The sequence below is a fragment of the Streptomyces sp. NBC_00400 genome (assembly GCF_036048035.1).
In the GTDB taxonomy this organism is placed as follows: domain Bacteria; phylum Actinomycetota; class Actinomycetes; order Streptomycetales; family Streptomycetaceae; genus Streptomyces.
In genome coordinates, this window is the sequence record NZ_CP107940.1 from 912,692 (window position 1) to 970,362 (window position 57,671).

The following is a 57,671-nucleotide window of genomic DNA, read 5'->3' on the forward strand; positions in this document are numbered from 1 at the left end:
CGGCGCGGGGGCACGCGGCGGTGGACGCCGGCCGGATCGTGGTCGCCGGCGGCAGCCAGGGAGGTGCCGCCGCGCTGGCGACGGCGGGGCTGGTCCCCGGGCTGGCGGGCGCGTTGATCGATGTGCCGTTCCTGACCCATATCCGCCGGGCCGTCGCCATCACCGATTCCGGACCGTACGGCGAGCTCACCCGCTACTTCGCGGGTGCCCGGGGCCGTATCGACACCGCACTGCACACCCTGGACCACTTCGACGGCCTGAACTTCGCCGCCCGCGCCACCGCCCCGGCGCTCTTCGGCACGGCGCTGCGGGATGACGTGGTGCCGCCGTCCACCGGCTTCGCCGCGTACCACCACTACGCGGGCGTGAAGGAGCTGAAGGTATGGCGGTTCAATGCCCATGAAGGGGGCGGCGGCGAGCAGCGGGCAGCCGAAATAGCCTTTGTGCGCGAGCTGTTCGGCGGCTGAGCGGCCCGGCACGGCAGGCCGGGCCGGGCCGGGCCGGGCGGAGGTTCTCAGACACTCCCCAGCAGGTGCTCCAGCGCCAGCTGGTCCAGATGCTCGAAGGCCATCCCGCGGGCGGCCGCCGCCTCGGCGTCGAAGGTCTCGTAGGCGGCGTTGTCGGCGAGCAGTCCCGCGAGGCCGTCCTCGGCGGTGGGCCGGCTCAGCTGGTCCAGCCGCGCGGCGTGCAGCGCGTCCTGGACGGCAGGATCGGCCCGGAAGGCGGCGGCGCGCTCCCTGAGGATCAGATAGTTGCGCATACAGCCGGCCGCCGAGGTCCAGACACCGTCCAGGTCCTCGGTGCGCGGCGGCTTGAAGTCGAAGTGCCGCGGCCCGTCGTATCCGGCCGTCTCCAGCAGGTCGACCAGCCAGAAGGCGGACCGCAGATCACCCGCGCCGAAGCGCAGGTCCTGGTCGTACTTGACCCCGCTCTGGCCGTTGAGGTCGATATGGAAGAGCTTGCCCGCCCACAGCGCCTGGGCGATGCCGTGCGGGAAGTTCAGCCCGGCCATCTGCTCGTGCCCCACCTCGGGGTTGACGCCGTAGAGCTCGGGGCGCTCCAGCCGCTCGATGAAGGCGAGGGCGTGGCCGACGGTGGGCAGCAGGATGTCGCCGCGCGGCTCGTTGGGCTTGGGCTCGATGGCGAACCGCAGGTCGTAGCCCTGCTCGACGACGTACTGGCCGAGGAGGTCGAACGCCTCCTTCATCCGGTCCAGGGCGGCCCGTACGTCCTTGGCCGCGCCGGACTCCGCGCCCTCCCGTCCGCCCCAGGCGACATAGGTGCGGGCGCCCAGCTCGGCGGCGAGGTCGATATTGCGGAGGGTCTTGCGCAGGGCGTAGCGGCGGACGTCGCGGTCGTTGGCGGTGAAGGCGCCGTCCTTGAAGACGCGGTGGGTGAAGAGGTTGGTGGTGGCCATCGGCACGACCAGGCCGGTGGCGTCCAGCGCCGTGCGGAAGCGGGTGACGGCCGCCTGGCGCTCGGTGTCCCCGGCGCCGGACGGGATCAGATCGTCGTCGTGGAAGGTGACGCCCCACGCGCCGAGGCCGGCGAGGCGGTGGACCGATTCGACGGGGTCCAGGGCGCGGCGGGTGGCGTCACCGAAGGGGTCACGGCCCTGCCAGCCGACGGTCCACAGGCCGAAGCTGAACTTGTCCTCGGGCACGGGCTGGTGACTCATCGCGACTCCCGGTGATTTCGTCAACGCGCTTTACAAATTACGCCGCGGCCAAACTAATATGCGGCAGCACACCGGGGAACCCCCTGGACCGGAACCCTGGAGACGGGCCGCCGAGGGAGAGTGCACGATGGGCGCACAGGCAGCAGGACCGCTGGTCGTCGGGGTGGACAGCTCGACGCAGTCCACCAAGGCGCTGGTCGTGGACGCGGCGACCGGTGCGGTCGTGGCCCGGGGCCAGGCACCGCACACGGTCTCCGGCGGCAACGGCAAGGAGAGCGACCCCGCCCAGTGGTGGCGGGCGCTGGGCGAGGCGCTGGACCGGTGCGGCGACGCGGCGCGGCAGGCCTCGGCGGTCTCCGTCGGCGGACAGCAGCACGGGCTGGTCACCCTGGACGCGGCCGGTGAGCCGGTGCGCCCCGCCCTGCTGTGGAACGACGTACGGCCGGCCCCCCAGAGCGAGCGGCTGATCGCGGAGCTGGGCGGCGCGCGGGCCTGGGCCGAGCGGGTGGGAAGTGTGCCGGGGCCGGCGTTCACGGTGGCCAAGTGGGCCTGGCTGCGGGAGCACGAGCCGGCCGCGGCCGCCGCCACCGCCGCGGTGCGGCTGCCGCACGACTACCTCACCCAGCGCCTGACCGGCGAGTCCGTCACCGACCGCGGCGATGCGTCCGGGACGGGCTGGTGGGCGTCGTCCACCGGGTCCTACGACCCGGAGATCCTGGAGCACGTCGGACTGTCCCCCGAGGCGCTGCCGCGGGTGGCGCTCCCGGGCGAGGCCGCCGGGACGGTGCACGCCGGTGATCTGCCGCTGCCGCACGGCGCGTTGGTGGCCGCCGGGACGGGAGACAACATGGCCGCCGCGCTCGGGCTGGGCCTGCGTCCCGGGCAGCCGGTGCTGAGCCTGGGCACCTCGGGGACGGTGTATGCGGTCTCCACCCACCGGCCCGCCGATCCGACCGGCACCGTGGCGGGCTTCGCCGATGCCCGCGGCGACTGGCTGCCACTGGCCTGCACCCTGAACTGCACCCTCGCCGTGGACCGGGTGGCGGCGCTGCTGGGGCGCGACCGGGAGGCCGTGGAGGGCGGCGGGGAGGTGGTGATGCTGCCGTTCCTCGACGGGGAGCGCACCCCGAGCCTGCCCGGTGCCTCGGGCCTGGTGCACGGGCTGCGGCACGACACGACGGCCGGTCAGCTGCTCCAGGCGGCGTACGACGGCGCCGTGTTCGCGCTGCTGCAGGCCCTGGACCGGGTACTGGACGCGGATGCCGCGCCCGATACGCCGCTGCTGCTGATCGGCGGCGGGGCGAAGGGCCGGGCCTGGCGGGAGACCGTCCGCCGGATGTCGGGGCGCCCGGTGGTGGTGCCGAAGGCGCAGGAGCTGGTGGCGCTCGGCGCGGCGGCGCAGGCGGCCGGGCTGCTGCTGGAGGAGGACCCGGCGGCGGTGGCCCGTCGTTGGGGGACGGCGCGCGGCGCGGAGTACGAGGCGCAGCCGCGGGACGGTGCCGCCTGGGACCGGCTGGCGGCGACGCTCGCCGACGGCGGGGCACTACTGCGACGGTGACCGTGGCACCGCAGTCGTCCACCGGGAGGGACCGCGCTCCCGCCCGCACCCCTAGGGTCTGTCGTCACGCTCCCGTCGTACGCCCGAAGGGCGGGCCCCGCGGCGCCTGGTGCACTGCACTCGCTGCGCTCGCTCCGTCTCGGCTCCTTGATGAAGCCGGTGGATGCCGAGCGCGATCGCAAGGCGGAGGGTCGCCCCGGTACTGGGTGTACCGGGGTGATCCCGACAACGCGGATGGGGGTCCCCCCGCGCCGTTCAGGCGTGGGGGAGTGCGTGCCAGGCGTCGCGGGGCAGACGGGAGTGTGACGACAGACCCTAGGAGACCCCTGTGACCGCTGCCGGCGGCGACACCCAGCACGGCATCCGGCGGCGCAATCTTGCCCGGGTGCTGCGGACCGTGGCCGCGCAGGGGCCGCTCTCCCGTCCGGCGGTCGCGGCGCGGATCGGGCTGACCCGGGCGGGAGTGGCCCCCCTGGTCGACGAGTTGCTGCGGGCGGGCCTGCTGGTGGAGGCGGGGCGGGCGGCCACCGGCGGCCGGGGCCGGCCGGGGGGCGAGCTGGCGGTCAGCGACCGTGGCCCGGCCGGGCTCGGTGCCGAGATAGGCGTCGATCATCTGGCGGTGTGTGCGGTCGATCTGCGCGGGCGGGTCCGGGCCCGGCTGGCGGCCGATGCCGCGAACCGGCACAGCGCTCCCGGGCCGGTGCTGCGGCGGCTGTCCGCGCTGCTCGCGGAGGTGACCGACGCGATCGCCGCCGAGGGGCTGCGGCCGGCCGGGCTGGCGGTGGCCGTACCCGGTCTGGTGGCCCGCGGTGCGACGACCGTGGTGCACGCCCCCAACCTCGGCTGGCGGGCCGCCGATCTCGCGCCGGGGCTCGCCGGGGCGACGGCCCCGCGGGACGGCTCCCCGGCCCTCCCGCTCACCGTCGAGAACGAGGCCAACCTCGGTGCGCTGGCCGAACTGCGGCTGGGCGGGGGCGGCGGACGGCCGGGCCCGCCCCCGGACTTCGTGCATGTGTCGGCGGAGATCGGCATCGGTGCCGCGGTCGTCGTGGACGGTCAACTGCTGCGGGGGGCACGGGGGTTCGCGGGGGAGCTGGGGCATGTGCCGGTGTATCCGGACGGCCCGGTGTGCGGCTGCGGCGGCCGGGGCTGCCTGGAGCAGTACGCCGGCGAGGAGGCCGTGCTGCGTGCGGGCGGGCTCGCCCCCGGGCAGGCGGCGGCCGCTCATCCGGGGCCGGGTGCCCGTATCGGCCTGCTGGCGCGCCGTGCCGCCGACGGGGACACGGCCGTCGTGCGGGCGCTGCACGAGGCGGGGACGGCGCTCGGTATCGCGCTCGCCGGGGCGGTGAATCTGCTCGACCCCCGGGCGGTGGTCCTCGGGGGCGCGCTGGCCGGACTGGCGCCCTGGATCCTGCCGTCCCTGGAGCGGGAGTTGGCGCTGCGGACGGCCGTCGCGGCGGATTCCGGGCGGTCCGCCGGGCCGTTGGTGGCGGTGTCCCGCCTGGGCGCGGACGGGCCGCTGCTGGGGGCGGCGCACGCGGCGCTGCAGACCGTGCTGGACGATCCCCTCCACTCCTGCGCCCCGGCACACTCTCCCCGGAATGGAACCCGCTAAACCTATCCATGGAACGAGAATTCCATGCCACCCCATCGAGCGATTGTGTCGATAAAAACAGCACCACTATCTTCGGTTCGGCGGGCTGCCGCGGAGCTCCCGTGAAAGGGGGCTTCGGAGGCGGTCCGCATCGCGCCCTCCGAAGAGACAGGTGGCATTGTGACGATTGCCGACGAATCACTGCCCGGCAGTGCGGAAGAAGCCCAGAATTCCAGTCTGAGCACCACCGCCGCGCGGAATTTGGCGACCACCACCAAGACCGCGCCGCAGATGCAGGGCATCACCTCCCGCTGGCTGCTGCGGCTACTGCCCTGGGTGCAGGTTTCCGGTGGCACCTACCGGGTGAACCGCCGGCTGACGTACACCCTCGGCGACGGGCGCATCGATTTCGATATCAGCGGCAGTGACGTTTCGATCATCCCTGATGAGCTGCGCGAGCTGCCGGCCCTGCGGGAATTCACCGATACCGGGGTACTGGCCGCGCTCGGCGAGCGGTTCACGCAGCAGGACTACGCACCCGGTGAACTGATCGCCGAGGCCGGCACGCCGGGCGACCGGCTGGTGCTGATCGCACACGGCCGGGTGGACCGTATCGGCACCGGCAAATACGGCGAAGAGGCGGTGCTCGAAGCGCTGGCCGGCGGTGACCACCTCGGCGACGCGCCGCTCACCGACCCCGAGGGGACCTGGGAGTTCAGCTATCGCGCGGTGACCCGGGTGACCGTGATGGCGCTGCCCCGGCAGGCCGTGGCGGAGATCGCCGACCGCTCCCCCGGGCTGCGCGACCATCTGGCCCAGGCCGGGCAGGACGCCGCACAGCCGACGAACGCCACGGGGGAATCGGCGGTCTCCATCACCTCGGGGCACCACGGCGAACCGTCCCTCCCCGGCACCTTCGTCGACTACGACCTGACGCCGCGGGAGTACGAACTCAGCGTCGCGCAGACGGTGTTGCGCGCCCACAGCCGGGTCGGCGACCTCTACAGCGACCCGATGAACCAGGTCGAGGAGCAGCTGAAGCTGACCGTCCAGGCGCTGCGCGAGCGCCAGGAGCACGAGATGATCAACAACCCCGGCTTCGGGCTGCTGCACAACGCCGACCTCAAGCAGCGCATCCACACCCGCACCGGCCCGCCCACCCCCGACGACCTCGACGACCTGCTGGCGACGGTGTGGAAGGACCCGGGCTTCCTGCTCGCCCATCCCCTCACGATCGCCGCGATCGGGCGGGAGTGCAGTGCCCGCGGACTGTACCCGACCGCGGTCGATGTCATGGGGCATTCGCTGCCGTCCTGGCGCGGGGTACCCATCTTCCCGTGCAACAAAATTCCGGTGACGAAGGAACGGACGAGTTCGATTCTGCTGCTGCGCACCGGAGAGGAAAAGCAGGGAGTCGTCGGTCTGCACCAGACCGGAATTCCTGATGAATACGAGCCGAGCCTCTCGGTGCGTTATATGGGACTCGACGACCGGGCCGTACTCAAATATCTGGTCAGTGCCTACTATTCGGCGGCCATTCTCGTGCCGGATGCGCTGGGCGTTCTCGACGACGTACAGATCGGCCACTGACCGGCCCGCGGAAGGGCACGGCGCGCCCGGGAGCGGCCCGATCCCCGCCCGGCCGCGCCGGCCGTACGCATATGCAGGCCCCGCACGCACCGCACAGCACGCACCGACAAGAACAGGTGAGCCTTCTCCATGACCACATCGGTGGATCCGACGTCCGGCCCGCAGCAGTCCCCGGTCGAGCAGGGCCGGTCCAGCCTGGACACCGCGGCCGCCCGCAAGCTGGCGACCACGACCAAGACCGTGCCGCAGATGCAGGGGATCTCCTCCCGCTGGCTGCTGCGCATCCTGCCCTGGACGCAGGTCTCGGGCGGTACGTACCGCGTCAACCGCCGCCTGACCCACACCCTCGGCGACGGCCGGGTGGAGTTCACCTCGACCGGCTCCGAGGTCCGGGTGATCCCGGCGGAGTTGCGGGAGCTGGCGCCGCTGCGCGGGTACACCGACGCCGCGACGCTTCAGGCGCTGGCGGACCGCTTCGTCCAGCGGGAGTTCGCCCCCGGTGAGGTGCTGGCCCGGAGCGGCGCGCCCACGGACCGGGTCATCCTGGTCGCCCACGGCAAGCTCGACCGTATCGGCGCCGGCAAGTACGGCGACGAGACGGTCCTGGGGGTGCTGGCCGACGGTGACGCCCTCGGCGCCGCGGCGCTGCTGACACCGGACGCGGAGTGGGAGCACTCCGTGCGGGCGGTGACCCGGGTGACCGCGCTGACCCTCTACCGCAGCGACCTCGAAGAGGTGCTGGGCCGGTCGGAGTCGCTGCGCGGCCACCTGGAGGAGTTCCGCGAGGCGCTGGTCCCCGCGCAGAACAAGCACGGCGAGGCGGCCATCGAGCTGACCGCGGGCCATGTCGGCGAGCCGGCCCTGCCGGGCACCTTCGTCGACTACGACCTGGCACCGCGGGAGTACGAACTCAGCGTGGCCCAGACCGTGCTGAAGGTGCACTCGCGGGTGGCCGATCTCTACAACGACCCGATGAACCAGCTGGACCAGCAGCTGCGGCTGACCGTGGAGGCGCTGCGCGAGCGCCAGGAACACGAGATGATCAACAATCCCGGGTTCGGGCTGCTGCACAACGCCGACCTCAAGCAGCGCCTCCACACCCGCAGCGGACCGCCCACCCCCGACGACCTGGACGAGCTGATCTCCCGGCGCCGTAAGACGCAGTTCCTGCTGGCGCATCCGCGCACCATCGCGGCGATCGGCCGGGAGTGGAACGCCCGGGGGATCTACCCCACCACCGCGGAGTGCGAGGGCACGGCGGTCCGCGCCTGGCGGGGCATCCCGCTGCTGCCCTGCAACAAGATCCCCATCACCCCGGACCAGACCAGCTCGATTCTGGCGCTGCGGGTCGGCGAGGAGAACCAGGGCGTGGTGGGACTGCACCAGACCGGCATCCCGGACGAGTACCGGCCCGGGCTGTCGGTGCGCTTCATGGGGATCAATGACCAGGCCGTCATCAATTACCTGGTCAGCGCCTACTACTCGGCGGCGGTGCTGGTGCCGGACGCACTGGGCATCCTGGAGGACGTAGAGATCGGTCACTGACCGGCGGGCACCGGGTCCGGGTGCTGCGCTCAGCGTTCGGCCGTCAGGGTCGGGGCGTGGCACCCGGGTGACGTCCGATCAGGTATCTCCCTACTCCTGACCTGCGCCGTTCCTGCCTTTGGCCGAGCCATTGGCAAAGCGGCCATTCCCTTGGCAGGGCATGCCCTGTTGCGCATCATGAACGCACCGCAGGTGTGTGACATGTACGCAACCATGCCCCCACGGTCCCTGTCAGGAGTTCACATGGAGCCCGACCACCGCTGCCCGGACCGCCGTCGTCTGCTCACCGGTGCGGCCGCGCTCGCCGCATCCGCCGCACTCGTTCCCTTCACCGCGGCCGGGGCCGGGGCCGCGGTGCACCGGCCGGCGCCGGCCGGCGGCGCCTACCCCCCGCACCAGTGGGTTCCGGCCAGCCCGTCCAACTTCACCGCGGCCCACCGCCCGGCGAAGTACCCGGTCGAGATGGTCGTGGTGCATGTGACCCAGGAGACCTACAAGGACACCCTCAAGCTGTTCAAGGACCCCCGGCACAAGGCGGCCGCGCACTATCTCGTACGGTCCGCCGACGGCAAGCTCGCCCAGTGCGTCAGGGAGCGGGATGTCGCCTGGCACGCCGGGAACTGGGACTACAACACCCGCAGCATCGGCATCGAGCACGAGGGCTGGACCGACGACCCGACGTGGTTCACCGACCCGCTCTACGAGCAGTCCGCCCGGCTCACCGCCGCCATCTGTGACCGCTATCGGATCCCCAAGGACCGCGAGCACATCATCGGCCATGTCGAGGTGCCGGGCACCGACCACACCGACCCGGGTGAGTTCTGGGACTGGGAGCGCTATCTGATGCTGGTCAACGAGGCCTCCTGGCGGGGCGTCGGATGACACGGGCCCGCCGTGGCACACCCTTCGGGGGCGGCCGGGCCGACGCGGTGCGGCCCCCGGCGGCGACGGCGCCGGCGACACGACGGCCGTGGTGCAGGTCTACGGATTGATGACATCTCCGGGTCATAGTGAACGTCTCCGGCACCTGGGACAGTTGACACGACGTCAGGGGGGATCGTGAAGCGGCGATTCGGTCGAGTGCACGCGGTGCTGACGGTGCTGGTGGCATGGGGGGTGCTGGCCGGCGGAGGGATGGCGGGCGGGGCACGGGCCACCGCCGCGGACAGCGCGCTGCACCGCTCTTCCGCCCGGCTGGTGGCACCCGGTGTGGCCTACGGCGAATTCCGGATGACGGTGCCGCGCGGCATCGTGCACGGGCATCTGCTGACGGTCGATCTGGCCGATCCGCGGGTGTCGGTCGATCTGCTGTACCCGGGGGCGGTCGGCGCGCGGTCGCCGGTGTCCCTGCTGGCGGCCGAGCGCGGCGCGGTGGGGGCAGTCAACGGCGACTTCTTCAACATCACCGAAACCCAGCACCCGGGAGTGCAGGCGACCGGCGCCTCGGTCGGCCCGGCGGTGGCCGCGGGGCGGCAGCTGAAGGGCGCGGTGCCCGACGGCCAGCGGTTCGGGCCGGTCATGCCGCCGGGCGCGACCACCGAGGACGTCATCGGCGTCGGCTACGACCACCGGGCCCGGCTGGACCGGCTCACGCTGCGCGGCGCCGTACTGACCGCCGGGGGGACGCTGCCGCTGCGCGGCCTGAACCAGTACGCCCTCCCCGTCGGCGGCATCGGCGCCTACACCCCGCAGTGGGGCACGGTGTCCCGGATGCGCGCCACCTGCGGCACGGACACCGACCGGGCGGCGCCGTGCAGCAGGAACACCGCGGAGGTGACCGTCCGGCACGGCCGGGTGACGGCGCTGGAGGACGTCCCGGGCAGCGGCGGGGTGCCCGGGGGCAGTGTGGTGCTGGTGGGCCGGGAGGAAGGGGCGCGGCGGCTGCGCACGCTGGAGGTCGGTGAGCCGGTGCATCTCGTCTCCCGCCTCGTCGGCCGGGGGCCGGTCCCCCTGCGGTTCGCGGTGGGCGGCTTCCCGATCGTGCGGGACGACGAGCCGGTGGCCGGACTGGACGGCGTCGCGGTGGCGGTGCGTACGTCCGCGGGGACCGGGGACGGCGGGCGGCTGCTGTATCTCATGGCGCTGGACGGGGCCCCCGGTCAGACCGGTCTGACGGTGCGCGAACTGGCTGACCTGATGGTGGAGTTGGGCGCTCGGGACGCGATGGACCTGGACGGGGGCGGGTCGTCGACGCTGGTCACCGGCGACAGGTACGGGGCCACGGTCCGCAACCATCCGTCGGGCGGGGCGGAGCGGCCGGTGCCCAATGCGATCGGGGTGTTCTCCGCCGGGTGAGCGCCCGGGCGGCGGCCGGTGACGGCGGTCGCGGGGCCGCCACCGTCACGGTCGCACGCTGCTCACCACATCCGCGGCGCCGGAGAGCCCCTGGTGGATGTCCGGCGCGAGGCTGCTGTTCGCGAGGTAGAAGCCGAGCAGCGCGCACACCAGGGCGTGCGAGATCTTGAGCTTGCCGCTGCGCAGGAAGATCACGGTCAGGACGACCAGCAGCAGTACGACCGAGATGGAAATGGCCATCGACGCACACCTCCTCAACCGCCGCCCGAACGGGCAGCAAGGGGTGGCCAGTTTGGCGTATTTCGGGGTATGTCAGGTTCTCCTCCGGGTGCTCCGATCAGGTGATCACTGCGGGTCACTACGGGGCACCGGGCGGGCGCGTACAGGGCGCGGAGGGCAGGCGGCAGACGCGGGACGGGGTCGGCGACGATCGGACGTACGGAATTAATCGCCCATATCACCGCAAGCTCCAGGCTGCGGTCCGCCACCCCCGCACCTCCACGACCCGTCCGCCGCTGTGTCATGGATCACATCACTCCCTGCAACGAAGGATGGCGATCCCTCGTCTTAGCGGCCGACAGCGCCGCCCACCCCGCACCACCGCCCCTCCCGCACCGCCACCCTCTCCGCACCGCAGACGGAAGCACCCGACATGAGCCAGCCCCCCTGCCGACACCGGCCCTCCCGGCCGCGGCGTGTCGCACTCGCGCTGCTCCCGGCGATCGCCATGGGCACGCTCACCGGGTGCGGGGGCAGCGGAGAGGCAGCCCCGCAGGGCGATCCGGTGCAGGTGGCGCTGGGCGCGGCGGGCGGGGCCAGGACCGTGCAGGCCGGCGACCGCCTCCAGGTGACGGCTCAGGGCGGCGTCCTGACCGAGGTGTCCGTCACCGACCCCAGCGGACGGCAGCTGCCCGGCGGTCTCGGCCGCGGCGGGACCAGCTGGACGTCCAGGGCGAAGACCGCGCCGGGCACCAAGTACTCCGTCGTCGCCCGGACCAGGAACGCCCGGGGCGGCGTCGGCGCGGCCAAGGAGTCGCTGACCACCGGGACCGCGGCCGGTCTCAACACGCTGATGCTCGATCCCCGCTCGCCGGACGCGGCGGCCGGCGCCGACCGGCCCCTGACGATCCTCTTCAACTTCCCGGTGGCCGACCGGGCCGCGGTCGAGCGGCGGCTCAGCGTCACCACCGACAGCCGGATGACCGGGTCGTGGGACTGGAGACCGGACCGCGACGGCGGCGACCGGGTGGACTGGCGGCCCGCGCGGCCCTGGAAACCGGGCACCGAGGTCACGCTGCGGGCGGCTCTCGACGGCGTGGACTCCGGCGGCGGCCGCTACTTCGTCCACGACTATGACCTGAAGTTCACCATCGGCCGGAGTTGCACCGACTCGGACATGGAGCCGGTTTGTGGCAAGGTCCACAGGAGTGACCCCATAGAGGTCACCGCACCCTCCGTACGAGGGGAAGACAACAGGGCCATCGGGATCGGAGACTGGAATGACGGCTGATCCCCGTGGCAGAGAACCAGCGCCGCGCGGCGCACAGCTGAACCCTTTCCAAGCCTAATGTGACGGAATGAGCACCGTGCAGGACCAGGATCAACTCACGGGGTGGCAGCGCTTCCGGCGCCGCGTCCCCAATGGCTTCGCCATCATCTTCAGCGTGTTGGGGCTCTTCTGTGCCCTGATGGCGCTGATCGGGCCCCTCCGGCGCGGATTCCACCCGGTGATCTACTGGCTGAACACGCTCACCATCCCGGTGGTGCCGAACTTCGCCTATGCGGTGTTCCTCTTCCTCCTGGCCGCGGCGATGACCGCCCGCAAACAGGTGGCACTGTGGTTCGTGGTGGCCTACATGGTGCTGGTCAGCCTCGCGGACGCGCTGTTCCTGGGCGAGAGGTACTGGGAGTACACCTTCTCCCTGGTGCTGTGCGCCGGTGCGCTGGTGCTCCTGCTCGTCTCGCACCGCGAGTTCTATGCGATCACCCGGCGCGGCGCGTTCCTGCGCGCGATCCTGGTGCTGATCGGCGGGCTCGCCGCGGCGGTGCTGATCGGCTGGGGACTGGTCTCGCTGGCCCCCGGCACCCTGGAGTCCGGCGCCGCCAACCGGCTGCTGTGGGCCGCCAACCGCGTCTGCGGCGGGCTCGTCGGCGGCCGGCTGATCGAGGGCCATCCGCCGCACTGGACCAGCGCCGTTCTCGGCCTGCTCGGGGCGCTGGCGCTGCTGAACGCCGCCGCCACCCTGTTCCGTTCGCAGCGCATGGAAGCCGCGCTGCACGGCGACGAGGAGGCCCGCATCCGGGCGCTGCTGGACCGCTACGGCAACCAGGACTCGCTCGGCTACTTCGCCTCCCGCCGCGACAAGGCCGTGGTTTTCTCCCGCAGCGGCAAGGCCGCCGTCACCTACCGCGTCGAGGCCGGTGTCTGTCTGGCCAGCGGTGACCCGGTCGGTGACCGCGAGGCCTGGACGCAGGCCATCGAGGCCTGGCTGGAGGTCGCCGGACGGTACGGCTGGCAGCCCGCCGTCATGGGGGCCAGCGAGAGCGGCGCCAAGGCGTTCGCCCGCAGCGGCCTCGGGGCGCTGCAGCTCGGCGACGAGGCGATCTTGCATGTGAAGGACTTCGACCTCGACGGCCGGGAGATGCGGGTGACCCGCCAGGCCGTCAACCGCGTCGAGCGCACCGGCGCGACCTTCCGCGTACGGCGCCACTCCGCGCTGACCGACGAGGAGATGCAGGAGGTCATCCACCGGGCGGATGCCTGGCGGGACACCGAGACCGAGCGCGGCTTCTCGATGGCGCTGGACCGGCTGGGCGACCCGGAGGACGGGGACTGCCTGCTGGCCGAGGCGTTCGACGGCGACGGCAACATGATCGCGCTGCTGTCGTTCGTGCCGTGGGGCAAGGACGGCATCTCGCTGGACGTCATGCGCCGGGACCGCACCGCGCCCAACGGCGTCATGGAGTTCATGGTGGCCCGGCTGTGCGCCCAGGCCGGAGCCATGGGCGTGCGCCGGATCTCGCTGAACTTCGCGGTGTTCCGGTCCGCCTTCGAGGAGGGCGGCCGGATCGGTGCCGGGCCGGTGCTGAAGTTCTGGCGCCGGCTGCTGCTGTTCTTCTCCAAGTGGTGGCAGCTGGAAGCCCTCTACCGTTCCAACGCGAAGTACAACCCGGAGTGGTACCCGCGGTTCCTGTGCTATGCGGACGCCGGTGCGCTGGCCCGGATCGGCCTGGCCTCCGGTATCGCCGAGGGCTTCGTGGCCGTGCCGAGCCTGGGCAAGCTGTGGGGCAAGGGCCACAAGAAGCGGGTGCTGGCCCCGGCGAGCACCGCGGGCCTGCCGTCGCTGGACGAGCTCGGCCTGGTGCAGACCGGACCGGCCACCGAGGAGGAGCTGCACGAGCGGGAACTGGCCGCGCTGCCCGAGCAGGTGCGGGTGCGCCACCGGAAGCTGGAGCGGCTGCGGGAGGCCGGCACCGACCCGTACCCGGTGGGCGTGGAGCGTACGCACACCCTGGGCGAGGTCCGCGACGAGTACCCGGACCTGACGCCCGCCGCACGGACCGGCAAGACCATCAGCATCGCCGGGCGGGTGCTGCTCACCCGTGACCACGGAGGCGTGCTCTTCGCGGTGCTGCGGGACTGGTCGGGCGATCTGCAGATCGCGCTGACGCGCGAAGGCAGCGGCAAGGAGCTGCTGGAACGCTTCGGTGCGGACATCGACCTCGGTGACCATGTCGAGGCCGAGGGCGAGGTCGGCACCAGCGACCGCGGTGAGCTGACGGTCTTCGTGACCCGGTGGCGGCTGACGGCCAAGTGCCTGCGGCCGCTGCCGGACAAGCGGCGCGGGCTGACCGATCCGGAGGCCAAGGTCCGCCAGCGGTATGTGGACCTGGTCGTCTCGCCGGACTCGCGGGACAACGTACGGGCGCGCAGCACGGCCGTACAGGCACTGCGCCAGGGTCTGATCGAGCGCGGCTACCTCGAGGTCGAGACGCCGATGCTGCAGCAGATTCACGGCGGCGCCAACGCCCGCCCCTTCCAGACCCATATCAACGCCTACGACCTCGATCTGTATCTGCGGATCGCACCGGAGCTGTACCTCAAGCGGCTGTGCGTGGGCGGTATGGAGAAGGTCTTCGAGATGGGGCGGACCTTCCGCAACGAGGGCATCTCCTACAAGCACAACCCCGAGTTCACGATGCTGGAGGCGTACCAGGCGTTCGCCGACTACGACGTGATGCTCGACCTGACCCGGGAGCTGATCCAGGGCGCGGCGATCGCCGCGTTCGGCAGCGCCACCGCCCGCAAGGCGGACGAGAAGGGCCGGCTGGTCGAGCACGACATCTCGGGGATCTGGCCGGTGAAGACCGTCTACGGCGCGATCTCCGAAGCGCTCGGCGAGGAGGTCGACGCGGACACCGGACCCGAGGCGCTGCGCCGGCTGTGCGCTGCCTCGTCGGTGCCGGTGAAGCCGGAGATGGGCCGGGGCGACATCGTGCTGGAGATGTACGAGCGGCTGGTGGAGGAGCGGACCGAGCTCCCCACGTTCTACAAGGACTTCCCCACCGATGTCTCGCCGCTGACCCGCCAGCACCGGCGGGACCCGCGGCTCGCCGAGCGCTGGGACCTGGTCGCGTTCGGCACCGAACTGGGCACCGCCTACTCGGAGCTCACCGACCCGGTGGAGCAGCGGCGCCGGCTCACCGCCCAGTCGCTGCTGGCGGCCGGCGGTGACCCGGAGGCGATGGAGCTGGACGAGGACTTCCTGCAGGCCCTGGAGTACGCGATGCCGCCGACCGGTGGTCTGGGCATCGGCGTGGACCGGCTGGTCATGTTCCTCACGGGGCTGTCGATCCGCGAGACGCTGCCGTTCCCGCTGGTGCGGCGCCGCTGAGGGCAGCGCGGTCCCGCTTGCTGCGGGTCTGACGGCGAAGGCCGCCCCCACCGTGCGGTGGGGGCGGCCTTCGCCGTCGGCGGGCGCCTGCCGCGGTGCGGCGCCGGGATTCCGGCGGGCCGAGGGGGCTTGCCCGCCCGCGGGGTCAGCCCGCCTCGCGCGCCGGGCACCCGGCCGGGGTCGACGCCGCCTGCTGGGAGTACTTCCACTCCGGGTCGAGCAGCTCGGTCTTGAGCTGCTCGGCCGCGGCCGGGCTCTCGACGATGTAGCCGAAGTCCTGCAGCCAGGCCGGGTAGAGGTTCTTGGAACCGATGTAGAACGCCGAGTCGTCCACCGACACCAGCTTGTGGTGCAGCGCGTACGGCTTGCCGTCGGCCCACTTCGCGGCGTCGGAGCTGCGGAACGAGGCGAGCTGCAGGTTGCCGCACAGCGCCCGCGACGCCTTCTCGTTGTCGCCGGTGAGGGCCACCAGACGCTTGCGGAGGGTGTCGCTGATCTCGTCCAGGGACTTGATCTGGGAGTAGCCCCCGCTGCCGACGGCGCCGCGGTTGGCGGGATCGCTGACGACGATGCGGACCTTCACCCCGGCGGCCAGCTTGCCCGCGAGGGTGTCGTAGGTCCGGATGTCGTAGCGCGGCAGCGGCGGACAGGTGCCGTTGAGGTCCTGTTGCGAGATCTCGACGTGGCTGCGGGCACTCGCGATGAGCGAACGCAGCGCGTTCTCCTCGGGGTTGACCGTGTCGTAGTCGCGGTCGCCGTTGGTGTGGTCGTGCAGCCCCACGGTGCACTTGGTGTCCGGGGCCGTGGGCAGGTCCGGGTGGTACCCCGAGGAGGGGTCGGATTCCTTGATGCCCACGCCGAGACCGCCGACCGCGATGACGGGTACGTCTCCGGAGGGCTCGGCGGGGGTGGAGCCCGCCTCCTCCTTCTCCATCGACGGCATGCAGGAGGAACCGTTCGACGTGGCGAGCCAGACCTTCGCCGGGTCGGACGCATTCCGGCAGGTCCAGTCCCAGAGGGTGTCGAGGTACTTCCCCGCCGAGCGGGCGGCCGGCCCGCTGAGCGCCATGTCCACGTCCGACACCGGGTGGGCGGTGTCGAGGTAGTCGTCCTTCCAGCCGTTGATCCCGCCCGTGATGGCCGTCTTCCCGTCGACCACAAGGAGCTTGGAGTGATTCCAGGAGAGCGACGTCTTGGACGTGGTCATCGAGGCGACGTTGAGCGTGACCTTGCCGGCCGCCGCGCCGAGCTTGTCGATCAGGTCGTCCCGGTAGCGGGACGGCACCACATTGAGGTGGTAGACGGGGGCGGCGCCGACCAGGATACGCACCCGCGGGGAGTGTCCCGCCTTGACGGACGCCTTGAGACCGGCGACGACGGCGTCCTCGAACCCGCCGTTGGGGAAGGGAGCCAGCGAGGAGATGTCCACGGTGTGCCGGGCGTCGGCGATGTTGCGGGTCATCTTGTCGAGCAGCCGCCGGGTGCCCGCGCGGTCCTTGCAGCCGGCGTCGCCCCAGCAGCCGGGGGTCTGCAGCAGCCAGCCGGAGGGGTCGTCCGCCGGGGCGTCCAGGCGGTTGCCGTTGGTGCGCTCCCACACCGAGCCTTCGAGGCCGGGGGAGGTTTCGCGGAGTGACCGCTCGATGGAGTCCAGATGGGGGGTGGGCGGGGTGTCCGCGGCGTATGCCGAAGACGTCGGCAATGCCGCACAGACGGTCGTCAGGGCGACGGACGCCGGTATCAGCCGGTGGAGCCGGTGGGGAGCCAAGAGCTTGCCTTCTTACGGTAACGAGGCGAGCCGGGCGCTGATCACATGCCGCCGATCGCATGCCCGGCTCCGGTTGTTACCAGACAGTACCGGGCCCCTCCAGTGTTCCTCCCGGCAGAAGACGATCTCCGCTACAACTCCGGTTCCCGGCCCCGGCGTCCGCGGGTCCTCTGGAGCGGACGCCGGGGCGGATGCTGCGCAGGCAGCGGAAGAAGCGGAAATTCAGAACCAGTTGACGGTGAACGGGAAGGCAGCGGTGGCCGTGGCGCCGCGGGAGTCGGTGACGGTGACGGTGACCTGAAGCGTGCCGGTCTGCCAGGGCCGGCCACTGATCCGGCCGCCGTTGGCGTCGGCACCCAGGCCCAGCGGCAGGCCGTTGGCGCGGTAGGTGAGCGGGGGTGTGCCGCCGGTGGCGGCCAGCTGGACGGTGCAGTCCTGGAGGAAGCGGCAGGTCTGCGGTCCGGGGGCGGCAAGCTTCAGGTCACCGCCGGGCGGCTCGGTGCCGCCGGTGTCGAACACGCCGGTGACGGGGGTGGCACTGGCGGCATTGCCCGCGTGACCGGTGCCGTACATGTCCTCGACCGTCCGCAGCAGGCTGTAGTGGTTGTAGGCGCCGCTGACGCTGCCCGGTGCGACATGGGCTCCGTGGAACACGGTCGCGATCCGGTTGGAGCCGAGGTAGTTGTCCTCGTCCCAGGTCACCATCAGCAGGCTGTTGTGCTCCTTGGCCCACCGGGCGTAGGAGGCGAGGTGGTCCTTGAGCCAGCTGTCGCCGGTGCCGACGCCGCAGTCGTGCATGTCGTTGCACATGTCCGGGATGACGAAGGAGACGGCCGGCAGCCGGGTGAAGTCGTCCTGGGGGAACTGGGCGAAGGTCTTTCCGGTGCTCACGGGCACGTTCTTGAAGGCGAACCAGGGGTTGTGCTTCTGGGCGTAGCGGCCGTCGGAGCAGGTGGTGGAGCCCTCGTTCGGCAGGCCCTCGTTGTAGCTCGCGAAGGTCTTGCCGGCGTCGCGCAGTTCCTGGCCGAGGTTGGGCGCGGTCATCGACTGCGCGGTGTAGCAGCCGTCGCCGGTGATCCCCTGGGTGGCGCCGGAGAAGAGGTTGAAGTAGTTCGGCTGGCTCGGGTGGGTGAGTGCCTGCATACCCGTCAGATCGGCGCCCTCGCGGGCGAGTTGGTTGAGGTAGGGCGCGGCCGCGTTGCCGATGATCTCGCCGTACTGCTTGTTCTCGAAGACGGCGATCACGACATGGTCGTAGGACGGCAGGGCGGCCCGGATGCCGGTGCCGCTCACATGGGCCACAGTGCCTTCCGTGGTGGTGCGGGCGTCGGCGGTGGTGGCGGCAAACGTCAGGCCGAGCGCGCCGAGCACCGCCACGAGCGCCCTGCGCAGACGGACGGCTGTTCGCTTCATCAGGTCTCCCTCCGATCCGGAGATGCCGGGGCGGTGGTCGTGGGCGGGGTCGGGGGGCGGTGTGTGTGGGGGGCGTGATCGTGATCGTGGTCGTAGTCGTGGTCGTGGTCGTGATCGTGGTCGTGGTCGTGGTCGTGGTCGTGATCGTGGTCGTCAGGCTTCGCGGCGGGCCGCGTCCACGACGTTGATCCGCAGGAGGCGGGGTACGGGCAGGTCACAGCGGCGGAAGGCCTCGGCGGTGGCGGTCCGGACCGCCGCGCGCCGGTCCGGGGGCACCAGGAGGAGCACACTGCGCCCCGGGCGGGTGCCGGGCCACCAGGCGGACCAGGCGCCGGCGCGCAGGGCCTCGCGTACCGCGGTGGCGAGTCCGGTGGCCGGGGTGGCGTCGCCGGTATCCGCGTCGCGGGCCGCGGTGGGGCGGGCCGTCAGGAGGAGCAGGCAGGCATCCGTGGCGCCGTCAGGGGCGCGCAGCGGCAGATGGGTGTGGCCGTCGGCCGCGAGGAGGTGGCCGGCCCGGGCGAAGAGCACGGCCCGGCGCAGCCCGTCATCGCCGGGCACGGCGGAGGCGAGGAGACGCGCCAGCTGCGGGCGGGTCGGCGGGTCCCCGCCCCGGCCGGCGTGCACACCCGAGACGGCCAGTGCGACCGCGCACTCCAGCGGTTCGGCGACGGGCAGCCCCACGGCCTCGGGCAAGGGGGCATTCAGCTGCAGATCGGCGCCGCCCCGGCCGCAGCCGGCGGCGGCGAGGCTGCGCAGCACGGCGTACGGGCGGGCGACCCAGGCGGGGGCGCGGGCGGCCGGTCCGGTGAGGGGGAGTTCGGCGGTCTCCGCGGGGTGGTTGAGCGAGGCGCAGCGCAGCATCCCGTCGGCGCGCGGGGCGACGGCCACATCGACGTAGTGGCCGGCCGCCGCGAACCAGTCGGCCGCTGCTGCCGGCCCGGTACCCGCCGGGCCGGGCGGGACGGCGGACGCGGAGAACCGGAAGGCGGATGTGGAGCCCCGGAGGGCGGACGCGGAGTCGCGGAGGGCGGACGCGGAGACCCGGAAGGCGTACGGGGCCCGCCACACCGCGTCGGGCGGACGGTGACAGCCCGTCGAGAAGCCATGGGAGAGCAGGCGCAGCAGCGGGTCCGCCGTGGTGCGGCGGGCCAGGTCCACCGCGCTCACCCGAGCTCCTTGCGGGCGAGCAGCCGGTAGGCGTTGCCGCCGTCGGTGACCCGGGCCACCGCGGTGCGCAGGCTGTCGAGGGCGAGCGCGGCGGCGTAGCAGGGCACCGCCACGGCCTGTACGGCGCTTCGGGCGGCACGGCGGACCGGGGTCGCGGGCACGGTGGACCAGGGAGCGTGCGGGTCGGGGGCGAGCCTGTTCGCGGCGAGGGCAGCGGCGGCGAGGAAGTCGCCGTTGGGCTGGTGGGCCGCGCCGTGCTGCTCGGCGAGCACGGTGAACCCCCGTGCGGCCAGGGCCTGTTTGAGGTTTCCGACGGGCATCAGGTGCTGGTGCTGGGGCTGGAACCAGGGCAGCCAGTAGCGGCCGAGCAGCCGGCCGGCCCGGGACTCCGGATCGGGGAGTTCGATCAGCAGATGGCCGCCGGGGGCCAGGACCTTGACGGCGGCGTCGAGTTCGGTGAACGGGTCCCGGGTGTGTTCGAGGTAGTGGTGCATGCTCACGGTGTCGTAGCGGCCGGCGAGCCGGTCGGCGAGGTCGGGGAACTGGCCCTGGTAGGCGGTGTCGATCCAGCCCCGGCGTGCGGCCTCGTGGACGCCCTCACCCATGTCCAGCCCGTCGAAGCGGGTGTCGGGCCATACGCTGCGGGCGGCGTTGCAGAAGTGTGCGGCGGCGGTTCCGACATCGAGCCAGGCCCGGGGGGTGGTGAAGGGCCGGAGCAGTTCGGCACGGGCGCGGTAGGTGCCGCTCATCCGGCCCAGGACCAGGGCGGTGCCGTCACCGCCGAGACCTTCGTAGAAGTCGCGGTAGTAGAAATCGAGTCCGTCCGGGGTGAGCCGGGGATTCTGGAAGATGTGGCCGCACTGGCGGCACTCGTCCAGGGTGAACCGGCCGGGCTTGCCCTGGAGCAGGTCGGGCGTGCGCAGCCGCACCTCGGGGCCGGGTGCCGAGCACCAGGGGCAGTCCGTGCGGCGCGGCTCGAAGAACCGGTCCGTGCCGCCGGCAAGTGCGCCGGCGTACGCGGCGCGGCGCGCCGCCTCACCGGCGGTGCCGGACTCGCCGACGGCGCCGGGCGCGTCGGCGGCCGGTGTGGCGAGGGTCCGCAGTGCGGTCGACAGGGCACGCAGCGGACGCAGGGCGGTGGCGCGGGCCAGGCCCGCGGGGCGCGGTCCCCGGGCCGGGCCCAGGACGGCGGCGGGCTGCAGCCAGTACAGGGCGGTCGCCGCGGCACCCCAACGCGGCGCGGAAACCAGGCACTTCACCAGCAGGGCGAGACCGGCGAGCTGGGCTGTGGACAGCAGGGCGGGCGGCAGACCACGGGCGCGCAGCTCCTCGGCGTGCCGCGCGGGGTCGGGGGGCGGGCCGGTCAGTCCGGGGGCGAGGGCCCAGCCGGTGGCGTCGGGAGCGTACTCCTTGAGGGTACGGACGAGGCGGAGCAGGTCGGCGACCGAACGCGGCGGGGGCGCGGCGTCGAGTCCGGCCTGCTGGTGGACGTCGTCGGCCACCAGCAGGGCGTGGCCCGCGCCGTGTCCCGGGGCGCACCGGTCGGTGCGGTGGGCCGTGGGGTCGAGCAGCCGGAGCAGACCGAGGACGCTCTCGGCCTCCAGGCGTGCCGGAATCAGGTCCACGACGCGCAGGCCTTCGCGTACGGCGTGGTCCGCCGCGGCGCGCAGGGTCGCCGCATCGGCTGTGACACCGGGCGCGGTGATCAGGTGCCAGCCGGGCAGCGGCGGCCGCGGGGCGTCCTGGGCCGGGGCGGGTTCGAGCACGGGCAGCGCGGCGAGCCTGCGGCGGGCACGCACGGTGCCCGCCCCCAGGGCCGTCACGGCGGCGGCCGCCACCCATCGCGTGCGGGGTCCCGAACGGTGCGCTCGCGTCATCGGGCTCACAGTCCCTTCTCGGTTTCGGCCTCGGGCTCGGGCTCGGTCCCGGCCTCGGTCTTGGTGGGGGCGGTGCCAGGTCCGGGCGGACGGGCGTGCCGGGCGCCGGGGTGCCGGGCGTCGGATGCGCCGGGATGCCGGCCGGTGGATGTGCCGGGGTGCGTGGCGCCGGATGTACCAGCGGCCACGGCGCCGGCCTGCAGCTTCTCCAGACGGTCGGCCGCGCTACGGGCGCCGCCCGCTGCGGCGAAGGACGCCTGGATGCGGCGGGCCCCACGGCGGTGGGCCGGGTCGTCCAGGACGGCGGCCAACGCCTGGTGCAGCTCGTCCGCACGGGCGCGGCCGAACCGCACCCGCACCCCCGCCCCGGCGCCGGTCACCTGACCGGCGACGATCGGCTGATCGTCGCGGACGGGCGCCACGACCAGCGGCAGCCCGTACGCAAGCGCCTCGCACACGGTGTTGTGGCCGCCGTGGCACAGCACGGCGTCGAGGTGCGGCAGCAGGGCGAGCTGGGGGACGTACTCCTGGTGCACCACATGGTGCGGGACGGTCCCGGCGAGGTCCGCGGGGGCCGCCAGGATCAGCTGTGCCCGGTCCGCGAGGGCGTCCGCGGCGCGCAGGACCGCGGGGTAGAAGCGGGCGCCCGCCTCGCGGTTGAGGGTGCCGAGGGAGACGAGCACCCGCGCACGTCCGGGGTCCAGGCGGTGCCACGGGAAGTCTCCGGTGGACGGCCGGGCGCCGAAGGCGGGTCCGACGAAGGCGTAGTGAGGCGGATACCGCCGTCCTGCGGGACGGGACACCGCATCCGCTCGGCCGGCGGCCGGTGCGTACGGGCGGGCGTCCACACCGGGCGGCCCGCCGGCCTCGTCACCGGCCGGTCCGCCGTCTCCGAGGAGCGCGGGGGTGGAGAAGACCAGGACGAGGTGCGGGGAGAAGCGTGGGTCCCAGCCGCTGGGCGCGCCGCATTCGGCGAGCAGGGCGGCGATGCGCTGTGCCACCCACTCCCCCACCTTGGGGACCCCGTCGAAGGGCCGGGTGAACTCGGCCGTCGTGGTCGCCGAGGTCGCCCAGGGCAGACCGTGACGCCGCGCCACCAGCGGCCCGGCCAGGGCCTGTTGGTCGGCCACCAGCACGTCGGGCACGAAGGCTTCGACGGCGGCGTGGACGCCGGGCACCATCGCGCGGGCGAGGGGCAGCAGGACGTCCGCCCACAGGAAGCGCAGGGCCGCGATGCCCCGCAGATCGCGCCACCGCCCGTGCAGGACGTCGATGCCGTCACCTCCGCTCCGGTCGCCCGCCGGGTACAGGTGGGAGCCCGCGGGGAGCAGGGCCGAAAGAGCCGCGGCGGGTCCGGTCCAGGCGACCCGGTGGCCGCGCGCGGTGAGTTCGGCGGCGACGGCGATCGTGGGGTTGACGTGTCCGGCGAGCGGCGGGACGGCGAACAGCACTCTCATCGGGCCACCGCCCCGGCCCGGTCGCCGAGTCGTTCCAGCACGGCGGCGCAGAGCCCTTCGGTGGCTTCGTTGAGCACGGTGTGTCCCACGCCCGGGAGCACACACAGATCGCAGTCCGGTGCGCCGGCCGCGAGTTCCCGGGCTCCGGCGAGGAGTTCGGAGTGCTCTCCGTAGACGGCGAGGACCGGGCACCTGAGCCGGGCGAAGTCGTGGGAGGTGAAGGCGGCGCCCGTCGCGATGTCCTCGATCAGGGAGGTGCGGTTGAGCAGGGCGTCGGCACCGGCGGTCAGCCGGGCCTCCTTGCGCCGCCCGAGCGCGGCAAGCTGCTCGGGCAGGCGCCGGTGTTCGAGCCCGAGGGCCGCGACGGAGAGGGTGTCGGTCATGTCCTCCACCCAGTCGCCGGTCAGCTGGGCGTCGATCAGCACCAGTGAGGCGACCAGTTCGGGCCGGACGAGCGCGGTGTGCAGGGCGAGCACTCCGCCGTAGCTGTTGCCGACCAGGTGGACCGGGCGGCGGTCGAGGCCGAGGGAGCCGAGCAGGGCGGCGAGGTCGGCGGCCGCGGTGTCCCGGTCGTAGCCGCCGGGCGGGCGGTCGCTGCGGCCGTGTCCGCGCTGGTCGTAGAGGAGCACCGGGTGACCGGCGCGGGACACGGGGCCCGCGAGGGTGCAGTAGAAGCTCGACAGGTTGTCCATCACCAGGCCGTGGAGGAAGACGACCGTGGGGCCGTCGCCGCGGCCCGGCAGCCGCTGGGTGTGCAGGCGCAGCCCGCCCGCGGGGGTCAGGGACATGGGTGCGCTCAGCCCGCGCAGGCCTGGTCGGCGGCGGTGACCGTGTCGATATGGACGGCGAGTTCGCCGACCGTCATGGCCAGGATCTGGTCGATGTCCTTCTCCGCGAGGAGGCCGAGGAGGTCCACCGCGCTGCCGTAGCGCTGTTGCAGCAGCTCGGCGAGGGCGACGAACTCGATGCTCTCCAGCGCCAGATCGTCGTTGAAGGTGGTCGCGGGGGTCACCTCGCCCACGATGAGCAGTTCGTCGCCGACGACGCTCACCAGCATGTCGGTGATCTCGGCCAGGATCGTCCCGGTGCGCTCGGGGAGCGGGTCAGCTGCCATGGGTGGCCTCCGTGGAAGTGGGGGTGTCGGTGTCCGTACGGGGCACGGGCGGCGGCCCGGTCCAGGCGACGACGTGGTGCGCGGACAGGTCGTGGACGGAGTCGAGGTGGACGAGGTGGTGCCGGCCGTCCGGGGAGGCCACCCGCAGCGCGCCGCCCGGTGCGGACGTCACGGCCCAGTCCAGCGGCCGGCCGCCGAGGCCGCTGCCCGCCGCCTTCGCCGCGGCCTCCTTGGCGCACCACAGGGCGGTGAGCCAGTAGGCGCGGCCCGTTCCTCCGGTCGCTTCGCGGGCCTGGAGGCGGTCCGCCAGGCGGCGTTCGGCCGGGGTGAGGGCGATCTGTTCGAGGGCTCGCGGATCGTCGGTGACCGGCTCGATGCCGATACCGACGGGGCCCGACCGGTGGGCGAGGGCGACGGCGACGTGGTCCTTGTGCGCGAGCGAGAGGTGCAGGCCGGCGGCGAGCGGGCCCTCGGGCCTGGTGCGGCCGTGGGGATCGGTGCCGACCGAGACCTCGGCGGGGAAGACGGGGCCCGCTCCCGACTCCCACAACAGCTCCCGGACCGCGTCCTTGGCGGCGATCCGGCCCAGCAGCCAGCCCGCGCGGGCGCGCGGCGCGCACCGTTCGTAGCGGGCGCGTTCGGCGGCGCCCAGATAGCGGCGCATCACCAGCTCCTGCGAGGCCGGGTCCGTCCAGCGGCGCCGGGCCAGGCACCAGCCGCCAGGACGGGGTTCGCCGATGCCGCAAACCTCCGGGGTGAACTTCATCGGCCACACCCGTTCGTCGGCACCGAAGCGCCGGTACGTCCAGCCCTCCAGCCGCGCCCATACGCCGCCGCCGGCGCCGCGCAGTTCCACATCGCCGCGTACCGAGCCGGGCCCCACCTCACGGATCCGGGCGGTGGCCGCCAGCAGCGCGCCCTCGGGGGGCGGGGGGCCGTAGAGCCGTACCCGGTCCAGGGTCGCGGGGAAGACCAGCCGGTCGCCGGTGAGTTTCAGCTGCATCCAGTGGCCGAGGAGCTGGCCGGCGGCGTCCAGGAGGGCGCCGGGGGCCGGCAGTGCGCGCAGGGTTCCGCGGATGCCGTCGGCGGCGAGCGCGGTGACCTCGTGGACCCCGGCGAAGGCCGGGCCGTGGAACATCCACCGGTCCCGGTAAAGGGCCTCGGCGCTGACGGGCGCCGGCCCGCAGGACGTCAGGGCCGGGGGGCCGGGAGGCGGCGGAGGCGGGTGGTGTGCCGCGAGATGGACGGTGACGGTGGCGTGGCCGCCGAGGCTCACCCGTACCCGGCCGCCGTCTGCCGGGGTCGCGGTGACGGTGAGGTCGACGGGCGGGGCGACGGGCAGCCAGCGCAGGGCCCGGACGTCGGAGTAGCCGGTGACGGTGAGCCCGGGGCGCACCTCGTGGGCCGCCTCGGCGGCCAGTTCCAGCAGGGTGGTCATGGGGACGACGGGGAAACGGTCAGCCGGCTCCGGCCAGTCGTCGGGCTGGAGGTAGACGCAGTGGTCGCGGACGTAGGGGAGGGTGGCGAGGGAGAGGTGACGGGTGGTGCGGCGGGGGCCGGGGGCCGGAGCCGGGGTCGGGTCGGCGGTGCGGCGGGGGTTCGGCGCGGCGGGCGTGCTGGGGGTGTGGCCAGGGCCGGGAGGCAGAGCCGACTCGGCGGTGTGGCCAGGGACCGGGGCCGGAGCCGGGGTCGGAGCCGGAGCCGGGGTCGGGGTCGGGGCCCGGCCGGCAGTGCGGCCGGCGACGGGTGCCGGGGCGGGCCGGGCGGCCGCGGTGGCCGCTCCGACCGCGGCGGCGACCGTGCGGGTCGCGGCCCGGGTTTCGGCGAGGACGGCGTCCAGGGCCTGCCGTACGGGGTCCGCGACGGCCGGCCGGGGGTGCGGCAGCGCTCCCCCGCCACCGCCTTCTGCTGCGCCGGGCAGCGCTCCCCCGCCCCCTCCCCCTCCTCCCCCTTCGGGGGAGGGGGCGGGGGGTGGGTTCGGGGGTGGGGGAGGGCCCGCGGACGCGAAAAGCAGTCCCCGCGGCGCCGCCCCGCCCAGGCGGACCAGCGGCGACCCGAGATCGAGGCGGACCGATGCGCCGGCTCCCGCCGGGGCGGTGGCTCCCGCCGGGGCGGTGGCTCCCTCCGGGCCCGTGGCGCGGTCCGGGCCCGTGGCGCGGTCCGGGCACCCAGCGCGGTCCGCGGCCGCGGCACGGTCCACGGCCAGGGCGTGCTCCGCAGCGGGGGCCCCGCCGACGGCAGGAGCCAGCCGCTCCCAGCGCGGAGCGATCCCCTCGGCCCACAACGCGACTGCCGTCTGCACCAGTTGTGCCCCTCCCTCGCCGCGGGTGCCGGCCGCCGCCACGGCGAGATGGTCCTCCCCGTGGAGGGTGTCGCCGATGAAGCCGGTAAGACTGCCGGCACCGACCTGGACAAAGGCGCGTACACCCGTCTCGTACAGCCGCCTGGTCAGGTGCTGGAAGCGGACCGGCTCCAGAAGGTGCCGCAGCACCAGCGCACGGACCTCCGACGGGTCTTCGGGGAAGGGCGCGACGGTCGTCGCCGACCAGACGGGCACGTGCGGGTCCCGCAGCGGCAGGGCGTCGAAGGCGGCGCCGGCCTGGTCGAGGTAGGGCGCCCACATCGGCGTGTGGAAGCCGGAGCGGAAGGGCATCTCCTGGGCCCGTACCCCCTGTGCGGCGAGTCTGCGGACGGCCTCGGCCACCGGTCCCGGGGCTCCGCAGATCACCGACTGGTGCGGGCAGTTGTCGTGGCTGACCGCCACCCGCTCCAGGCCTTCCAGCGCCGCGGCCGCCTGTGCGGCACCGCAGCCCAGGGCCGCATAGACCAGGTCGGGCACCGCGAGGGAGCCGGGCCGCAGCGAGCCGAGGAAGGTGTCCACGGCCCGCGGCGGGTACATTCCGGCGGCCACCATGGCCGTCCACTCCCCGAGGCTGTGGCCGGTCAGCAGATCGGGGGTGATGCCCAGTCGGTCCAGGGCGCGGGCGAGCAGCCGGCCGACGGCGAGGGAGTCGACGGCCCGCTCGACCAGGCCGCTGCCCCCGCAGACCACGGGGCGCGGCAGGGACATCCGGTCGGCGATGTCGTCCACGCGCGGCGGCGGTTCCGCTTCCAGTCCCGGAAAGACGAAGGCGAGCCGCGCTCCCGCCTCCCGGGCGTACGGCCCGAAGAACGGGCTCGGGGTGAACCACACCTCACCGCGCCCCCGCCAGGGCAGTCCCCGGGCGAGGATCTTGGCGGCCAGGGCGCGGCGCTGCGGGGTGGGACCGAGGAGAGCGAGACGGCAAGGGCCGTCGCCCGTGGGAACGCCGATGCCCGCGCCCCCCGTCCTCTCCCCCGCGCCCTCTCCCACATTCCGTAATTTCTCCGCCAGTTCGGCGGGAGAGTGCGCGGCGAGCAGCACGGTGCGCTCGGGCTCCGCCGTCCGCAGCGGGGAGGTGGGGGGCACGGACGGCCCGGCGGCGGGCCGGCATCCCGGGGCTTCCTCCAGGATGACGTGGGCGTTGATCCCGCCGAAGCCGAAGGCATTGACGCCGGCCCGTAAGGGTGCCCCTCCGGCGTCCCAGGGCTCGGCCTCGGTGACCGGACGCATCCGGGTCCGCGCCAGGCCCTCGTGCGGCTCGTCCAGATGCAGGGTCGGCGGCAGGGTGCGGTCGTGCACGGCGAGGGCGGCCTTGATCAGTCCGGCGATCCCGGCGGCCTGCATGGTGTGGCCGAGCATCGACTTCACCGAGCCCAGACCGATCGGCGCCCGGCCCGCGCCGGGCGGCCCGAACACCCTGGCCAGGGTTTCCAGTTCGGCGGCGTCGCCGACCGGCGTCCCGGTGCCGTGCGCCTCCAGCAGGCCGAGTGCGGCGGGGTGTTCCGGATCGAGGCCGGCGCTGCCCCAGGCCTGCTGCAGCGCTCTGGTCTGCCCCTCCGTCCGGGGGTTCATCAGGCTGGACGCGCGTCCGTCCCCCGCCACCCCCGCTCCGCGGATGACTGCGTAGACCCGGTCCCCGTCGCGTTCGGCGTCGGCCAGGCGTTTGAGGAGGACGACGCCGGTGCCTTCGGACAGCAGCGTGCCGTCGGCCCGGCGGTCGAAGGGACGGATGCACTGGGTGGGGCTCAGGGCGCGCAGCTGGGTGAAGACGCTCCACAGGGTGGCGATATGGCAGTGGTGCACGGCTCCGGCGACCACGCTGTCGCAGCGCCCGGCGGCCAGCAGGTCGACGGCCTGGGCCACGGCCAGCAGTGAGGAGGCGCAGGCCGCGTCGAGGGTGTAGGCGGGCCCGCGGAAGTCCAGCCGGTTGGCGGTCCGGGCGGCGGTGAAGCTGGGCACCAGGCCGATGGACGCCTCCGGCCGTTCGGGGCCCAGGCTCTCCTGGAAGGCGTCGCGTACCGCTGAGATCTTCGACTCCCCCAGTTCCGGGGCGAGTTGACGCAGGGTGGCGGCGAGCTGGTGGGCGGTACGGACCCGCTGGTCGAGCCGGGCGGTGGCCACGCCCATGAAGCCGCCGCGGCCGAGTATGACTCCGATACGGGAGCGGTCGGCGGGCAGCCGCTCCTGGCCGCCCGCGTCGGCGATGGCGTCGGCGATGACGCGGAGCGCGAGCAGTTGGTCGGGTTCGGCCCCCGGAACGGTGGCAGGCATGATGCCGAAGCGGGTGGGGTCGAAGGTGGCGAGCTCGTCCAGGAAGCCGCCCCGCCGGCAGTAGAAGCGGTCGCTGCGGGCGGGGCCCTCGGCGCCGTGCGGGTCGTAGTAGACCTCGGGGTCCCAGCGGCCGGGCGGCACCTCCGTGATGCAGTCCCGGCCGGCCAGCAGGTTGCGCCGGTACGCGGCGAGATCACCGGCACCGGGGAAGAGCGCCCCCATGCCGACGATCGCGGCGTCCGTGGGGCGGGGTCCGGTCCGCCGGGCACCGGTGTCACTCATCGCCCGCCGCCTCCCCGCCGGCCGCCGCCGACAGGACGACCTGGGGCGAGGTGCCGTGGGCCAGTTCGGCCAGCAGGGCGTCGGCCGCGGCGCCGGGGTCCAGGAGGGGGATGCCCCGGCGGGCGTAGGCGCGCTCCAGCTCCGGGGTGACCATGCCACCGCCGTCGGCCGCCCAGGGTCCCCAGTCGACGGCGAGAACGCGCCCGGCCGTACGCGCCGACCAGGCCCTGGCGAGGGTGTCCAGGGCGTCGTTGGCGGCGGCGTAATCGGCCTGGCCGCGGTTGCCGAAGACCCCGGCGACGCTGCCGAAGAGGACCAGGAAGCCGGTGTCGTCACCGGCGGCCTCCAGGAGGTGACGGGCGCCGTCGACCTTGGCGGCGAAGACCCGGGCGAAGGAGGCCGGGTCCTTGTCCCGCAGCAGCTTGTCCTCCAGGGTGCCCGCGCCGTGCACGATCCCGTCGAGGCGGCCGTGCCGGTCCCGGATGTCGTCCACCACGGCGCGTACGGCGGCGGCGTCGGTGACATCGGCCGCGTGGTAGCGGACGGAAGCGGCGTACGGTTCGAGGGCGGCGAGGGTGCCGGTGATCTCGCGGCGGGCCAGGATGCGGGTGGCCGCCGCCTCGATCCGGGCCGGTCTGCGCAGCCCTTGGGCGAGGAGGGCGGCGCGCAGCGCGATGCGGTCGTGGGCATGCGCGAGCGCCGGGTCCTCGGGGGTCTGGTCCAGGGGGGTGCGTCCGAGGAGTTCGAGGTGGCAGCCGTGGGCGCGGGCCAGGGCGTGCGCCGTGCGGGCGGTGATGCCGCGCGCGCCGCCGGTCAGCAGCACCACGGAGCCCGCGTCGAGCGTCGGCCGGCCGGTGGCGGGCAGGTCGTGCGGCAGTGGCGTGGCAACGGTGCGCAAGGTGGTGCGGGTGCCGTTGGTGCGGCCGACGACGACCGGTTCGCCGGGGGCGCAGAGTTCGGCGAGGAGGTGGGCCGCGATGCGTTCGGGGCGGTCCTTCGGATTGATGTCCACGGCGCGGATCAGGACGCCGGGGTATTCGAGGGCGGCCGTACGGGCAAAGCCGCGCAGTCCGGCGCCGGGCAGGGGGTCGGGGGCGTCCTCGGCGGCGTCCTGGCCGAAGGTGCCGCCGGCCGCAGTGGCCAGCAACAGCCACCGGGCTCCGCCGGTCAGAGCGGTGCGCAGCCCCGCGTACTGTCCGGGCAGTACCGCGCCGCGGCCCGCCCGCAGGGCGCTGAGGTCCACCAGTCCGCCCACCCCGTCGGCGGTGACCTCGGCCAGCCGCTCGGCGGGCACGGTACGGACCCGTGCGCCATGGCTCTCCAGAAGGGCGGTGAGGGCGAGCGCCACGCCCTGGCCGTCCTCCACCACGGTGAAGTCGCTGCCCGCCACCACCTCGGCGGGCGGCCGGCTCGCCGGCGGGCCGAGGTGTGCTACCCGCACCAGGTAACGGGTGGGGCGTTGGGGCACCGGGGCGCTCGCCGCTACGGCTTCGGCCCCGGCCCCGGCCCCGGCGGACGGCTTCGGGAGGGTGGACGCGTGCGCGAGGGCGGGCGGCGTGGACTCGGACAGCCGGGATAGCTGGGACAGTTGGGATGGCTGGGATGGCTGGGACAGCTCGGACAGGGAAGCGGCCGGCTCGGACAGGGCAGGGGCCGGTGCGGAGCCGACCCCTGCGAGGGCCACTGCGGGACCGGCTCCCGCGAGGGCCGCTGCGGGCTCGGGTGGCGGGGCCGCCTCCGGTGCGGTCTCGCGGTGGGCGGCGGCGATCCAGTCGACGATGCCGCTGATGGTCTTGACCCGGGAAAGCTGCTCCACCGCCGGTTCCATGGCTCCGTCGGCGTCCTGCGGCAGTCCGATCCGGTCGGCCAGCGCACCGATGATCTCCACACGCTTGATGGAGTCCACCGAGAGATCGGCCTCCAGGTCGAGCCCCGCGTCGAGCATGTCGTGCGGATATCCGGTCCGGGTGTGAATGATCTCCCTTACGGCATCGAGGAGTTCCGCGGGGCTCAGACGCCGTGCCGCGGTGCCGGGCGCCTGCCCTGCGGCGTCGTCGTCGGCCCCGAGCCCGGCGTCGGCCCCGGCACTGACGTCGGCCGCGTCCCCGGTGCCGCCCCGGACGGGCGCGGCATACGACGCGGCAGCCCGCTCGTGCACGGTCCTCGGCGGTGCGGCCGCAACGGCCTCCCCCGCCTCTCCCGTATCTCCCACCGTTCCCAAATACCGCAGTACGACGTCCCGTTGGGCCGCGATGAGCTCGCGCGAGGCCCGCAGATACTCCAGCACCGCATCCTGCCGGGCACCGTCACCGGAGGCGGTGGAGCCCCGGGATGCGGTGGATCCCCCGGATGCGGTGGATCCCCAGTGCCCGGAGGCTCCCCCGAGCACGGAGGAGCCCGCGGACACGGAGGAGCCCGCGGACACGGAGGAGCCCCCGCCCGCCACCCCCTCCCCGCCCCGCCACTCCGGTTCCACCCGTCGCGCGGGGCGCAGTCCGCCCGGCAGACAGTCGCCGTCGGCGGTGCGCACCAGATGCCCGTCGACCAGCCATCCCGGGCGGCGCGGCGCGACCGCCGGCAGCGTCTCCGTACGCCCGTGGAACAGGGCCTCCGGGGCGATCGGGACCCCGGCCGCCGCGAGCCGGGCCAGCACGTGCGGCAGCCGGGCCAACCCGTGCTCGCCCGGGACATCCAGCGCCACGGCCGTGTGCGGCCGGCCGTCCAGGATGCGCCCGACGAGACCGGTGAGCACCCGGCCGGGCCCGGCCTCCACGAAGGTGCGCACCCCGGCGGCGTACATGTCCTCGATCTGCTCCACGAAGCGCACGGGCGCGGCGACCTGGTCCGCCAGGGTGGCGCGGACCGCGGACGCCGTGCCGTCGTATGGCCGCGCGGTGGCCCCGGACCAGACCGGGAAGGCGGGCACGGCCACCTGCGCCGAGGAGAGTTCGGCGGCGAACACGTCGCGGGCTGCGGCGAGTTGCGGGCTGTGGAAGGCACAGGCCACCGGCAGACGACGCGCGTCCAGGCCGGCCGCGCACAGCGCCGTCACCGCTGTTTCCACGGCCTCCGTGGGTCCGGAAATCACGCTCTGCTCGGGCGCGTTGTGATTGGCGACGACGACCCCGGCCGCGTGGATCAGCTCCCTGACGCGCTCGGGAGCGGCCACCACGGCGGCCATCGCCCCGGGGTCGTCCCCGGCGGCCCCGAGAATGGCCTCGCCGCGGCGGGCGCTGAGGCGCAGCAGGGTCGCGGTGTCGTAGGCGCCCGCTGCCCACAGTGCGGTCAGCTCGCCGTAGGAGTGGCCCGCCGTGCAGTCGGGGCGCACGCCCAGCGTGGTGAGCAGCCGGTGCGCGGCGGCGGAGGCGAGACCGAGCGCCGGCTGGGCGACGCGGGTGTCGGTGAGGGCGGCCTGCTGGGCGGTCCGGCGCTCGGCGGTGAAGGCGGTGGGCGGGAACATGGCCGCGACCCACTCCGGATCGGCGTCCTCCAGAAGGCCGCGCAGGGCGGGGAAGGCGAGGAACAACTCCCCCATCATTTGCGGACGTTGGCTTCCCTGACCGGGGAAGAGGAAGGAGACCAGCCCGGGGCCGGCGTCCCGGCGGCGCGGATACACGCCCTCGACGGCACCGAAGCGGCGGGCGGCCGCCAGCTTGACGGCGAGATCGTCGAGGTCGTCGGCCACCACACAGATCTGGACCGGCCCCTGCGCCGCCGCGGTCTCGGCGGCCAGGTCGCGCAGCGGCCACGGCCGCCCGGCGGCGTCGTTGTCCGCCAGCCGTGCGGCAAGACGCTCCATGGCCCGTACCGCGGCGGGGCGGTCGGTCCCCCGGAAGCAGAAGAGTTCGGCGGGCCAGTGCGTCAGGGCGTGGTCGGGCTCGGGCGCACCCTCGTAACCGGCCAGCACGGCGTGGTAGTTGGTGCCGCCGAAGCCGAAGGCGCTCACCCCGGCGAAGCGCCGCCCCACGGGGACCGGCCAGGGCCGGGCGCTCCCGGTGTCGAAGCGGAACGGTCCGGTGTCCGCGGCCGGCCGGGTCAGATGCAGGGTCGGCGGCCGTACGCCGGTGTGCACGGCCCGGGCGGCCTTGATGAGCCCGGCCAGGCCGGCCGCGCATTTGGTGTGCCCGATCTGCGATTTGACCGAGCCCAGCGTGCAGCCGCCCGGGGCGGCTCCGGCGGCCTCGAACACCTCGGTGAGGACGCCGAGTTCGGCGCTGTCGCCGACGACGGTTCCGGTGCCGTGGGCTTCGAGGAGCCCGACCTGTGCGGGGCTGATCCCGGCGCGCCGGTAGGCGCGTTCGAGGGCCCGCCGCTGGCCCTCGGGCCGGGGTGCGGTCAGCCCGAGGGACCGCCCGTCGCTGGAGGTGCCGACGGCCTTGACGACCGCGTAGATCCGGTCGCCGTCGCGTTCGGCGTCGGCGAGCCGCTTGAGGACCAGGGCGCCGACGCCCTCGCCGAGCGCAATGCCGTCGGCCGCCGCGTCGAAGGGGCGGCAGCGGCCGGTGGGCGACAGAGCGCGTACGGAGGCGAACATCAGGTAGTCGTTGATGCCGTTGTGCACATCGGCGCCGCCGCACAGCGCCATATCGCTGTCGTGGTCGCGCAGTTGGCGGCAGGCCAGGTCGAGGGCGGCGAGCGAGGAGGCGCAGGCGGCGTCCACGGTGCAGTTGGCACCGCCGAGGTCGAGCCGGCTCGCGATGCGTCCGGCGATGACATTGGCGAGGACGCCGGGGAAGGAGTCCTCGGTCAGGCGGGGCAGTTCGGCGTCGAGTGCGGGCGGCAGGTCGCCCAGGTAGGCCGGGTGGAGCGCGCGCAGGCCGTAGGCGCCGGCCAGTTCGGTGCCCGCCTCGGCGCCGAAGACGACGCTGGTGCGGGCGCGGTCGAAGTCGCGCTCGGCGTATCCGGCGTCCGCCAGGGCCTTGGCGGCCGCCTCCAGGGCGAGCAGCTGCACCGGCTCGATGGCGGCGAGGGAGGCCGGGGGGATGCCGTGGGCGAGGGCGTCGAAGGGGACGGCGGGCAGGAAGCCGCCCCAGCGCGACGGGGTGCGTTCGCCCGCCCGCGCGGGGTCCGGGTCGTGGTACGTACCGGTGTCCCAGCGCTCGGCGGGTACTTCGGTGACGGAGTCGACGCCGGAGACGATGTTGGACCAGAAGCGGGCGCTGTCGGCCGCGCCGGGATAGCAGCACGCCATCCCGACGATGGCGATGTCCAGCGGCTCCGCCTCCTCCCTCCGGTGATCCCCCGGTTGCCCGCCGGGCGTCCCGAACTGCTCCGCCCGGGCCGTGAGCTGCGCGGTGGCCCCCTCGGTCACGGCGGTGTGCAGCGCGGCGACGGTGGTGGTGGCGCTGCGGGCGGTGGCGGCCTGGCCCAGCATGTACAGGCCCTCCCGGCGCTGTTCCTGCTCCCCGGCCGGCGCGGGCCGCCCGCCGTCCGTATGGCGCAGGCCCTTGCTCGCCAGGCGCAGCCGTCCGAGGTTGCGCCGCTCCAGCTCCTCCCACCGGGCGCGCGGGTCCGTGCCCTGGGTGGCGAGACGCCGTTCGGCGGCCGTGAACTCCTCGGTGTAGGCGGTCTCGGCGCAGCGGGTGGCATGGCCCGGTGCGGTCCGCAGCAGGACGGTCCGGTCGCAGGCCAGGGCGGTGTCCTGGAAGCCGGGCAGGACGGCGCCGGTGGTCACGGCCTCCTGGGTGAAGAGGTAGGCGGTGCCCATCAGGACACCGATACGGGCGCCGAGTCCGGCGAGCGGGGCCGCGGCGGCGGCCGCCATGGCGGCGGTGCGGGCGTCATGGATACCGCCCGCGAAGAGCAGGTCCAGGTCCCCGGCCGTCCCGCCGTGCGTCCGGGCATGGGCGGTCAGCCGCTCGATCTGCTCCTCCCACAGCGGGAAGCTGGCCCGGGGGCCGATGTGACCGCCGCACTCCTGCCCCTCGAAGACGAACCTCCGGGTGCCTTCGGCGAGGTAGCGCTCCAGCAGGCCGGGGGCCGGGACATGGAGGTAGGTCCGGGTCCCGGCCGCTTCGAGCGGCGCGGCCTGGGCGGGCCGGCCACCGGCGATGAGCGCGTACTCCGGGGCGAACTCGGCCACGGCGGCGAGCTGTTCGCGCCGGAGCTCGGGCGGGGCGAAGCCCAGCAGGCCGACGCCCCAGGGCCGCTCGCCCAGCCGCCCGGCGGTCTCGGCCAGCAGCCGGCGCACCTGCTCCCCGTCCATGACGGCAAGGGCGAGAAAGGGCAGCCCGCCCTCGGCGGCGACCGCGGCGGCGAAGGCGGACACATCACTGACCCGGGTCATCGGCCCCTGGGCGACGGGGAGATGGCGGGCGCCGGGGCGCGGCGCGAGCGGCCGGGCGCGCGCCGCCGCGACAAGGTGCTCGGCGAGGGCGGTCCGTACCGCCTGGACGACGCCGCCGGTAGTGCGGTGCCGCGCGGCGAGCCGGGCGGCGAACGCGCCGTCCTGGCCGATGGGGAGCAGCTGGGTCTGCAGGTCCCGGGCGCCGAGGAGGGCGGCGATGCGGGCGGCGGGGCCGGTCTGTGCCCCGGCGCTCCCGGCGTCGTCCCCTCCGGTGGCCGTGGCCGCCGCGGGGGCCGCGAGGTCCGGGCGGGTGAGGACCCGGTGGCCCGCGACGAGCGTGGTCTCGCTGCCGTCCATGGCCCGGATGGCGTCGGCGGCCGCGCGGGGCAGCCGGGCCGCTCCCTCGGTGGTGAGCGCGAGCTGGGAGTCGAGCAGCACCCCGGCCGCTCCGCCGGCGACGGCCGCGGCGGCGGTGTGCGGGCCGATTCCCCCGGCGGCGAGCACGGGGACCGTCACGGACGGGTCGGCCAGTACGCGGGAGAGCAGGACGCAGGTGGTGAGTTCGCCGACCCGGCCGCCCGACTCGTGGCCCCGGGCGACGAGCGCGGTGACGCCGGCGGCACACGCCGCCGCGGCCTCCTCGGGGGTGGTGATCTCGGCCCATACGCGGCGCCGCCCGCCGCCGGCCCAGTCGTCAGGGCCGGGGACCGCGCCGTCCGGCCCTGGGACCGCGCCGTCCGGACCGGGAGCCGCGCCGTCCGGGCCCGGGGCCGCATCCGGGCCGACGCCGTACGCCTGCGGATCGCCGCCGTACGCCCGCGGATCGGCGAGCAGCACGGTGTCGGTCCCCTCGGGCAGATCGTCCGGCATGAGCGGACACCCCACCGGTACCCGCACGCCGTGTCGTGATCGCCCGATCCGCGCCAGCGCGTCACGCGCGGCGCCGGTGTCCCTGCCGAGGTCCAGCAGGCCGAGCGCGCCGGCGCGTTCGGCTGCCACGACGATCCGCTCGCCCGGTTCCTCGAAGGGCGAGAGCGCCACGACGAGATCGCGGCCGGACTGCGGGGTACCGGGGAGAGGGGTGCCGGAGAGTGGGGGCCAGGGGGCCACGGGCGCTCCTTCTGCTGGGGGCGGACACGCTTACCACTGCCACCTGCGGTAACCAGCGGTCAGACCCGAAGCGCAGGGCCCACACCCGCTGATGCCGCGTTGCATGGTGGAGCCACCTCCATGCACTGTCAACGCACGTGCATCAGGCGGTAGTTGATTCCGCCAAGGTCACAAAGGTGCCGTGCCGCCTCCGCCTCCACCCGGCCACCTGGGCGAACACACGCTCGAAGACCGGTTTTCGGGATCTCACCTGGCCGGAAATACACCAGGGTTGGCACAGTGCACCAACGGCTCGCCGCGCAGATAGCGGCCGGCCTCCGCGGCGGCGATCCGTGCGGCCTTGTGCGCCACTTCCTGGCTGCCGCCCGCGATGTGCGGGGTGAGCACCACGCCGGGGGCGGTCAGCAGCCGGGAGCCGGCGGGCAGCGGCTCCTCGGGGAAGACGTCGAAACCGGCACCGGAGAGCTGTCCGGAGTCCAGGGCATCGCAGACCGCGTCGCAGTCGAGGAGCGCTCCGCGGGCACAGATACAGGCTCTGCGCATCGACCTCGATATCGAGCGCTGCACTGATCCGCCGGGCTTACTCACCCGTCCCCTGCCTGATCGCCAAGCCTTCATACATCCGCTTGACGCAAGCGTGCTCAACGCCCGCAAAGAGAATATCGATACGCGTACCGTATTCTTCGCGAGAACTCCTCAGCAACAGACGCCGATGACTGACGGTGTATTGCCAGACTGTGAACCGTCGATCTGGTTCATAGACCTTGACCACGCGAGGAACCTATCCGGTGAAGAACAGGGGCAGGGTGCCGGGCAGGGCAATGCCGGTCCGGGGAAGGCCCACCTTGCCCGTGGCCAGGTCAACGGGGTCGGTGCTGTCAGCCTCCGCGAGATCGTTGCCGAAGTGGTCAGCACAGCCTGAGGGTTGTCCCGTAACTGATCTTTGGCAGGAGGGCGGTTGGCCAGGGCTGCATCCTGGGGCCACCGGTGGGCTCCGCCGCCAGGCGTCGTTCTCGTGGACCGCCCGGTTTGATCACTTGGTGTCCAAGGCGGCCCAGGGCGCGACGGGGTTGCGGGCGGATCCCCCTGGGGAAATGACCGGCAGAGTCCCAAGTCCCCTTGGTACGGTGCCCCGATGTCAGCAATCAGGAAGTTCCAAGTCACCTTTGACTGCGCAGAACCTGAGCGTCTCGCTCGTTTCTGGTGCGAGGTGTTGGGGTACGTCGTACCGCCGCCACCGGAGGGGTTTGCCACTTGGGATGACTTCCAGCGTTCGCAGTCACCTGAGCAACGGGATTCATGGTTCGCCTGCATAGATCCCTCAGGTGTGGGCCCGCGACTGTACTTCCAGCGCGTCCCCGAAGGGAAGGCCGTCAAGAACCGGGTGCATCTTGATGTGCGGGTCGGCACCGGACTCGTGGGTAAAGAACGCCTCGCCGCACTTGAGGCCGAATGCGCACGACTGGTCCCGCTCGGCGCAGTACACGTGCAAACGCTGTATGACGGCAATGATTCGTGCATCCCGATGCTGGACATCGAGGGCAACGAATTCTGTATCGACTGAGTATATGGGGCGGGAGTCATCCCGTGAGGGCGAGGTTGTACGGCCGGGCGAACGCCGAGCAGGGCGGTGTGAACGCCGTCGCCTTTCACCGTGGCCCGGCCGACAGCGGCCTTCGCACCGGAAAGTTCCCACGCCTTGCTCGCGCGGGTCAGCGGGAGCGCGGCCATCGGCCCGCGTGACACGCCCGCCGGCCCGGGACGCGACGGCGTCGCGGCCCGGGCCGGGAATGCGAGGAAGAACGAAACGAAGGGGTACCGGCAGGTCAGCCGTTGAGGCTGGTGTGGTTCCACCAGCTCTGGCGGCCGACGGTGAAGTCGACCGTCGGGCCGGTTGCGTCGATCTTGCCCTGGTACTGCTGGCCCTTCTTCAGCGGGCTCTCGATCAGCTTGTCGTGAGCGTCCTGGATCGAGTCGATGACGAGGGTCGGGACCTTCTTGAGCGTCGCCTGGTCGATCGGCGTCGCGGTGCTGATGGTCACGGCCTCGTCCCAGTTCGGGCGTTCCGCGAGCTGGTGGGCGAGGTGGATCTCGTCGCCTTCACCGAAGATCAGGTAGGTGAGGTATTCGGGGTAGGGCAGCTGTCCGAGCTTGCGGAAGGAGAGGACGTCCTCCCTCTTGCACTCCACCGGGGTCTCGGTGGTCGTCATCTGCTGGAAGTCGCGGCTGCCGTCCGGCTTCACGACGACCCGCTCCAGGTGGACGCGGAACTCCTTGCCCTGCTGCAGCTCCGGGAGTTCGAAGTGGTGCGGACAGCGCAGGGAGTAGAAGACCCGCTCGTTCTCGTGCTGCGCCCGATCCTTCAGGTACATGTCCCGCAGTTCACCGTTGTCCTTGATGGTGAAGGTGAACACCGCCTGGTAGTTGTGGCCGGACTGGGGGTTGTAGAGCGCCAGGTGGTAGAAGAACAGCTTCTTCTTGCCCAGCAGCAGGAAGCGGTGGATGTGCTCGTGTTCGGCGTGGTCGGGTCCGGGTGTGGTGTTCATTTCGAGGTTTCGCCTTTCGTCGGGTGGGGGTCGGGCCGGGTGTGCCGCTGCCGCCGGGCCCAGAAGGGGCGGTCGGACCAGCGGGTTTCCTGTGCGTGCACGGCCTGGTGGCCGTGCTGGTAGGCGGCGCGGACCGTGGCGACCTTGGCCGCGTAGTCGGGCAGCGCCGCCGGGTCGCCGTGCAGCCGGGCGTGGACCGCCTGGCCCGCGCTCAGCCCGGTGTAGAGGGCGGTGAGAATGCCCTGGGAGCTGAGCGGGTCGAAGGCGGCCGCCGCGTCTCCGGCGGCCGTCCAGCCCTCGCCGTGCACCCGGTCCAGCTGTGCGCTGTGCGCGGGGGCGCGGCGGGGTGGCTGCAGGACGGTGAGGCCGTGCGGGCGGGCCCGGCGGGAGATGTGCCGGGTGGCCAGCAGGCGGTCGTGGAACCGCTCGGCGCCGCGCGGGGCGGCGGCGGGCAGGTCGGGGTCGGTGAAGTAGGCGACCAGCCGGTGCCGGGAGGGCAGCAGGGCGGTGTACCACCAGCCGTCCTGGTCGGACTCGACCAGCGAACGGCCGTCTGTGGTGGCCTGCGGAGCCGGGTCGAGGGTGAGGTGGTAGGCGGTGAGCCGGTCCCCGGTGCGCCGCCGGGCACCGGAGCGGACGGCGATCGCGGCGCCCCGTCCGGTGGCGTCCACCACCCAGCGGCAGCGGACCGTCCGCTCGCGGCCGCTCGCGCGCTCGCGCAGGGCGAGCCGCCAGGTGCCGTCCGGCTGCCGGGAGGGGCACCGTACGCCGGTGTGCTCGGCGACCTCGGCTCCCCCCGCGCGGGCGGCATCGCGCAGCCGCCGGTCGAAGAGCGGCCGGTCGAGGTGCCAGCCGTGGCCGTACGGGTCGTCGATCGAGTCCACGGCGTGCAGTTCGGCCGAGCCCCAGGCGGACAGGTTGCCGTGGCAGGGCAGATGGCCGCTGCCGAGGACCGGCTCGTCGATGCCGAGGTCGGCCAGGAGCAGCCGCCCCACGGACACCAGCGCCTCGCCGGCCTTGGGCGGGCCGGTGCCCGCGTCGGCCAGCAGGACGCTGCGCCCGGCCTGTACGAGGGCGAGCGCGGCGGCACAGCCGGCCGGGCCACCGCCGGCGACCACCACGTCATAGCCCGGTACGGGGCTCACCGGGCGCCGTGGAAGGGGTCGAGCTTCTCCAGGTAGCCGGCCGCGATCGCGGTCTCGGGTTGCCCCGTCGCCTCCTTCACCTCGTCGACCGCCTGCTGCACGAGCATGGCCTCGACGGCCTCGGCCGGGACGTCCCCGGTCCAGGTACCGGCCACGCCGGCCAGTTGCGGCACCCCGGCCTCGGGGACCTGGATGTTGATGAGGTTGGCGTGGTCGGGGGCCGGCGGATAGCCGGGCTCGGACTCCACCTGGATGATCGGGGGGAACTTCGCGTCGCCCACGGTGTATTCGCGCGGCTCGACGATGCCGAACTTGAACCAGTCGTCGACCATCTGCCGGCGCTGGGCATTGGACTGGGCGCCCGTCAGGCCGCGCAGCCACACCGCCCTCCGCTCGAAGGCCTTCTCCCTGACGCTGTCGTCGGAGCCGGCCGGCGGGGTGTTGACGGTCGTGAAGTCGGCGTTCTTGAGGACGTGGTTGGGCACCTGGGCGGGCCAGAACGTCGGCAGATAGGGGCTGTACCGGGGACCGAGCCCGGATTGCACCTGGTAGCCGGAGCGGCAGCTCGCCGCGTCGCACTGCCAGGGGGCGGCCATCCAGCGCGTGAGGTCGCCCGGCCCCTGCGCGTACAGCGGACCGTTCTTGCCCATGGCGTCCTGGACGGTGAGCATGTCGCCGTAGTCGGGTTCCGGGTTCTCCGGTGTGCGGTGGAGGATGCGGAACGGCTCGGAGTACATGGTCTTGTGCCGCATCGGCCAGGTGACCTCGCAGCCCGGGTGGAACGCGTCGGCGGCGCAGTTCTCCAGCGCGCCGCGGTCCAGCAGCCGCGGCTGTTCGGCCGGGGGCGCCTCGTCCACGCTCGGGAAGCCCGTGCGGGGCGGGCCGGAGGTGAAGCGGCCGTCGGCCCACAGGGCCAGCAGCCGGTCCTGCTCGGCGGAGATCACGAGGTGCTGCCGCTCCGAGTCGGGTTTGCGGCTGGACATGGCGTCGCCGTAGAGCCACGGCCAGGGCACCGGGGACGTGCCGTCCCGGTCGTAGTCGCGCATCTGGACGTAGATCTGGCGGCGGAGCTCCCGGCTGGCCTCACCCGGGTCGGCGAGCCGCTTGCGCAGGGCCGGGTCGCGGAAGTCGTGCGGGCCGCGCCGGCCGAACTGGGTGGCGAAGCCGTGGTTGACCCACTGGAGCTGGCAGAACCGGCTCAGCAGCGGCTCGATGTGGTCCGGATAGGAGATCTCCTGCACGGTGGGCAGCGTGTGCTCGGCGAGGAACACGTCGTAGAGCACGTCGTACAAGGTGCGGACGGTCTTCACACCGGGCGCGTAGTGCGGCGGGGCCACCACGGCCCAGGCGGGGCTCGCGGTCTTCGTGACGCCCCCGATAGTGACCTCCGCCGTGACCGGTCCGTCGGAGACGTCGTCGTACCAGGTGTCGTTGTTGGCGACGCCGGAGATCGGCTTCTCGGGGGTGGCGTAGGAGGCCGACTTCCCGACACCACCGACGACCAGGAGGCGGCCGTCGGGCTGGGTGGAGAGCGAGCCCAGGGGGACCTGCCGGTTCATTATCTGTCCGGAGAGGGCGGCGGTCTCGTGCAGGGAGGCGCGGATCGTCTTGTTGCCGGCATCGATGACGAGTTTCTTCCGCTCGGCTCCCTTGACGTCGAAGTTCCGGCGCTGAAGCTGTGCCGGCGGCAGGCCGGCGGCTTCTTTGATGTCGAGCGCGAGGTGGAACTGGTACCAGGCGGACTTCTTGTTGGCCAGGTGCACCGACCACTTGATCTCGGTGACGTCCCCCTCGCCCAGTTTGAGTTCCCTGACAACCTCGCCCGCCCGGTTGTAGCCGTAGATGCGGAAGCGGGCGGCCTGCCGGATGACCTTCCCCGAGCTGTCCTTGTACGAGCCGGGCGGCAGTGCCGGCTGGTCGGGCGACTCGGGGCCTATGAAGGGCTGTTTGTCACTGTTGCCGACCCGGGCTATGCCTATGGCGGGGTGGATCTTCACCTGTGCGATCTGCGTGTCCATCGAGGAGCCTTTCACTGGGCAGGCGTGGATGCCCCCCAAGGACTCAAACGTTGGATCGCGGTCGTGCGTGCTGTGACATCCAGGCGTCACAATGGGTGCACGGATTCACCCTTTCGAACGGCCGGCGCGCCGAGCCACTCCGGGCCCGCTCACGGACCGTGACAGTGGCCGACGGGGACGGTCGTCACGGACGGTCAGGAAGGTCAGACGAAGGCGCTCTCGGCGTCGGTGGCGGTCATGACCGGATTTCCTCGTTCTGCTCGTGGGCGGTGGCGTTCTCCAGGGCACCGAGGACCGCGAGCTGCTTGCGGTCGCGCTGGCTGAGAAACGGCTCGGGTACCACCGTGCGCAGGGCGTCGTAGTCGGTGCGGTAGACGATGTTGAGGTACTCGCGGTGGGTGAAGCGGGGGATGACGGGCGGGTAGGCCGGGTTGAGCAGGGGGGTGGCATGGCGCTTGAGGACGTCGCTCTGCTTCATATGCGCTCCTCCTCCTCGGGAGTGGGGTCCGCGGGAGTGGGGTCCGCGGGAGTGGGGTCCGCGGTACGGGCGGAGGCAGGGGCGGGGGCGGGAGTGTGAGCAGGAGTGGTGTCCGGCGTACTGGGCATGGCCCGGCTCCTTCGGTGGCCGTCGGAGTGTGGTGCGGCGAGGGCGGGAGCGGCCTGACGTACCGTCAGCGGCGCTTCGCGGCAAGCTCGTCGAAGACCTCGTCGGTGTGCTCGCCGGGCAGCGGGGCGAGCCGCCGGACCGAGCCCGGCGTGACGGAGTAGCGCACGGGGATGCCGATCGAACGGATCGGGCCCTCGCTGGGGTGCTCGACCAGGTCAAGGAGGTGGCCGTCACGGACATAAGGATCGTCGGCCGCGCGGTCCAGCTCCAGCACGGGCGCCATGGGGATGCTGTGCTTGGCGCAGATCTCCTCCCACTCCTCGGTGGTCAGGCCCCCGGCACAGCGGGCCACCAGTTCCATGAGCGGGTCGACATCGGCGTCCTCGATGGCCGGGCCCGCCACCCGGGGGTCCTCGGCGAGGTCGGGGCGGCCGGCGGCGGCGAAGAAGTCGCGGTAGTTCTGCGGGGAGTACGGCACGATGCAGGCGAGCCCGTCGGCCGTGGACACGGCCCGGTGGCCGCGCTTCAGCGACAGCGGGAAGCCGGTGGACCCCTCCGCCGGCTCGTAGACGTGGCCGGACAGATGCTCGACGAGGTTGAAGGCGAGGAGGGTGTCCGTCATGGGGACTTCGATGTGCTGGCCGCGCCCCGTGCGGTCGCGGTGCACCAGCGCGGCGAGCACCGAATGGACGATGGTCAGCGCGGCGACCTTGTCGCCGATGATCGTCGGCAGGTAGACGGGCCGGCCCAGCGCGCGGTGGGCCACGTCGACCAGCCCGGAGGACGCCTGCACCGTTTCGTCGTAGGCGGCGTGACCGGCCCGGCCGGAGTCGCTGCGGAACCCCTGGGCGTGGGCGTAGACCAGGCCGGGGTGGCGCTCGGCGAGGTCGGCGTAGGTCAGGCCGAGCCGGGTCAGGGCGCCGGGGCGCATATTGGTGATCAGCACGTCGGCCGTGCCGATGAGCGCCAGGGCACGCTCGCGGTCGGCCTCGTCCTTGAGGTTCAGGGAGACGCTGCGCTTGTTGCGGTTGACGTTGAGGTGGAGCGGTGTCATCCCGGGCGTGGTCCGGTACCTGCCCGACCGTACGGCGTCCGACGGCGACTCGATCTTGATGACGTCGGCGCCGAGGTCCCCGAGGATCTGGGCGGCGTAGGGGCCCATCACCACCGTGGACAGATCGATCACCCGTACGCCGTCCAGCGGACCGTTGGCGCTTTCGGTCGTGGCGTCCATTGTCGCTCCTGCGAGAGTAGCTGTACTGCGAATGTTTCTGCTTTCGACGTTAGGCGAGATACCGCAGGATGAGAACGATCAAGAAAAGCAGAAGGGTATGACCACAGCGGTCATACCCTTCTCGCCGGATTACCGGCGCCCGCCTGTCAGGCGAAAAGTTCCTCGGCGAAGATGCGCCGGGCCACCGTGACGAGCTCTTCGAGGTCGCCCCCGGGTTCCGCCCGGTCCGTACGGAAAACCAGGCCGGTGGCGAGTTCGGGCTGGAAGTCCACCACCGGCAGCACCTTCACATTGTCCAGCCGGTAAAGCTGCATCGGGCTCTCCGGAGAGAGCATCGTCATCGAAAACGCGAGGCCGCCGGACACCAGTTCCGAGGTCCCCGCATAATCGGAGCTATTGATGCGAATTCTCTTTTTCAGCCCCGCGGAATTCAGCCGGGCATCGATTTCATCGAAATACGCGGGCAGGGCCTCGGGTGCGGTGGCCACAAAGGGGAATTGCTTCAGCTCGTCCAGGGTGACCGACGCCCGGCCCTCGAACCGGTCGGCGGGAACCGCGGCCCCGAGCCGTTCCCGCATGACCTCGATGATGCCGAGCGCGGGGTCGGAGACGGGGAGCCGGGCCAGTGCGAGAGCCAGCCGCCCGTCGCGGACCGCCTCGGCGAGGCTGGTGGAACGGCCGGGCCAGCGCTTGAGCTCGTAGGTCTCCCCGCAGGCCCCCTCCAGCTCCCGGACCCGAGCGCGGAGTCCGGGGTGCACCCCGGAAGGCATCCCGATGAGCAGGGTGGTGCGCTGCGGACGGACCGCCTCACGCAGCCGCCAGGGAATGGAGTTGACGCGTTCCAGCACCTCGCGCGCCATCGGCAGCAATGCGGCACCGGCGGGCGTCAGCTCGACGTGATGGGTGGTGCGGTCGAAGAGCGTCTGGTGCAGCTCACGCTCGAGGTCCTTGATCCGCTGGCTCAGCGGAGACGCCGCCATGTGCAGCTTGCGTGCCGCCTGGGAGAAATTCAACTCTTCGGCGACCGCCACGAAGTAGCGCAAGTGCAGCATGTCCACCCGCCCACACTACCCGGGGGTAAAGGGCCGCACTTCGCGGACCGCGGCGGCGCTCCGGAGTTCCCCGGAGCGCCACGGACCAGGCCGGCAGCGCTCGTCAGCCGTCGGCGAGACCGAGCAGCGAGGGGTCGTCGGCCAGGTCGCGGAAGGCCGCTCGCGGATCCTTGAGAAGCTTGCGCTCGGTGAGGTCGAGCAGCCCGCAGACGGCGCTCACCTCGGCGGCCACCGTGCCGTCCGCCGTGCGCACGGTCTGCTCGATCCGGAAGGTCTTGCCCTCGCCCCAGACGAAGGCGCAGCTCACCTCGACCTCGTCACCGGCCCGCAGCTCGCGCCGGTAGCGGATGGTGGTCTCGACGGTCACCGGGCCGACCCGCCGCTCCACCATCGTGCTCTGGCGGATGCCACTCGCCTGCAGCAGCGACCAGCGGGCGTGCTCGGCGTACTGCAGATAGACGCTCTGGTTGAGATGGCCCTGGGTGTCCGTTTCGTAGCCGCGCACGGTGACCGGGACGGCGAACGGCTCGGCCGCGTGCGCACCGGCGGTTTCCGCGTCCGCACCGGTCTCCGTGCCCGTTCCGGACCCCGCGTCCGTACCGGTTTCCGTGTCCGGCGCCTGTGCCGCTCCCACCACGATCTCTCCCGTCCCCGTACCGTCCTGGTACCCGTATCTGCCGGTCCGCCGTTCGGACGCCCTCGGGCTTCCCGGCCACCGGCTCTCATCGTAGGCGCCAGGGACCGGCGGATACCGACCGCGTCAGGCACCGGCCGTCAAGGACTGCCCGTCAAGGACTGCCGGTCTTCAGTCTCAGGTTCCACTTGGCCAGCGGCTCCCCGACCGGCTGGAAGATCGTGACGGTGGCACCGCCGAAGTTGCCGCAGGTGGCGGCGCCACCGCCGGAGTGCATGCCGATCGCCATCGGGGCGTTGGGCTGGGTGACGTACGAACCGCCCGAATCGCCGGGCGCCGAACAGGCGTTGGTGAACGAAAGGCCCTCGATGACCGTATTGCCGTAGTCCACGGTCTGGTCGACCCGGGTGATCTCCCCGCAGTGCCAGCCGCTGCTCTGCCCGGAGCGGCAGATCGACATGCCCACCAGGCCCTCCTGGGAACCGGTGACGGTGACCGGCGTACCGCCCTGGCCCGCCACGTACGAGCTGACGATCCAGCCCGGCTGGTCGACTCCCACCAGCCCGAAGTCGCCCTCGCGGTCGTTGACGCTGTGATGGCCGCCCTCGTTGGAGATCCCCATGCGGGTGCCGTCCTTGCCGTACGCGGGCTGGTCGGCGGTGAGGGTGCAGTGACCGGCCGTCAGGAATCCCTGGAAGCCGTCCGGCCCGGTCACCGAGAAGCCGATCGAGCAGATGCCCTCGCTGCCGGGCATCCACCGCTCGCCACCCACCACCGAGCCGCCCTGCTGACGTGGCCTCCGGTCGCCGCCTTCGAAGGTGACGGGGACCTTCGTGCGCGCCCCGAGACCACGGACGGTCTGCTCGAAGCCATCGGTGCGGGCGGTGCGCCTGGTGTGGTCGACACGGACCACGACGCCGTTGGCGCGCTCGTCCACGCCCCACCCGGTGACGCCCGGTACGCCCTTGCCCGCCTTCCGGTTGATCTGCTGCACCAGTGCGGTGAGCGTGGCACGGCTGTGCGGCACCGTTTTGGGCACCGCCCCGGCGGCACGTACCCGCTGCGCATCGGCGGCACCGGTGACCGCCACGACGAGCTTGCCGGTCGTCTTGTCGAACCACATCCCGGCGGGCGGTGCGCTGAGCGCCCGGCGCACGGTGGCCACGGCGCGGTGCGCCTCGGCCTCCTGGGCGAGCCTGGTGCGCACCTGCGGTGCCGTCAGCCCGAGGTCGCGGCGCATCGCATCGAGCATGGCGCGCGGCGAGGGCGGCGGCGACGGGTCGGGCCGCGGCACGGCATGCGCCGGGCCGAGCGGGCCGGCGGCCGCCATGACGGCGGCGACGGTCGCGCCCCAGAGAGCTGCCTTGCGAAAGCGGCGTTCCATCGGGGTCTCCTCGCGGTGTCGAGTGCACGTCGGATCCGATTCGTCGAGCCTGCTCGACACCGGGACGTGCGGCACGAGGGAGATCCCCTGCATCATGGCCGGGTGAGGTACGACCCCGGCCGTCAAATCCCCGCCTCCGGTGGCGCGGTAGCCTTCCGGCGGCTTCCGCGGGCCCTGCGGAAGGTGACCTACTCGGGCGCCCGCCATCCGGGAGCGCCGACACCTGAATGCCCGTCATACGACCCGGCGAGGGCGGACCGTGCGCCCGGCGGCGCCGCCCCTGATCCCTTCGCCGACCTGGCCGGGGGCGCGAACTGCCAGCGCTACGCCTATGCCGTGCTACGCCACTTCGGCCTGCTGATACCACCGTTGCGCTCGGCGGAACTCTGGGCGGACGAGCACGCAACACGGCGGGCCGCCCCTCCGCAACCGCTGGATCTGGTGCTGTTCGACGCCGGGCCGCTCGACGGCCGGCCACCGGGGTACGGCGCACATGTGGGCGTGCACCTGGGGCCCGACCGGGTCCTGCATCTGTGCCGGGAGGTCGGCGAGCCCGCCGTATGGCGCTATGCGGACTTCGCGGCGCGCCCGCGCTACGGGCGGTTCCTCGGCGCCAAACGGGCGGTGCGCACGACGGAGCGCTGAGCGCCCGGCGGGTGCGGCGGGTGCGGCGGGTGCGGCGGGCCGGGGAACGCGCCGTGATGCGGCCGGGCGGGGAGCGCCTTGAAGCGGCGGCGCGGGAGGCGCCCCGCGCTCAGAAACCGCCGCCGAAGCCCCCGTCGCCCCCGCCGCCGAAGCCGCCACCGTCACCGAAGCCCCCGCCGTCGCCGAAGCCCCCGCCGAAGTCGTCGGAGTTGAAGTCGGCTCCTGAGGAGTCGCCGCCCTCGGCACCCGTGGGGCCGCCGAAGCCGGCGCCATAGGCGTCGGTCGACCACATCATGTTGCCGAGCAGCGTGCCCACCAGGAGGCCGGGCAGCAGGCCGCCGCCGAAGTAGCCGCCCGCCCAGGGGCCGTAGGCCGGGCCCGCGTCCCAGTAGGGGCGGTCGCCGCTCGGGGTGCGGACCGTACGGGCCAGCGGCTCCCGGCCGTCGTCCAGACGGCTCTTGTCCGCGGCGCAGACCGGCACGGTGCGCTCGGCACCGCCCGCGGGGGCCCAGGCGGCATCGACGACGGACGGACCGTGGCGCGGATCGAAGAAGCAGGGCAGCCGGCGCTCGGGCAGCGGCCTGCCCTCGCGACGCGCGGCAAGGGTGGCCAGCGAGAACCGGCCGTCCTCCAGGGCCTTGGTCACGGCCTGCACATCGCCGGGGTGCCCGGCTGCCGCCATCGACGACTTGGCGTTCTCGTAGGCGTCCAGCGCATGGCTGTATTCCGCGCGCATCGCGTCGTCGGCACCGGGCTCGCCGGGGTGGAAGTCGAGCCGGTCCAGCTCCTCGCCGAAGGCGGTGATGTCCTCGTCGACGACGACCCGCAGGTCCTCCAGCGCCGCCCGCTCCTCCTCGGCCCGCCTTCTGCGGTTGCGGCGGGCGAGGGCGTAGGCGCCGCCACCGCCGACGACCACCAGCACACCGAGACCGATCGCGGTGCCGGTGTCGAAGCCGCTGCCGCCGGAGTCGCCCCAGGAGGCGGGCGCCTGGCCGTGCGCCGAGGAGATCGCGGTGTCGACGAAGCTGTTCAGCCGGGCGTTGACGCTCGGGTAGTGGGAGCGCTTGACGGACCCGACGAGGTTCTGCACCGCGCTGTGCGGCATCACCCGCGGGTCGGCACCGGCGTTGAAGCCGTTGCCGAGCTCGACGGCGTAGACGCCGCTGATGCCGGTCTTGGTGCGGAGATCGCGCAGCAGCGTGCTGGGCTGGTACTCGGCGGCGCGTGGCAGCACGGCGACGAAGACCGGCTTGTCCGCGTCCTTGATCTTCTTGGCCAGCGCCTCCGCTTCGGCCGGGGAGAACTGACCCGAAGCACGGGGATCCACATAGACCGGGCCCTTTTTGAGGGCTGCCGCGGCCTCGTCGAGCCCGCCGGCGGCACGGGCTCCCGGTGCCAGTGCGGCGGCCACCACCAGCAGGGCGGCCATCAGCAGCAGAACCGGCCCGATCAGCGCACGACGTGTTGCGGTCTTCATGTGTTCGACGCTACCTGAACCGCACTTTCCAGACATCACCGGTGCCGGTGTCGATTCGGCCCGCACCGGGGGATTCTCCTCCGTCCTGCGGCGGCTGTCGCGTCGGCGATGTCCATCCAGGTGATCGCTCCGCGCGTCGTTTTTGATGGTCAAAGTGCCGGGGATGTTCCGGCTCGCCACTCCCCCGAGGAAACGAGGAGACGATGTGCAGGGCCACCTCGATGGCCACCAATCTGGCCGTCGCCGTCGCCGCCACCGCCGTCGGATGCATGCTGGTGATCTCGCTGACGCCGTCGAGCCCGCACGGCGGCAAGAACGGGACCTCGGCCGGCCGTCCGACAGCCGCCGTGTCCGGCCATGCGGGCTCGGCCGCCCGGGCCGCCACCTCCGTCCTCCACACGACCGCCACCGGCGCCGGACCCGAAGACCCCGGGGAGCCCGAGGACTTCGCCTCGCCGCCGACGGGGCGGATCGAGGTGACCGCGCCGGAGCCCGGTGTCGACTACAAGGCGAACGGCAGCTTCACGGCTGCCTGGAAGAACAGCACGGGCGAGGAGGTGGACGTCTGGCTGCGGGCGGCGACGGGCCACGGCCGGTCGCAGCGGGTGGCCCTGGTGGTGCCCCGGGCGGAGGCCGGCCCGACCGGTGAGGCGATCGTGACGCTGCCCAAGGTGCCGCCGGGCCCCCGCTACGTCCTGGAGGTGGCCACCGCCGGTGACGGCGCGGTCGGCGCGGTCAGCCGGACCTTCGCCATCACCGAATGACCGGCCGCCGAGGACCCGCAGGAGGGGCCGGCAGGAGGTGGCCTGGGGAAGCGCCCGCTCAGGGGCGTCGAGAGCTAAGGGGCGTCGAGAGCGACCAGCCCCGCCAGTGCTTCCCGGTGCCGCCCCGGCGACCCCAGGGCGAGTTCATCGCTCTTGGCCCGCTTGAGGAACAGATGGGCCGGGTGTTCCCAGGTCATACCGATGCCGCCGTGCAGCTGGATGCACTCCTGGGCGGCACGCACCGCCACCGGCGCGCAGTACGCCTGGGCGACGGCGACCGCCACCGGAGCATCGGCACTGCCGGTGGCCAGTGCGTCCGCGGCATTGCGGGCGGCGGCGCGGGCCGAGGCCACCTCCAGCCAGAGCGCGGCCATCCGGTGCTTGAGCGCCTGGAACGAGCCGACGGGGCGGCCGAACTGGGTGCGTTCGGCCGTGTGGCGCACGGTTTCGGCCAGGCACCATTCGGCAATGCCCAGTTGTTCCGACGCGAGCAGCCCGGCACCGGTGAGCAGGGCGTGTGCGACGGCGGTGCGGGCCCGGTCGCCGGTCGCCAGGAGCCTGCCGTGGGCACCGTCGAAGGTGAGGTGCGCCAGGGGGCGGGTGAGGTCGAGCGGGGTGACGGAGTCGGTGCGGACACCCTCCGCCGCGGCCTCGACCGCGTAGAGGGCCGGGCCGTCGGGGCCCTCGGCCGGGACCAGGAGGAGTCCGGCGCCCGCGGCGTCGGCGACGGAGGTGACCCGGCCGGTCAGGGCGCCGTCGGCCGCGGCCCGTACGGCCGGTGCGGCCGGCCCGCCCGGAGCGGTGGGCAGCGGGACGGCGAGCACACCGACGGCGTTGCCCCCGGCGAGCGCGGCGAGCGGCGCGGCGACGTCCGCCCGGCCAAGGTCGCAGCCGAGCAGGGCGGTCACCGCGATGACCGCGCTGGTCAGATAGGGGACGGGCGCGACACAGCGGCCGGTCTCCTCCAGCACCACGGCGGCCTCGCGGGCGCTCGCGCCCGCTCCGCCGAGCTCTTCGGGCACCAGCAGCCCCGCGGCGCCGATGTCCGTGGCGAGCGCCCGCCACAGGCCGGTGTCGTAGGCGGCCTTCGACTCCAGGCCGGCGAGCACGGTGGCCGGATCGCTGCGGTCGTTGAGCAGCGACCGTACGGCGTCGCGCAGCGCGTCCTCCTCCGCGGAGTAGAGAAGGTCGGGGTCGGCCGCCGGGGGGCCGTTCAGGGGTGTCCCGTCGTTCATCGGGGGAGGTCCTTCCACGCGACGTCCTTGTCGGTGCGCGGCTCGGGCGGCAGCCCCAGCACACGTTCGGCGACGATGTTGAGCAGCACTTCCGAGGTGCCTCCTTCGATGGAGTTCCCCTTGGCGCGCAGATAGCGGTAGCCGGCCTCGCGGCCGGTGAAGTCGACCCCGTCGGGGCGGCGCATCGTCCAGTCGTCGTAGGTCAGACCGTCCTCGGCGAGGAATTCCACCTCCCAGCCGCTGATCTCCTGGGCGAGCCGGGCGAAGGCCAGCTTCATCCCGCTGCCTTCAGGGCCCGGCTGGCCTTTGGTCAGCTGCTGGCGCAGGCGCTCGCCGGTGAGGCGGGCGACCTCGGCCTCCACCCACAGCGTCAGCAGCCGCTGGTGCAGATCGTGGGTGCGCAGCTCGGGCCGCGCACGCCAGTCGGCGGCGGCCACGCCGATCATCCCGCCTTCGCGCGGGATGCGGGCGCCGCCGATGGCGACCCGCTCGTTCATCAGCGTGGTCTGGGCGACCTTCCAGCCCTCGCCGACCTCCCCGAGACGGTGCGCGTCGGGGATGCGCACGCCGGTGAGGAAGACCTCGTTGAACTCGGCCTCGCCGGTGATCTGCCGCAGCGGACGCACCTCGACGCCGGGGTCGGTCATATCGCAGATGAAGTAGCTGATGCCGCGGTGCTTGGGCAGGCCGGGGTCGGTACGGGCGATCAGGATCGCCCAGCGGGCCAGATGGGCGCTGGACGTCCAGACCTTCTGGCCGTCCACGATCCAGTCGCCCGCGCTCCCGGCTTCGCCCCCGTCTTCCCGGACCGCACGGGTCGCCAGGGCCGCGAGGTCGGAGCCGGCGCCGGGCTCGCTGAACAGCTGGCACCACACCTCCTCGCCGGTCCACAGCGGGCGCAGCAGACGCTGCTTCTGCTCGTCGGTGCCGAAGCGCAGGATGGTGGGCGCGGCCATGCCGAGGCCGATGCCGATGCGGCCGGGGTCGTTGCCGGGGGCGCCGGCGGCCGCCAGCTCCGCGTCCACGACCGCTTGCAGGGAGCGTGGCGCGTCCAGCCCGCCGAGGCCTTCGGGGTAGTGGACCCAGGCCAGCCCGGCGTCGAAGCGGGCGCGCAGGAAGTCCAGCCGTTCGGTGGCAGACCAGAGGTGCGGGCCCGCAGGGCCCTCGTCCAAGGGTGGTGGTGGGCGACGGGTGGGCGGGTGTGCGGCAAGCAGCTCGGCGGTGCGCCGGCGCAGGTCTTCGGCGTCGGTCATCGGGCCTCCTCGGCCGTGGGCAGGATGACGAGCCGGCCGGTGGACGTACCGTCGGCGACCCGCTGGACGGCTTCGGCGGCGCCGTCCAGGGGGAACCTGCCGCCGATGAGCGGCTTGACGGCGCCCTGTGCGGCGAGCCCCGCCAGCTCCTCGTGGCAGGCGTCGACCGCGGCCGGGTCCTTGGTGTTGTAGAGGCCCCAGTGCAGGCCCAGGATCGCGTAGTTCTTCACCAGCGCGTGGTTGAGGGCCGGGGTGGGGATGGCGCCGCCGGCGAAGCCGACGACGATGATCCGGCCCTCGAAGGCGATGCACTTGACGGACTTGGCGTAGGCCTCCCCGCCCACCGGGTCGTAGACCACATCCGCGCCACGGCCGCCGGTGGCTTCCTTCACGGCGCCGATGACGTCGTCGTGACGCCGGTCGAGGACGACATCGCAGCCCAGCTCGCGGGCGGTGCGGGCCTTGTCCTCGCCGCCCACGACACCGATGACCCGCGCACCTGCGGCCTTGCCGAGCTGTACGGCGGCACTGCCGACGCCCCCGGCGGCGGCGTGCACGAGCAGGGTCTCGCCCGCCTGGAGGCGGGCCCGGCGGTGCAGTCCGAACCAGCCGGTCTGGTAGCCGATGTGCAGTGCGGCGGCCTCGGCGTCGTCCAGCGCCTCGGGGGCCGGGCGGACCGTCGCCGCGTCGACGACGGCGAGTTCGGCGAAGCCGCCGTCGGGCAGCGGCGGCTGGGCCAGCACCCGCGCCCCGGTCTCACCGGCGGCCCCCTCCCCCGCGGCGATCACCTCGCCGCAGATCTCCACGCCGGGGGTGAACGGCAGCGGCGGCCGGACCTGGTACTGGCCGCGGCACAGCAGGGCGTCGGGGAAATTGACGTTGGCGGCCCGCACCCGTAGCAGCAGCTGACCCGGTCCGGGCTGCGGGTCCGGCACCTCCTCCAGCCGCATCACTTCACGCGGCTCGCCGTTCGCGTGTACGCGCCATGCCTTCACCTGGTGCCTCCACAGACCTTGGATACGCGGGTGGGGCAAAGGGCGCGCCGGCGCCCTCGCCAGCGACATACTAAGCGGTCGGTATCTCTCAGGGAACAGTCTCCGCCACATCGCGGGGACGGCCCGCCCCGGCCCGGCGCATGCGGAGGCTCAGGTGCGCCCGGCCCGCTGCTGGGCGTCGCGCAGGGTCTCGGACGGGGTGGCCCACCGGGCCCGTATCACCGGGAAGCCGGCCTTCTCGCAGGCGTCGCAGACGAGTTCGTCGTCGTCGACGACATGGCGGACCTCGCGGCCACGGGCGATCCGGCGCAGGATCTCCAGCTTGGTGTGCCGGGCCGGGCGCCGGTCGCTTTCGGGGCGCATCCACAACCGGCCCTCGGGCAGCCCGTGCCGGGCGAGCCAGGCCAGCGTGTCGCGGCGGCAGCGCTCCGGGCGGCCGGTCAGATAGACGACCTCGCAGTCCTCGGTGCTGCGCAGGGCCAGGGCCACCCCTTCGGCGAGCGGAGGGTCCTCGGTGGCGGCCGCGAAGAAGGCCTGCCAGTCGCGCGGGGTGCGGTGCAGCAGATGCTGCCGGTGACCGGCGTCGGCGAGCGTGCCGTCCAGGTCGAAGACCGCCAGGGGACGCGTCGTCATGCCGTTGCCGTCCTCTTCCGTCGCCGCCGTTCGCCGGACGTCTCGGGCCACGTGACCACGATCCGGCCGGATTCGATGCCCTGCGCGAGGGAGAGGCGATCGTACGCGATCTCGGCGCAGGTCGCGGTGTCCATCCGCAGCCGCACATCGGGGCGCTCGGCGGGGCCGTCCGCATAGCCGGGACCGCCGTCCGCAGAGCCGGGACCGCCGTCCGGACCGTCGGATTCCAGGCCGTCGCCCCCCGTTCCGCCGCCCCCGAGAACGACATGGAACTCGCCCTCGTCGAGGGCGATACCGACCACCTCGACGCCCTCCGTGAAGTGCCGGGCGAGCCGGGCGACGAGGGGCACCGCGAACCAGTGGGCCCGCACCGCGTCCGTCGGGCGCTTCTCGTCGAGCGCGGGGGCGCCCCAGTCGGCGAGGGCGGTCAGCGCGGGCAGCAGCGCGCGGCCGCGGGGGGTGAGCTCGTAGACGGAGGCTGCTGAGGGCGGGGCGAGCCGGCGGCGGGTGACCAGGCCGTCCCGCTCCATGTCCTTGAGGCGGGAGGCGAGCATGTCGGTGCTGACGCCCGGCAGATCGGCGTGCAGATCGGTGTAGCGCCGGGAGCCGCCCAGCAGTTCCCGGACGATCAGGAGCGTCCAGCGGTCGCCCACGGCGTCCAGGGCTCGGGCAACGGCGCAGTACTGGTCATAACTTCGGCGCGGCATGACACCCAGCATAGACAGAGGTTGGACTTTCCAAGTCCCCACTTGGTAAAACCAAGTACGGTGTATCGAATGCTGCCGCGCCGCGCGGTGAGCGAGGGACCGGGAGGCCACCGCATGCAGTTCAAGCAGTCCAGCAAGATGGCCGACGTCTGCTACGAGATCCGCGGGCCGGTGATCGAGCACGCGGACGCACTGGAGGAGGCCGGCCACAGCGTGCTGCGGCTGAACACCGGAAATCCGGCGCTGTTCGGCTTCGAGTGCCCGGACGAGATCCTGCAGGACATGCTGCGCAACCTCTCCCGCGCGCACGGCTACACGGAGTCCCAGGGCATCCTCTCCGCCCGCCGCGCGGTGGCCCAGCGCTATCAGCAGAGCGGGCTGCCGGATGTCGATGTGAACGACATCTACCTCGGCAACGGCGTCTCCGAACTCGTCTCGATGGCGGTGCAGGCGCTGCTCGACGACGGCGACGAAGTCCTCATCCCGGCCCCCGACTTCCCGCTGTGGACGGCGGTCACCACCCTCGCGGGCGGCAAGGCCGTGCACTACCTCTGCGACGAGTCGGCGGACTGGCTGCCGGACCTCGACGACCTCGCCTCGAAGATCACCGACCGGACCCGGGCCCTGGTCATCATCAACCCGAACAACCCGACCGGCGCGGTCTACCCCCGCGAGCTGCTGGAGGGCATGCTCGACCTGGCCCGCCGCCACGGCCTGATGGTCTTCGCCGATGAGATCTACGACCGGATCCTGTACGACGACGAGGTCCACCACCACGCCGCGGTGCTCGCCCCCGACCTGGTCTGCCTCACCTTCAGCGGGCTGTCCAAGTCCTACCGCGTGGCCGGCTTCCGCTCCGGCTGGCTGGTGGTCTCCGGCCCCAAGCAGCACGCCGCCGACTACCTGGAGGGCCTGGGCACCCTCGCGTCCATGCGGCTGTGCCCGAACGCGCCCGCCCAGTACGCCATCCAGGCCGCGCTCGGCGGCCGTCAGACCATCGAGGACCTGGTGCTGCCGGGCGGCCGGCTGCGCGAGCAGCGCGACCGGGCCTGGGAGCGGCTGAACGAGATCCCGGGCGTCTCCTGCGTCAAGCCCAGGGGCGCGCTCTACGCCTTCCCCCGCCTCGATCCCGCGGTCCACAAGATCCACGACGACGAGAAGTTCGTCCTCGACCTCCTCCTGCGGGAGAAGATCCAGGTCGTCCAGGGCACCGGTTTCAACTGGCCGCACCCCGACCACTTCCGCATCCTCACCCTCCCGCACGCCGATGACCTCGACGCCGCGATCAGCCGGATCGGGCGCTTCCTGGCGGGCTACCGCCAGTGACACCGGACGGCGGACGTGCCGGAGGACCGTCACGGCAAAACTCCCCCCACCCCGCACTCACTCGAACGGCCGTACGCCCCGCTCGCCCCCGTCCCCCGTCCGCCGTTCCGGTCACCGGCCGCCGCGGCGGGCCGGGAGGCCGTCCTGGCGCCGGGAGGGCGTCGCGGCTCCGTCCGGGGGTCTCCCGGCCCGGACGGCCCGCTCGCCCCGTGAAAGCCCGTCCCGCCGACCGCGGCGCGAACGCGCCCTTGAGCGCATCGCCCGCAGCGGATTAGGTGGAGGGCGGCAATCCTGCCGCCACCCCACCAGGGAGAGGGATTCCATGCCCGTACGACCTGCGGAAACAGAAGCGGAGCTGGAAGCTCACCTGCGCGGAATATGCTTCAAGACGGGGCCTCCGCGCCGTATCGGCGTCGAGATCGAATGGCTGGTCCACGACGCGCGCAACCCCCGATGTCCCCTCGAACCGGACCGGCTGCACAGCGCGGCAACGACGTTGCGCGCCCTTCCCCTCAGCTCCCTGCTGACCTTCGAGCCCGGCGGCCAGCTGGAGCTCAGCTCGCTCCCCGCCCGCACCCTCACCGAGTGCATCGACGCGGTCACCGCCGATCTCGCGCTGGTCCGCCCCGCCATGCTGGCCATGGGCCTGGGCATGGCCGGCCACGGTCACAATCCGTGGCACCGCCCGCAGCGGGTGCTGACCGAGCCGCGCTACAACGCCATGGAGGCGTACTTCGACCGCTGGGGCTCCGCCGGGCGGTCCATGATGTGCGCCACCGCTTCCGTGCAGGTGTGTGTGGACGCCGGCTACGAGGAGCCGGGGCCGCTCGGGCACGGCCGGCGCTGGCTGCTGGCGCATCTGCTGGGCGCGGTGCTGGCCGCGGCCTTCGCCAATTCGCCCACCAGCGAGGGCTGCCCCACCGGCTACCGCACCACCCGCCAGGTCGTCTGGTCACAGCTCGACCCGGGCCGTACGCTCGCCCCGCCGCAGGGGGCCGACCCGCGCACCGCCTGGGTGGCGTATGTCCTGGACGCGCCGGTGATGTGCATCCGCGCCGAGGACGGGCCCTGGGACGCGCCGGAAGGGCTCACCTTCCGCGAGTGGATCCGTACCGGCGTGCCCAGACCGCCCACCCGGGAGGATCTGGACTACCACCTCACCACCCTCTTCCCGCCGGTACGGCCGCGCGGCCATCTGGAACTGCGGATGATCGACGCACAGTCGGGCGACGCCGGGTGGGTGGTGCCGCTGGCCATCACGGCCGCGCTGTTCGACGACCCGGAGGCCGCGGAGCGGGCGTACCGCATCGTCAAGCCCCTTGCGGAGACGGCGGGCTCCCGGCCGGCACCGCGCAATCCGCTGTGGCGGCGCGCCGCCCGCGCGGCGCTGACCGACCCGGAACTGCACACGGCGGCGGTTGCCTGCTTCGCCGCCGCGCAGGAAGCCCTGCCACGGCTCGGAGCCTCCCCCGAGGTGCTGGCGGCGGTCGCGGAGTTCACCGAACGGTACGTGGCACGCGGCCGCTGCCCCGCGGACGATCATCTCGACGCCCTGTACGCCGCGGAGGGCGATCTCATCGTTGGGAAGGACAGCCAGTGACCCCCGATCCCGAGCTCCTTCGTGAGCGCGCGGCCTCGGCGCTGCTCGCCGCCCGTGACCGCACCCGCCTGCTGACCACCTGTGTCGAGGATCCCGACCTCATCGCGCAGCACTCCCCCCTGATGTCCCCGCTGGTGTGGGACCTGGCCCACATAGG

At 73.2% G+C, this 57,671-nt stretch carries 42 protein-coding genes and 1 pseudogene (2 of these 43 running past the window's edge); 16 read left to right on the forward strand and 27 right to left on the reverse strand.

Annotated features, from left to right (window positions below; all coding sequences use genetic code 11):
• Positions 1-467, forward strand: the end of a protein-coding gene (locus OHS81_RS04135; protein ID WP_328382518.1) for an acetylxylan esterase. It extends 502 nt beyond the left edge of the window; 467 of the gene's 969 nt are visible here — the last part of the coding sequence; its start codon lies beyond the left edge, outside the window; it ends in the stop codon at positions 465-467.
• A gap of 47 nt (positions 468-514) precedes the next feature.
• Here the strand turns inward: OHS81_RS04135 and xylA are convergent, their stop codons facing one another.
• Positions 515-1,678 (reverse strand): xylose isomerase, encoded by a 1,164-nt coding sequence (gene xylA / locus OHS81_RS04140; protein ID WP_328382520.1) that lies wholly within the window; start codon positions 1,676-1,678, stop codon positions 515-517.
• 127 nt (positions 1,679-1,805) lie between these two features.
• Here xylA and xylB point away from each other — a divergent pair, with 127 nt between their 5' ends.
• The 6 genes from xylB to OHS81_RS04170 all read left to right on the forward strand — a co-directional run bounded on the left by xylB (position 1,806) and on the right by OHS81_RS04170 (position 10,260).
• Positions 1,806-3,236 (forward strand): xylulokinase, encoded by a 1,431-nt coding sequence (gene xylB, locus OHS81_RS04145; protein ID WP_328382522.1) that lies wholly within the window; start codon positions 1,806-1,808, stop codon positions 3,234-3,236.
• Between the two features lie 328 nt (positions 3,237-3,564).
• Positions 3,565-4,851 (forward strand): ROK family transcriptional regulator, encoded by a 1,287-nt coding sequence (locus tag OHS81_RS04150; RefSeq protein ID WP_328382524.1) that lies wholly within the window; start codon positions 3,565-3,567, stop codon positions 4,849-4,851.
• A gap of 156 nt (positions 4,852-5,007) precedes the next feature.
• On the forward strand, positions 5,008-6,420 hold the full coding sequence (locus tag OHS81_RS04155; protein WP_328390888.1) for a family 2B encapsulin nanocompartment shell protein: 1,413 nt from the start codon (positions 5,008-5,010) through the stop codon (positions 6,418-6,420).
• Positions 6,421-6,549: 129 nt separating this feature from the next.
• A complete protein-coding gene (locus tag OHS81_RS04160) occupies positions 6,550-7,965 on the forward strand; it encodes a family 2B encapsulin nanocompartment shell protein (RefSeq protein ID WP_328382526.1) in 1,416 nt (471 codons plus the stop codon).
• A 243-nt stretch (positions 7,966-8,208) separates the two neighbouring features.
• Positions 8,209-8,847: an N-acetylmuramoyl-L-alanine amidase gene (locus OHS81_RS04165; protein WP_328382527.1), complete on the forward strand. Its 639-nt coding sequence runs from the start codon at positions 8,209-8,211 to the stop codon at positions 8,845-8,847.
• A gap of 198 nt (positions 8,848-9,045) precedes the next feature.
• Positions 9,046-10,260, forward strand: a complete 1,215-nt coding sequence (locus OHS81_RS04170) for a phosphodiester glycosidase family protein (protein WP_328390890.1) — start codon at positions 9,046-9,048, stop codon at positions 10,258-10,260.
• 45 nt (positions 10,261-10,305) lie between these two features.
• Here the strand turns inward: OHS81_RS04170 and OHS81_RS04175 are convergent, their stop codons facing one another.
• Positions 10,306-10,500 (reverse strand): hypothetical protein, encoded by a 195-nt coding sequence (locus tag OHS81_RS04175; protein ID WP_086718035.1) that lies wholly within the window; start codon positions 10,498-10,500, stop codon positions 10,306-10,308.
• A gap of 412 nt (positions 10,501-10,912) precedes the next feature.
• On the opposite strand from OHS81_RS04175, the gene OHS81_RS04180 reads away from it, so the two are divergent.
• On the forward strand, positions 10,913-11,770 hold the full coding sequence (locus OHS81_RS04180; RefSeq protein ID WP_328382531.1) for an Ig-like domain-containing protein: 858 nt from the start codon (positions 10,913-10,915) through the stop codon (positions 11,768-11,770).
• 67 nt (positions 11,771-11,837) lie between these two features.
• Positions 11,838-15,155 carry a bifunctional lysylphosphatidylglycerol synthetase/lysine--tRNA ligase LysX gene (gene lysX, locus OHS81_RS04185; RefSeq protein ID WP_328382533.1) on the forward strand — a complete coding sequence of 1,106 codons (3,318 nt, stop codon included), beginning with the start codon at positions 11,838-11,840 and terminating at the stop codon, positions 15,153-15,155.
• 145 nt (positions 15,156-15,300) lie between these two features.
• On the opposite strand, the gene OHS81_RS04190 is transcribed toward lysX, so the two are convergent.
• The 10 genes and pseudogenes from OHS81_RS04190 to OHS81_RS04235 form a co-directional block, all read right to left on the reverse strand.
• Positions 15,301-16,920 (reverse strand): phospholipase D-like domain-containing protein, encoded by a 1,620-nt coding sequence (locus OHS81_RS04190; RefSeq protein ID WP_328382535.1) that lies wholly within the window; start codon positions 16,918-16,920, stop codon positions 15,301-15,303.
• 222 nt (positions 16,921-17,142) lie between these two features.
• Positions 17,143-18,333 (reverse strand): alkaline phosphatase family protein, encoded by a 1,191-nt coding sequence (locus tag OHS81_RS04195; RefSeq protein ID WP_328382537.1) that lies wholly within the window; start codon positions 18,331-18,333, stop codon positions 17,143-17,145.
• A 153-nt stretch (positions 18,334-18,486) separates the two neighbouring features.
• Positions 18,487-19,500: a galactokinase gene (locus OHS81_RS04200; protein WP_328382539.1), complete on the reverse strand. Its 1,014-nt coding sequence runs from the start codon at positions 19,498-19,500 to the stop codon at positions 18,487-18,489.
• Positions 19,497-21,377, reverse strand: a complete 1,881-nt coding sequence (locus OHS81_RS04205; RefSeq protein WP_328382541.1) for a class I SAM-dependent methyltransferase — start codon at positions 21,375-21,377, stop codon at positions 19,497-19,499. Before OHS81_RS04205 ends, OHS81_RS04200 begins: the two co-directional genes overlap by 4 nt.
• A 5-nt stretch (positions 21,378-21,382) precedes the next feature.
• A complete protein-coding gene (locus tag OHS81_RS04210) occupies positions 21,383-22,828 on the reverse strand; it encodes a glycosyltransferase (protein ID WP_443058828.1) in 1,446 nt (481 codons plus the stop codon).
• Between the two features lie 2 nt (positions 22,829-22,830).
• A complete protein-coding gene (locus tag OHS81_RS04215) occupies positions 22,831-23,622 on the reverse strand; it encodes an alpha/beta fold hydrolase (protein ID WP_328382545.1) in 792 nt (263 codons plus the stop codon).
• 8 nt (positions 23,623-23,630) lie between these two features.
• Positions 23,631-23,948: a phosphopantetheine-binding protein gene (locus OHS81_RS04220; protein ID WP_328382547.1), complete on the reverse strand. Its 318-nt coding sequence runs from the start codon at positions 23,946-23,948 to the stop codon at positions 23,631-23,633.
• On the reverse strand, positions 23,938-28,863 hold the full coding sequence (locus tag OHS81_RS04225; protein ID WP_328382549.1) for a polyketide synthase: 4,926 nt from the start codon (positions 28,861-28,863) through the stop codon (positions 23,938-23,940). The genes OHS81_RS04220 and OHS81_RS04225 overlap by 11 nt, the downstream gene beginning before the upstream one ends.
• A complete protein-coding gene (locus tag OHS81_RS04230) occupies positions 28,856-36,190 on the reverse strand; it encodes an SDR family NAD(P)-dependent oxidoreductase (RefSeq protein ID WP_443058829.1) in 7,335 nt (2,444 codons plus the stop codon). Before OHS81_RS04230 ends, OHS81_RS04225 begins: the two co-directional genes overlap by 8 nt.
• A gap of 315 nt (positions 36,191-36,505) precedes the next feature.
• A pseudogene (locus OHS81_RS04235) lies at positions 36,506-36,784 on the reverse strand (NAD(P)-dependent oxidoreductase); the annotation flags it as partial.
• Between the two features lie 112 nt (positions 36,785-36,896).
• Here OHS81_RS04235 and OHS81_RS04240 point away from each other — a divergent pair.
• Together OHS81_RS04240 and OHS81_RS04245 are read left to right on the forward strand one after the other, a co-directional pair.
• On the forward strand, positions 36,897-37,181 hold the full coding sequence (locus tag OHS81_RS04240) for a hypothetical protein (protein WP_328382553.1): 285 nt from the start codon (positions 36,897-36,899) through the stop codon (positions 37,179-37,181).
• A gap of 213 nt (positions 37,182-37,394) precedes the next feature.
• Entirely contained in the window at positions 37,395-37,823 is a 429-nt protein-coding gene (locus OHS81_RS04245) for a VOC family protein (protein ID WP_328382555.1), read from the forward strand.
• Positions 37,824-38,085: 262 nt separating this feature from the next.
• Here the strand turns inward: OHS81_RS04245 and OHS81_RS04250 are convergent, their stop codons facing one another.
• From OHS81_RS04250 to OHS81_RS04290, 9 genes are all read right to left on the reverse strand, one after another.
• On the reverse strand, positions 38,086-38,805 hold the full coding sequence (locus OHS81_RS04250; RefSeq protein WP_328382557.1) for a hypothetical protein: 720 nt from the start codon (positions 38,803-38,805) through the stop codon (positions 38,086-38,088).
• Positions 38,802-39,950: an NAD(P)/FAD-dependent oxidoreductase gene (locus OHS81_RS04255; RefSeq protein ID WP_328382558.1), complete on the reverse strand. Its 1,149-nt coding sequence runs from the start codon at positions 39,948-39,950 to the stop codon at positions 38,802-38,804. Before OHS81_RS04255 ends, OHS81_RS04250 begins: the two co-directional genes overlap by 4 nt.
• A complete protein-coding gene (locus OHS81_RS04260; RefSeq protein WP_328382560.1) occupies positions 39,947-41,968 on the reverse strand; it encodes a LodA/GoxA family CTQ-dependent oxidase in 2,022 nt (673 codons plus the stop codon). Before OHS81_RS04260 ends, OHS81_RS04255 begins: the two co-directional genes overlap by 4 nt.
• Before the next feature lie 235 nt (positions 41,969-42,203).
• The gene (locus OHS81_RS04265) at positions 42,204-42,446 is read right to left on the reverse strand and encodes an acetoacetate decarboxylase family protein (RefSeq protein ID WP_328382562.1); all 243 of its coding nucleotides are present in this window, start codon (positions 42,444-42,446) and stop codon (positions 42,204-42,206) included.
• Entirely contained in the window at positions 42,443-42,574 is a 132-nt protein-coding gene (locus tag OHS81_RS04270; RefSeq protein WP_328382564.1) for a hypothetical protein, read from the reverse strand. The genes OHS81_RS04265 and OHS81_RS04270 overlap by 4 nt, the downstream gene beginning before the upstream one ends.
• A 65-nt stretch (positions 42,575-42,639) precedes the next feature.
• The gene (locus tag OHS81_RS04275; RefSeq protein ID WP_328382565.1) at positions 42,640-43,809 is read right to left on the reverse strand and encodes a CaiB/BaiF CoA transferase family protein; all 1,170 of its coding nucleotides are present in this window, start codon (positions 43,807-43,809) and stop codon (positions 42,640-42,642) included.
• 146 nt (positions 43,810-43,955) lie between these two features.
• The gene (locus OHS81_RS04280; protein WP_328390892.1) at positions 43,956-44,861 is read right to left on the reverse strand and encodes a LysR family transcriptional regulator; all 906 of its coding nucleotides are present in this window, start codon (positions 44,859-44,861) and stop codon (positions 43,956-43,958) included.
• Positions 44,862-44,964: 103 nt separating this feature from the next.
• Positions 44,965-45,366, reverse strand: a complete 402-nt coding sequence (locus tag OHS81_RS04285; RefSeq protein WP_328390894.1) for an acyl-CoA thioesterase — start codon at positions 45,364-45,366, stop codon at positions 44,965-44,967.
• Between the two features lie 283 nt (positions 45,367-45,649).
• Complete coding sequence (locus OHS81_RS04290) at positions 45,650-46,879, reverse strand: S1 family peptidase (RefSeq protein WP_328382566.1); 1,230 nt, start codon at positions 46,877-46,879, stop codon at positions 45,650-45,652.
• Between the two features lie 102 nt (positions 46,880-46,981).
• On the opposite strand from OHS81_RS04290, the gene OHS81_RS04295 reads away from it, so the two are divergent.
• Entirely contained in the window at positions 46,982-47,524 is a 543-nt protein-coding gene (locus tag OHS81_RS04295) for a cell wall hydrolase (RefSeq protein ID WP_328382568.1), read from the forward strand.
• A 109-nt stretch (positions 47,525-47,633) separates the two neighbouring features.
• Here OHS81_RS04295 and OHS81_RS04300 read toward each other — a convergent pair whose 3' ends face one another.
• Positions 47,634-49,001 (reverse strand): hypothetical protein, encoded by a 1,368-nt coding sequence (locus tag OHS81_RS04300; RefSeq protein ID WP_328382570.1) that lies wholly within the window; start codon positions 48,999-49,001, stop codon positions 47,634-47,636.
• A 203-nt stretch (positions 49,002-49,204) separates the two neighbouring features.
• On the opposite strand from OHS81_RS04300, the gene OHS81_RS04305 reads away from it, so the two are divergent.
• On the forward strand, positions 49,205-49,765 hold the full coding sequence (locus tag OHS81_RS04305) for a hypothetical protein (RefSeq protein ID WP_328382572.1): 561 nt from the start codon (positions 49,205-49,207) through the stop codon (positions 49,763-49,765).
• A gap of 74 nt (positions 49,766-49,839) precedes the next feature.
• Here OHS81_RS04305 and OHS81_RS04310 read toward each other — a convergent pair whose 3' ends face one another.
• The 5 genes from OHS81_RS04310 to OHS81_RS04330 all read right to left on the reverse strand — a co-directional run bounded on the left by OHS81_RS04310 (position 49,840) and on the right by OHS81_RS04330 (position 54,588).
• Positions 49,840-51,000, reverse strand: coding sequence for an acyl-CoA dehydrogenase family protein (locus tag OHS81_RS04310; protein ID WP_328382574.1), 1,161 nt, complete (start codon positions 50,998-51,000; stop codon positions 49,840-49,842).
• Complete coding sequence (locus OHS81_RS04315) at positions 50,997-52,253, reverse strand: acyl-CoA dehydrogenase family protein (protein ID WP_328382576.1); 1,257 nt, start codon at positions 52,251-52,253, stop codon at positions 50,997-50,999. The genes OHS81_RS04310 and OHS81_RS04315 overlap by 4 nt, the downstream gene beginning before the upstream one ends.
• Positions 52,250-53,248 (reverse strand): NADPH:quinone oxidoreductase family protein, encoded by a 999-nt coding sequence (locus OHS81_RS04320; protein ID WP_328382578.1) that lies wholly within the window; start codon positions 53,246-53,248, stop codon positions 52,250-52,252. The genes OHS81_RS04315 and OHS81_RS04320 overlap by 4 nt, the downstream gene beginning before the upstream one ends.
• A gap of 150 nt (positions 53,249-53,398) precedes the next feature.
• On the reverse strand, positions 53,399-53,881 hold the full coding sequence (locus tag OHS81_RS04325; protein ID WP_328382580.1) for a phosphatase domain-containing protein: 483 nt from the start codon (positions 53,879-53,881) through the stop codon (positions 53,399-53,401).
• Positions 53,878-54,588 (reverse strand): winged helix-turn-helix transcriptional regulator, encoded by a 711-nt coding sequence (locus OHS81_RS04330; protein WP_328382582.1) that lies wholly within the window; start codon positions 54,586-54,588, stop codon positions 53,878-53,880. The genes OHS81_RS04325 and OHS81_RS04330 overlap by 4 nt, the downstream gene beginning before the upstream one ends.
• 114 nt (positions 54,589-54,702) lie before the next feature.
• Between OHS81_RS04330 and OHS81_RS04335 the strand changes: the two genes are divergently transcribed.
• From OHS81_RS04335 to egtB, 3 genes are all read left to right on the forward strand, one after another.
• Positions 54,703-55,914, forward strand: a complete 1,212-nt coding sequence (locus OHS81_RS04335) for a pyridoxal phosphate-dependent aminotransferase (protein WP_328382584.1) — start codon at positions 54,703-54,705, stop codon at positions 55,912-55,914.
• A 322-nt stretch (positions 55,915-56,236) separates the two neighbouring features.
• Positions 56,237-57,514: an ergothioneine biosynthesis glutamate--cysteine ligase EgtA gene (egtA, locus tag OHS81_RS04340; protein WP_328382585.1), complete on the forward strand. Its 1,278-nt coding sequence runs from the start codon at positions 56,237-56,239 to the stop codon at positions 57,512-57,514.
• Positions 57,511-57,671, forward strand: the beginning of a protein-coding gene (gene egtB, locus OHS81_RS04345; protein ID WP_328382587.1) for an ergothioneine biosynthesis protein EgtB. 1,162 nt of this gene lie beyond the right edge of the window; 161 of the gene's 1,323 nt are visible here — the first part of the coding sequence; the start codon lies at positions 57,511-57,513; the stop codon falls past the right edge of the window. Before egtA ends, egtB begins: the two co-directional genes overlap by 4 nt.

What these genes read in the sequence shown, in the direction of transcription:
- egtA (WP_328382585.1), top strand. Translation starts at nt 56,237, where the DNA reads ATGCCCGTACGACCTGCGGAAACAGAAGCGGAGCTGGAAGCTCACCTG.
- xylB (WP_328382522.1), top strand. Translation starts at nt 1,806, where the DNA reads ATGGGCGCACAGGCAGCAGGACCGCTGGTCGTCGGGGTGGACAGCTCG.
- lysX (WP_328382533.1), top strand. Translation starts at nt 11,838, where the DNA reads ATGAGCACCGTGCAGGACCAGGATCAACTCACGGGGTGGCAGCGCTTC.
- OHS81_RS04305 (WP_328382572.1), top strand. Translation starts at nt 49,205, where the DNA reads ATGTGCAGGGCCACCTCGATGGCCACCAATCTGGCCGTCGCCGTCGCC.
- OHS81_RS04245 (WP_328382555.1), top strand. Translation starts at nt 37,395, where the DNA reads ATGTCAGCAATCAGGAAGTTCCAAGTCACCTTTGACTGCGCAGAACCT.
- OHS81_RS04315 (WP_328382576.1), bottom strand. Translation starts at nt 52,253, where the DNA reads ATGACCGACGCCGAAGACCTGCGCCGGCGCACCGCCGAGCTGCTTGCC.
- OHS81_RS04195 (WP_328382537.1), bottom strand. Translation starts at nt 18,333, where the DNA reads ATGAAGCGAACAGCCGTCCGTCTGCGCAGGGCGCTCGTGGCGGTGCTC.
- OHS81_RS04160 (WP_328382526.1), top strand. Translation starts at nt 6,550, where the DNA reads ATGACCACATCGGTGGATCCGACGTCCGGCCCGCAGCAGTCCCCGGTC.
- OHS81_RS04180 (WP_328382531.1), top strand. Translation starts at nt 10,913, where the DNA reads ATGAGCCAGCCCCCCTGCCGACACCGGCCCTCCCGGCCGCGGCGTGTC.
- OHS81_RS04175 (WP_086718035.1), bottom strand. Translation starts at nt 10,500, where the DNA reads ATGGCCATTTCCATCTCGGTCGTACTGCTGCTGGTCGTCCTGACCGTG.
- OHS81_RS04225 (WP_328382549.1), bottom strand. Translation starts at nt 28,863, where the DNA reads ATGAGTGACACCGGTGCCCGGCGGACCGGACCCCGCCCCACGGACGCC.
- OHS81_RS04280 (WP_328390892.1), bottom strand. Translation starts at nt 44,861, where the DNA reads ATGCTGCACTTGCGCTACTTCGTGGCGGTCGCCGAAGAGTTGAATTTC.
- OHS81_RS04215 (WP_328382545.1), bottom strand. Translation starts at nt 23,622, where the DNA reads ATGTCCCTGACCCCCGCGGGCGGGCTGCGCCTGCACACCCAGCGGCTG.
- OHS81_RS04330 (WP_328382582.1), bottom strand. Translation starts at nt 54,588, where the DNA reads ATGCCGCGCCGAAGTTATGACCAGTACTGCGCCGTTGCCCGAGCCCTG.
- xylA (WP_328382520.1), bottom strand. Translation starts at nt 1,678, where the DNA reads ATGAGTCACCAGCCCGTGCCCGAGGACAAGTTCAGCTTCGGCCTGTGG.
- OHS81_RS04205 (WP_328382541.1), bottom strand. Translation starts at nt 21,377, where the DNA reads ATGACGCGAGCGCACCGTTCGGGACCCCGCACGCGATGGGTGGCGGCC.
- OHS81_RS04260 (WP_328382560.1), bottom strand. Translation starts at nt 41,968, where the DNA reads ATGGACACGCAGATCGCACAGGTGAAGATCCACCCCGCCATAGGCATA.
- OHS81_RS04250 (WP_328382557.1), bottom strand. Translation starts at nt 38,805, where the DNA reads ATGAACACCACACCCGGACCCGACCACGCCGAACACGAGCACATCCAC.
- OHS81_RS04310 (WP_328382574.1), bottom strand. Translation starts at nt 51,000, where the DNA reads ATGAACGACGGGACACCCCTGAACGGCCCCCCGGCGGCCGACCCCGAC.
- OHS81_RS04300 (WP_328382570.1), bottom strand. Translation starts at nt 49,001, where the DNA reads ATGAAGACCGCAACACGTCGTGCGCTGATCGGGCCGGTTCTGCTGCTG.
- OHS81_RS04275 (WP_328382565.1), bottom strand. Translation starts at nt 43,809, where the DNA reads ATGGACGCCACGACCGAAAGCGCCAACGGTCCGCTGGACGGCGTACGG.
- OHS81_RS04270 (WP_328382564.1), bottom strand. Translation starts at nt 42,574, where the DNA reads ATGCCCAGTACGCCGGACACCACTCCTGCTCACACTCCCGCCCCCGCC.
- OHS81_RS04290 (WP_328382566.1), bottom strand. Translation starts at nt 46,879, where the DNA reads ATGGAACGCCGCTTTCGCAAGGCAGCTCTCTGGGGCGCGACCGTCGCC.
- OHS81_RS04325 (WP_328382580.1), bottom strand. Translation starts at nt 53,881, where the DNA reads ATGACGACGCGTCCCCTGGCGGTCTTCGACCTGGACGGCACGCTCGCC.
- OHS81_RS04265 (WP_328382562.1), bottom strand. Translation starts at nt 42,446, where the DNA reads ATGAAGCAGAGCGACGTCCTCAAGCGCCATGCCACCCCCCTGCTCAAC.
- OHS81_RS04335 (WP_328382584.1), top strand. Translation starts at nt 54,703, where the DNA reads ATGCAGTTCAAGCAGTCCAGCAAGATGGCCGACGTCTGCTACGAGATC.
- OHS81_RS04220 (WP_328382547.1), bottom strand. Translation starts at nt 23,948, where the DNA reads ATGGCAGCTGACCCGCTCCCCGAGCGCACCGGGACGATCCTGGCCGAG.
- OHS81_RS04165 (WP_328382527.1), top strand. Translation starts at nt 8,209, where the DNA reads ATGGAGCCCGACCACCGCTGCCCGGACCGCCGTCGTCTGCTCACCGGT.